This is a genomic window from Shewanella sp. P1-14-1, assembly GCF_001401775.1.
In the GTDB taxonomy this organism is placed as follows: Bacteria; Pseudomonadota; Gammaproteobacteria; order Enterobacterales; family Shewanellaceae; genus Shewanella; species Shewanella japonica.
The window spans coordinates 1-57,671 of the sequence record NZ_LKTL01000027.1 but is presented as its reverse complement, the minus strand read 5'-3'; the positions used below and the strand labels follow the sequence as shown (position 1 = coordinate 57,671).

General features: G+C 42.0%; 52 protein-coding genes (1 of these 52 running past the window's edge). 30 read left to right on the top strand and 22 right to left on the bottom strand.

Going from position 1 to position 57,671, the window contains the following annotated elements; genetic code table 11:
- Positions 1 to 432 carry the 5' portion of a Fe-S biogenesis protein NfuA gene (gene nfuA, locus AN944_RS17730; protein WP_055025978.1) on the bottom strand. 147 nt of this gene lie to the left of the window's left edge, so 432 of the gene's 579 nt are visible here — the first part of the coding sequence; the start codon lies at positions 430 to 432; its stop codon lies beyond the left edge, outside the window.
- Positions 433 to 689: 257 nt separating this feature from the next.
- On the opposite strand from nfuA, the gene AN944_RS17725 reads away from it, so the two are divergent.
- Positions 690 to 3,308, top strand: coding sequence for a M14 family metallopeptidase (locus tag AN944_RS17725; RefSeq protein ID WP_063124250.1), 2,619 nt, complete (start codon positions 690 to 692; stop codon positions 3,306 to 3,308).
- 77 nt (positions 3,309 to 3,385) lie between these two features.
- Here the strand turns inward: AN944_RS17725 and AN944_RS17720 are convergent, their stop codons facing one another.
- The gene (locus AN944_RS17720) at positions 3,386 to 3,964 is read right to left on the bottom strand and encodes a hypothetical protein (protein ID WP_055025977.1); all 579 of its coding nucleotides are present in this window, start codon (positions 3,962 to 3,964) and stop codon (positions 3,386 to 3,388) included.
- 161 nt (positions 3,965 to 4,125) lie between these two features.
- A complete protein-coding gene (locus AN944_RS17715) occupies positions 4,126 to 4,890 on the bottom strand; it encodes a ComF family protein (RefSeq protein ID WP_055025976.1) in 765 nt (254 codons plus the stop codon).
- Between the two features lie 60 nt (positions 4,891 to 4,950).
- Here AN944_RS17715 and bioH point away from each other — a divergent pair, with 60 nt between their 5' ends.
- The 3 genes from bioH to AN944_RS17700 all read left to right on the top strand — a co-directional run bounded on the left by bioH (position 4,951) and on the right by AN944_RS17700 (position 7,433).
- A complete protein-coding gene (gene bioH, locus AN944_RS17710; protein ID WP_055025975.1) occupies positions 4,951 to 5,745 on the top strand; it encodes a pimeloyl-ACP methyl ester esterase BioH in 795 nt (264 codons plus the stop codon).
- A gap of 66 nt (positions 5,746 to 5,811) precedes the next feature.
- A complete protein-coding gene (locus AN944_RS17705) occupies positions 5,812 to 6,333 on the top strand; it encodes a hypothetical protein (protein ID WP_055025974.1) in 522 nt (173 codons plus the stop codon).
- Between the two features lie 173 nt (positions 6,334 to 6,506).
- Positions 6,507 to 7,433, top strand: coding sequence for a hypothetical protein (locus tag AN944_RS17700; protein WP_144430216.1), 927 nt, complete (start codon positions 6,507 to 6,509; stop codon positions 7,431 to 7,433).
- Between the two features lie 67 nt (positions 7,434 to 7,500).
- On the opposite strand, the gene AN944_RS17695 is transcribed toward AN944_RS17700, so the two are convergent.
- The gene (locus AN944_RS17695; RefSeq protein WP_055025973.1) at positions 7,501 to 9,858 is read right to left on the bottom strand and encodes a Tex family protein; all 2,358 of its coding nucleotides are present in this window, start codon (positions 9,856 to 9,858) and stop codon (positions 7,501 to 7,503) included.
- Between the two features lie 468 nt (positions 9,859 to 10,326).
- Positions 10,327 to 11,259 carry a helix-turn-helix transcriptional regulator gene (locus tag AN944_RS17690; protein ID WP_055025972.1) on the bottom strand — a complete coding sequence of 311 codons (933 nt, stop codon included), beginning with the start codon at positions 11,257 to 11,259 and terminating at the stop codon, positions 10,327 to 10,329.
- 194 nt (positions 11,260 to 11,453) lie between these two features.
- Between AN944_RS17690 and AN944_RS17685 the strand changes: the two genes are divergently transcribed.
- From AN944_RS17685 to envZ, 10 genes are all read left to right on the top strand, one after another.
- Positions 11,454 to 12,401, top strand: a complete 948-nt coding sequence (locus AN944_RS17685; protein WP_055025971.1) for a DmsE family decaheme c-type cytochrome — start codon at positions 11,454 to 11,456, stop codon at positions 12,399 to 12,401.
- A 15-nt stretch (positions 12,402 to 12,416) separates the two neighbouring features.
- On the top strand, positions 12,417 to 14,405 hold the full coding sequence (locus tag AN944_RS17680) for an MtrB/PioB family decaheme-associated outer membrane protein (RefSeq protein WP_055025970.1): 1,989 nt from the start codon (positions 12,417 to 12,419) through the stop codon (positions 14,403 to 14,405).
- A gap of 46 nt (positions 14,406 to 14,451) precedes the next feature.
- Entirely contained in the window at positions 14,452 to 16,965 is a 2,514-nt protein-coding gene (locus AN944_RS17675; RefSeq protein ID WP_055025969.1) for a DMSO/selenate family reductase complex A subunit, read from the top strand.
- 12 nt (positions 16,966 to 16,977) lie between these two features.
- Entirely contained in the window at positions 16,978 to 17,658 is a 681-nt protein-coding gene (locus AN944_RS17670) for a DMSO/selenate family reductase complex B subunit (protein WP_055025968.1), read from the top strand.
- A gap of 50 nt (positions 17,659 to 17,708) precedes the next feature.
- Entirely contained in the window at positions 17,709 to 18,395 is a 687-nt protein-coding gene (locus tag AN944_RS17665) for a molecular chaperone (protein WP_055025967.1), read from the top strand.
- Between the two features lie 43 nt (positions 18,396 to 18,438).
- Positions 18,439 to 18,957, top strand: coding sequence for a hypothetical protein (locus tag AN944_RS17660; RefSeq protein WP_055025966.1), 519 nt, complete (start codon positions 18,439 to 18,441; stop codon positions 18,955 to 18,957).
- Positions 18,958 to 19,055: 98 nt separating this feature from the next.
- A complete protein-coding gene (gene greB / locus AN944_RS17655; protein WP_055025965.1) occupies positions 19,056 to 19,535 on the top strand; it encodes a transcription elongation factor GreB in 480 nt (159 codons plus the stop codon).
- A gap of 179 nt (positions 19,536 to 19,714) precedes the next feature.
- Entirely contained in the window at positions 19,715 to 20,497 is a 783-nt protein-coding gene (locus AN944_RS17650) for a hypothetical protein (RefSeq protein WP_055025964.1), read from the top strand.
- 196 nt (positions 20,498 to 20,693) lie between these two features.
- Positions 20,694 to 21,419: a two-component system response regulator OmpR gene (ompR, locus tag AN944_RS17645; RefSeq protein ID WP_055025963.1), complete on the top strand. Its 726-nt coding sequence runs from the start codon at positions 20,694 to 20,696 to the stop codon at positions 21,417 to 21,419.
- A 42-nt stretch (positions 21,420 to 21,461) separates the two neighbouring features.
- Entirely contained in the window at positions 21,462 to 22,784 is a 1,323-nt protein-coding gene (gene envZ, locus AN944_RS17640; protein WP_055025962.1) for a two-component system sensor histidine kinase EnvZ, read from the top strand.
- A gap of 98 nt (positions 22,785 to 22,882) precedes the next feature.
- Here the strand turns inward: envZ and hmpA are convergent, their stop codons facing one another.
- The 4 genes from hmpA to AN944_RS17620 all read right to left on the bottom strand — a co-directional run bounded on the left by hmpA (position 22,883) and on the right by AN944_RS17620 (position 26,476).
- On the bottom strand, positions 22,883 to 24,076 hold the full coding sequence (gene hmpA, locus AN944_RS17635) for an NO-inducible flavohemoprotein (protein ID WP_055025961.1): 1,194 nt from the start codon (positions 24,074 to 24,076) through the stop codon (positions 22,883 to 22,885).
- A 291-nt stretch (positions 24,077 to 24,367) separates the two neighbouring features.
- Complete coding sequence (locus tag AN944_RS17630) at positions 24,368 to 24,841, bottom strand: peroxiredoxin (RefSeq protein ID WP_055025960.1); 474 nt, start codon at positions 24,839 to 24,841, stop codon at positions 24,368 to 24,370.
- A gap of 183 nt (positions 24,842 to 25,024) precedes the next feature.
- The gene (locus tag AN944_RS17625) at positions 25,025 to 25,561 is read right to left on the bottom strand and encodes a DUF2937 family protein (RefSeq protein ID WP_055025959.1); all 537 of its coding nucleotides are present in this window, start codon (positions 25,559 to 25,561) and stop codon (positions 25,025 to 25,027) included.
- A 33-nt stretch (positions 25,562 to 25,594) separates the two neighbouring features.
- Positions 25,595 to 26,476: a LysR family transcriptional regulator gene (locus AN944_RS17620; protein ID WP_055025958.1), complete on the bottom strand. Its 882-nt coding sequence runs from the start codon at positions 26,474 to 26,476 to the stop codon at positions 25,595 to 25,597.
- 201 nt (positions 26,477 to 26,677) lie between these two features.
- Between AN944_RS17620 and AN944_RS17615 the strand changes: the two genes are divergently transcribed.
- Entirely contained in the window at positions 26,678 to 27,013 is a 336-nt protein-coding gene (locus tag AN944_RS17615) for a hypothetical protein (protein ID WP_055025957.1), read from the top strand.
- Between the two features lie 87 nt (positions 27,014 to 27,100).
- Here AN944_RS17615 and AN944_RS17610 read toward each other — a convergent pair whose 3' ends face one another.
- Positions 27,101 to 28,027, bottom strand: coding sequence for a permease (locus AN944_RS17610; RefSeq protein ID WP_055025956.1), 927 nt, complete (start codon positions 28,025 to 28,027; stop codon positions 27,101 to 27,103).
- A gap of 124 nt (positions 28,028 to 28,151) precedes the next feature.
- On the opposite strand from AN944_RS17610, the gene AN944_RS17605 reads away from it, so the two are divergent.
- Positions 28,152 to 28,478 (top strand): helix-turn-helix transcriptional regulator, encoded by a 327-nt coding sequence (locus tag AN944_RS17605; RefSeq protein ID WP_055025955.1) that lies wholly within the window; start codon positions 28,152 to 28,154, stop codon positions 28,476 to 28,478.
- Between the two features lie 28 nt (positions 28,479 to 28,506).
- On the opposite strand, the gene AN944_RS17600 is transcribed toward AN944_RS17605, so the two are convergent.
- Positions 28,507 to 29,040: a dihydrofolate reductase family protein gene (locus AN944_RS17600; protein ID WP_055025954.1), complete on the bottom strand. Its 534-nt coding sequence runs from the start codon at positions 29,038 to 29,040 to the stop codon at positions 28,507 to 28,509.
- Between the two features lie 324 nt (positions 29,041 to 29,364).
- Here AN944_RS17600 and AN944_RS17595 point away from each other — a divergent pair, with 324 nt between their 5' ends.
- Positions 29,365 to 31,239: a methyl-accepting chemotaxis protein gene (locus AN944_RS17595; protein WP_055025953.1), complete on the top strand. Its 1,875-nt coding sequence runs from the start codon at positions 29,365 to 29,367 to the stop codon at positions 31,237 to 31,239.
- A 320-nt stretch (positions 31,240 to 31,559) separates the two neighbouring features.
- On the opposite strand, the gene hutZ is transcribed toward AN944_RS17595, so the two are convergent.
- The 3 genes from hutZ to AN944_RS17580 all read right to left on the bottom strand — a co-directional run bounded on the left by hutZ (position 31,560) and on the right by AN944_RS17580 (position 34,885).
- The gene (hutZ, locus tag AN944_RS17590; protein WP_055025952.1) at positions 31,560 to 32,102 is read right to left on the bottom strand and encodes a heme utilization protein HutZ; all 543 of its coding nucleotides are present in this window, start codon (positions 32,100 to 32,102) and stop codon (positions 31,560 to 31,562) included.
- A 72-nt stretch (positions 32,103 to 32,174) separates the two neighbouring features.
- Positions 32,175 to 32,684, bottom strand: a complete 510-nt coding sequence (gene hutX / locus AN944_RS17585) for a heme utilization cystosolic carrier protein HutX (RefSeq protein WP_055025951.1) — start codon at positions 32,682 to 32,684, stop codon at positions 32,175 to 32,177.
- A gap of 164 nt (positions 32,685 to 32,848) precedes the next feature.
- A complete protein-coding gene (locus AN944_RS17580; protein ID WP_055025950.1) occupies positions 32,849 to 34,885 on the bottom strand; it encodes a TonB-dependent hemoglobin/transferrin/lactoferrin family receptor in 2,037 nt (678 codons plus the stop codon).
- A gap of 354 nt (positions 34,886 to 35,239) precedes the next feature.
- Between AN944_RS17580 and AN944_RS17575 the strand changes: the two genes are divergently transcribed.
- The 8 genes from AN944_RS17575 to hutW all read left to right on the top strand — a co-directional run bounded on the left by AN944_RS17575 (position 35,240) and on the right by hutW (position 43,908).
- Positions 35,240 to 35,992, top strand: a complete 753-nt coding sequence (locus AN944_RS17575; RefSeq protein ID WP_055025949.1) for an energy transducer TonB — start codon at positions 35,240 to 35,242, stop codon at positions 35,990 to 35,992.
- 20 nt (positions 35,993 to 36,012) lie between these two features.
- The gene (locus tag AN944_RS17570; protein WP_055025948.1) at positions 36,013 to 36,783 is read left to right on the top strand and encodes a MotA/TolQ/ExbB proton channel family protein; all 771 of its coding nucleotides are present in this window, start codon (positions 36,013 to 36,015) and stop codon (positions 36,781 to 36,783) included.
- Positions 36,783 to 37,205 carry a biopolymer transporter ExbD gene (locus AN944_RS17565; RefSeq protein WP_055025947.1) on the top strand — a complete coding sequence of 141 codons (423 nt, stop codon included), beginning with the start codon at positions 36,783 to 36,785 and terminating at the stop codon, positions 37,203 to 37,205. The genes AN944_RS17570 and AN944_RS17565 overlap by 1 nt, the downstream gene beginning before the upstream one ends.
- Before the next feature lie 103 nt (positions 37,206 to 37,308).
- Positions 37,309 to 38,199: a hemin ABC transporter substrate-binding protein gene (locus tag AN944_RS17560; protein WP_055025946.1), complete on the top strand. Its 891-nt coding sequence runs from the start codon at positions 37,309 to 37,311 to the stop codon at positions 38,197 to 38,199.
- Positions 38,200 to 38,258: 59 nt separating this feature from the next.
- Positions 38,259 to 39,275 carry an iron ABC transporter permease gene (locus AN944_RS17555; RefSeq protein WP_055025945.1) on the top strand — a complete coding sequence of 339 codons (1,017 nt, stop codon included), beginning with the start codon at positions 38,259 to 38,261 and terminating at the stop codon, positions 39,273 to 39,275.
- Between the two features lies 1 nt (position 39,276).
- Complete coding sequence (locus AN944_RS17550) at positions 39,277 to 40,206, top strand: heme ABC transporter ATP-binding protein (protein WP_235530993.1); 930 nt, start codon at positions 39,277 to 39,279, stop codon at positions 40,204 to 40,206.
- A gap of 252 nt (positions 40,207 to 40,458) precedes the next feature.
- Positions 40,459 to 42,282: an ABC transporter ATP-binding protein gene (locus AN944_RS17545; protein WP_055025944.1), complete on the top strand. Its 1,824-nt coding sequence runs from the start codon at positions 40,459 to 40,461 to the stop codon at positions 42,280 to 42,282.
- A gap of 240 nt (positions 42,283 to 42,522) precedes the next feature.
- Positions 42,523 to 43,908 (top strand): heme anaerobic degradation radical SAM methyltransferase ChuW/HutW, encoded by a 1,386-nt coding sequence (hutW, locus tag AN944_RS17540; RefSeq protein ID WP_055025943.1) that lies wholly within the window; start codon positions 42,523 to 42,525, stop codon positions 43,906 to 43,908.
- Between the two features lie 90 nt (positions 43,909 to 43,998).
- Here the strand turns inward: hutW and AN944_RS17535 are convergent, their stop codons facing one another.
- Complete coding sequence (locus tag AN944_RS17535) at positions 43,999 to 44,904, bottom strand: LysR family transcriptional regulator (protein WP_055025942.1); 906 nt, start codon at positions 44,902 to 44,904, stop codon at positions 43,999 to 44,001.
- Between the two features lie 210 nt (positions 44,905 to 45,114).
- On the opposite strand from AN944_RS17535, the gene AN944_RS17530 reads away from it, so the two are divergent.
- Positions 45,115 to 45,513 (top strand): VOC family protein, encoded by a 399-nt coding sequence (locus tag AN944_RS17530; protein ID WP_055025941.1) that lies wholly within the window; start codon positions 45,115 to 45,117, stop codon positions 45,511 to 45,513.
- 90 nt (positions 45,514 to 45,603) lie between these two features.
- Positions 45,604 to 46,143: an NADPH-dependent FMN reductase gene (locus AN944_RS17525; RefSeq protein ID WP_055025940.1), complete on the top strand. Its 540-nt coding sequence runs from the start codon at positions 45,604 to 45,606 to the stop codon at positions 46,141 to 46,143.
- A gap of 5 nt (positions 46,144 to 46,148) precedes the next feature.
- Here AN944_RS17525 and AN944_RS17520 read toward each other — a convergent pair whose 3' ends face one another.
- The 3 genes from AN944_RS17520 to AN944_RS17510 all read right to left on the bottom strand — a co-directional run bounded on the left by AN944_RS17520 (position 46,149) and on the right by AN944_RS17510 (position 47,858).
- Positions 46,149 to 46,670, bottom strand: coding sequence for a GNAT family N-acetyltransferase (locus AN944_RS17520; RefSeq protein ID WP_082420050.1), 522 nt, complete (start codon positions 46,668 to 46,670; stop codon positions 46,149 to 46,151).
- Between the two features lie 73 nt (positions 46,671 to 46,743).
- Entirely contained in the window at positions 46,744 to 47,400 is a 657-nt protein-coding gene (locus tag AN944_RS17515) for a Bax inhibitor-1 family protein (protein WP_055025938.1), read from the bottom strand.
- A gap of 107 nt (positions 47,401 to 47,507) precedes the next feature.
- Positions 47,508 to 47,858 carry a DUF4870 domain-containing protein gene (locus tag AN944_RS17510; protein WP_055025937.1) on the bottom strand — a complete coding sequence of 117 codons (351 nt, stop codon included), beginning with the start codon at positions 47,856 to 47,858 and terminating at the stop codon, positions 47,508 to 47,510.
- 484 nt (positions 47,859 to 48,342) lie between these two features.
- On the opposite strand from AN944_RS17510, the gene AN944_RS17505 reads away from it, so the two are divergent.
- A complete protein-coding gene (locus AN944_RS17505) occupies positions 48,343 to 50,280 on the top strand; it encodes a sensor domain-containing diguanylate cyclase (protein ID WP_055025936.1) in 1,938 nt (645 codons plus the stop codon).
- 44 nt (positions 50,281 to 50,324) lie between these two features.
- Here AN944_RS17505 and AN944_RS17500 read toward each other — a convergent pair whose 3' ends face one another.
- The gene (locus AN944_RS17500; protein ID WP_055025935.1) at positions 50,325 to 51,122 is read right to left on the bottom strand and encodes a molybdate ABC transporter substrate-binding protein; all 798 of its coding nucleotides are present in this window, start codon (positions 51,120 to 51,122) and stop codon (positions 50,325 to 50,327) included.
- 607 nt (positions 51,123 to 51,729) lie between these two features.
- Between AN944_RS17500 and AN944_RS17495 the strand changes: the two genes are divergently transcribed.
- Entirely contained in the window at positions 51,730 to 53,184 is a 1,455-nt protein-coding gene (locus tag AN944_RS17495; protein ID WP_055025934.1) for a methyl-accepting chemotaxis protein, read from the top strand.
- A gap of 80 nt (positions 53,185 to 53,264) precedes the next feature.
- On the opposite strand, the gene AN944_RS17490 is transcribed toward AN944_RS17495, so the two are convergent.
- From AN944_RS17490 to AN944_RS17480, 3 genes are all read right to left on the bottom strand, one after another.
- Complete coding sequence (locus AN944_RS17490; protein WP_055025933.1) at positions 53,265 to 55,007, bottom strand: sugar phosphorylase; 1,743 nt, start codon at positions 55,005 to 55,007, stop codon at positions 53,265 to 53,267.
- A 64-nt stretch (positions 55,008 to 55,071) separates the two neighbouring features.
- Positions 55,072 to 56,292: a hypothetical protein gene (locus AN944_RS17485; RefSeq protein ID WP_055025932.1), complete on the bottom strand. Its 1,221-nt coding sequence runs from the start codon at positions 56,290 to 56,292 to the stop codon at positions 55,072 to 55,074.
- Position 56,293: 1 nt separating this feature from the next.
- Positions 56,294 to 57,145 carry a mannosyl-3-phosphoglycerate phosphatase gene (locus AN944_RS17480; RefSeq protein WP_055025931.1) on the bottom strand — a complete coding sequence of 284 codons (852 nt, stop codon included), beginning with the start codon at positions 57,143 to 57,145 and terminating at the stop codon, positions 56,294 to 56,296.
- A 340-nt stretch (positions 57,146 to 57,485) separates the two neighbouring features.
- Here AN944_RS17480 and AN944_RS17475 point away from each other — a divergent pair.
- On the top strand, positions 57,486 to 57,671 hold a 186-nt coding region (locus AN944_RS17475), incomplete at its 3' end, for a hypothetical protein (RefSeq protein WP_408005088.1).

Genomic DNA, 57,671 nt, shown 5'->3' with positions numbered 1-57,671 from the left:
TTGAAGAACAGCAGTTCCTTCTTCAGTGATTTCAACTAGCATGATGTTACCACCATGGCTGGCTAACTGTGGATTGATTTCTGATTGAATCACATACTCAATACGCTCTTTTAGCGGTGCATCTGCAGCCACTTTACGCATTTTAGCGTTAGGGGCTTTTAGCGTGAGTTGCGAACCCAGCTGATCGGTCACGAAATCAATGCTAGCTTCTTCTAAAAATGGTGCACTCTTTTCATCAACCATGGCACTGAATCCATTAAAAGGAAGCTCAGTATCATCTGCTTCTACAGCATCTGGCGGACAATAAGATACACCGCACTCAGCTTGAGCGGTGCCTGGACTGATGACAAACACACGGATATGAGTGCCTTCAGGTTGATCGGCCAGTAATTTTACAAAATGCGCCTGAGCCGTATCAGTAATGTTGATCATATAACTGCTCCGTTGAAAAACTTAAAAAAATGCTACTTAGCTCAATCAGTACCCGTACAACATGGTGCACCATCTAAATAGTACTTGAGTGATTTACTAAGATTTAGCGCTATGATACTCCTACTTGCTCCTGCTTTATAGCCCTCATCTCGCAAGTGTGACAAAAAATATCCTATTTAAGCGGGTTTTTAATGGAGATTTAAGCTTAATCACTTTATGGTAATTGCATTGTTTTATTTTATGATGTTGTTTCTCCTATGATTAGTTTACCAAGCCACCTTGTTCGTCTACTCATTGCTGTGATGGCAAGCTTGCCACTTTTTGTTTCTTTAAGCGCATCTTCACAGACGAGCGCGGCAGACACACGAATTAATCAACGATTACTCAGCGAAGACATCAACGCTGATATTACCTTGCCAGCTGAATACTTAGGTTATCCGCTGGGCGAATGGCATTTAAGACACGATCAAATTAATCAGTACTTGCAGATTCTGGCCACTGAGAGCGAGCGTGTGTCGTTGGACTCAGCAGGTTATAGCCAAGAAAGACGACATCAGCTCACTGCGGTGATTACCTCTGAAACCAACCAAAAAAATCTTTCTGATATTTTAGCTTATCGCAGTAAAGTCAAATTCGGCACCATGCAAAATAGCCGCAGTAATACTCAACCTCTCGTCGTTTGGCTTGCCTATTCAATTCATGGCGACGAAGCCAGTGGTGCCCATGCGGCAATAGCATTAAGCCATTACCTTGCTTCTGCCAATGCGCCTTGGGTTAAAGACTTACTTGAAGATACCGTGATTCTAATTACCCCAACACAAAACCCTGATGGCTTTGATCGCTTTTCAAACTGGGCCAATAATAACAAGGGCCAAGTGGTCGTCACCGATAACAATCATCGAGAACATAATCAAGATTGGCCAGGTGGCCGCTTTAACCATTACTTAGCAGATTTAAACCGTGATTGGTTGTTTCTACGTCATCCAGCGTCTCAAGGCCGAGTTGCCTTCTTTCATAAGTGGCAACCGCATTATGTCGGTGACTTCCACGAAATGTGGCATCAACAGTCTTACTTTTTTCAGCCCGGAGTGCCTGATAGGGTTAACCCGCTTACCAGTAAAGCCAACCAGCAATTATCAAATGAACTGGCAGCATTTCATCGCCAAGCATTAGATCAGGTGAAGCAGGTGTATTTTAGTGAACAAATGTTTGATGATTTTTTCTATGGCAAAGGCTCAACCTATCCTGATATTAATGGCGCAGTAGGCATTTTATTTGAACAAGCCAGCTCCCGTGGACAAGCCCAAGCATCGCCAAATGGTGTGGTGACTCTAGCAAATAGCATTGATAACCAGTTCGCTACTTCAATTTCGAGTTTGCAAGGCGCGCATAACTTGCGCGAGAAGCTGATGAAGTATCAAACAGACTTTTTCTCAAGCAATGCTAAGCGCACACGAGATGGCAAGCAAACGGGGAGATTGATTAAAGCTCATGGCGGCGCAGCTCATATATCACAGCTAACAGATATCCTAAATCAGCATAAAATCAGCTTTAAATACCTTGCTAAACCAATAGAAGATGACGACATTATCTTCTCGGAGCAAGACAGTATCTTTATTCCCAAAAGTCAGCCACAGCACGACTTAGTTGAAGCCCTATTTGATAAGCGGACCGAGTTTAAGGATGAAACCTTTTACGATATTTCCACATGGAACTTTGAGTCGGCACTGGGGTTAACATTGATTGAAGGTGCTAAGCCGAGTATTAAATTCCTTGCAGATAAACCGGTAGCGAAAGCACTAACACTAAGTGCTAACACCACAAAAACCGTGTTCCCTGATGAGGCGGTTGCACTTATTGTAGATTGGCAACAAGCAGCTGCAGCCCCTTTTTTACAGCAATTATTGCATCAAGGTGTATTAGTAAAATATGCCCTCAAGCCATTTAGTCTCAGTGCAGCTAACAGTAAAAACTTGCCCGTTGAATTTGTCGCGGGAAGCTTACAAATTCCATTAAAGCAACCTGTATCAGAAGAGCAAGTCCGACAAATTGTCAGTGAGCTTGCCGCTCAATATCAAGTCAATATTGTGGCTGCCAGTTCATCGCATACTGCTGCAGGTATGGATCTAGGTAGCGATGACTTTATTAAAGTTCAGCCCGTCACACCATTATTGGTCACCGGCTCCGATACCAATGCTTCAGAAACAGGCCAGCTTTGGTACTACCTTGATAAGACCTTAGGCATCCCTGTCACTATGGTGAACAGTGAACGACTGACTTCAATCGATTTGTCCGCTTATAGCCATATATTTATGGCTGATGGACCTTATCATGTCATTAGTGATGCGACATCGAGACAGCTAGGAAAATACGTTTCGGATGGGGGAACTATTGTGGCGCAAAAACGTGCCTTAGTTTGGCTTAAAAAGCGCAATATTTTAAAGTCAGAGCCTAAATCTAAGCGTGAGCTCAATAATCTATTTAGTACTTCAGGACTTAAGTTTGGCGACAAGTCAAAGTTAGATGCTCGTCAGTCAATTGGTGGCGCTATTGTGTCGTTAACGTTAGACCAAACTCACCCCATTACCTTTGGCTTACCAAACCCATTACATGTGATGAAAAATCGCGAAATCAGCTTTGGCCCAACGTCCACACCATTTATTGTGGCGGCAGAATACGATAATGAACTACTGGTCAGTGGCTTTCTAGCAAAAGAATATCAACGCTCTTTTGCCAACACGCCGGCTATGATTGTCGAAAAGAAAGGTAAAGGTGAAGTGGTTGCCTTAACGGATAATTTATTGTTCAGAAACATCTGGCTAGGCACAGAGAAAGTGTATGCCAATGCACTGTATTTTGTGCCATCAGCGATGTAATTTTATCTGAACCTTCAAGGCATAATATACAATTAAAAAAGAGCGCAAGTCGCTCTTTTTTAATATCAAAATATAAGCTAATTCAGTTTATGCTGTAAGTCAGGATCTTTATGCGCAAACTCAACTTGGGCTATTTTTTCTTCTGCTTGCACTTTGGTGATCACATTTTGCTCTGCTAACCATCTAAATTTTTTTATTTCGCTTTCAGGGTCATTATCAACATTAACATCACCATACCACTGCAGTAGTTGTGCTTTTTTTCGTTTTGAAATTTCATCAATGATGTGATCATGCTGCCCATTTTGAATCACAAATATATTGCTGGTTTCTGTTTTAAATACCGAATACCTGACCTTAGTCACTGCAAACCAAATTAAGCAAATAATGCCTAGAAAAAGCCATAAACCAGTACCTGTAACAGGATTATCACTGAATACCGCACGGCCAATATTCAATGCTCCCAATAAAAACCAAAGAATACCTACATTTCTTAGCCAATCATTTTGCTCAATGAGTAAAGATGATTTATCAGGAAAAGTCCCATATTCGACATCCACATCTTCTGCGCCCGATTTATTTTTAAAAGCAAAATTTAGGCTATGTTCATTGAATGTAAATGTGTGCTGATTTGATAATTTTTTCTGTTTAATTTCCATTTTTATCAGTAACTTCCATGTTTCGACGATATGTTTCGTATAAAAGGCTTATAGTGAATAAGGCTGTAAGATACTTTTATTATCAGTATTTGACAACTCCGCCATTGAAGCGACATACATTTCTTATTATCAACTTAAATCAGCAACTTAACCTATCTACATTACAGCAGGCCTGGCGCTTCAGCTCGTGCTAAACACCATGCTTGAACATGAACATAATCTGCCGCAAATAGCTTGCCAATTTCATTGACTGTCGTCCCTGTCGTTACCACATCATCAATTAATGCCACCCGCTGATAAGGTATGGCTTTTGTTGTATTAAAAGCATCGGCGCAATTGCGTCGCCTAGCTTGCCCATCTAGCCCTGCCTGAGCTTGGGTATCGATGTTTCGCACTAACAAACTGTCGTCCATAGGGATCCCCAATTGACGGCTTAATTCATCTGCAATTAGCCACGCCTGATTGAAGCCACGTTGCTTTAAACGGTTCTTATGTAATGGCACAGGCACGATCACTTGGGGCAATGTAATCACTCCTCTGGCAACCAGATCCATAACCCGAACTGCCAGCACATTCACTAACGCAGTAAGAGGCGCACATTGCTGTTGGTATTTTATTCCTGAAACTAACTCGCCAAGACTGTGATGATAACTACAAGGTGCGATGACCATCACAGGTTTGTGTCGCAAACAGTGACCACAATAGGCTTGAAGTTGCTCCATACGCTTACCACAACCTAAACACACTTCGTGCTGATATAGCCCAGCAACTAAACAGTGGTGACAAATGCCCGTTTGAGGTTTCCCAGAATCAAACTGACGTATGTCTTGGCGGCATAATAGACATCGATTTGGTAAATGACGTCGAAGCCAATGGGCAAACGACGTTAAACGATGACTATAGGCTTGTGGGAGTTGCCAATCCATATAATATCCTTATCCTGTATGGCACTTACTTGTCTGTATCGTGATGATTTGAGGTAACCTTTGCAGCCCACTTTTTCTAAGCTACACGTTCACACTGTTGGTGAAGGCCAAGATCTAATACTGCTTCATGGCTGGGGAGTTAACTCGGCCGTATTTCATCCTTTAGCAACGGCTTTGGAACAGTATAGAGTGCATTTTGTCGACCTGCCGGGCTTTGGCGATAGTGAAGCCAACGAAGGCGATATCAACGCATGGGCTGAACAACTTGCTCACCAATTACCGCAGCAGGCAATTTGGTTAGGTTGGTCACTGGGTGGGCTGGTAGCCACTCAGGTTGCAATTAATCACCCTCACTCAGTTAAAGCCTTAATCACGGTTGCGTCATCACCCTGCTTTATGGCACAGCAACCAAATAACGATGAGCAAAGCTGGCCAGGTATTGCCCCTAAGGTATTGGCACAATTTTCGGAGCAACTCAGCATAAACTTAGCTAAAACCGTGGAGCGCTTTTTAGCGATTCAAGCAATGGGAAGTGATTCAGCCAAAGATGACATTGGCATGATAAAGAAACTGGTATTAGCAAAACCCTTACCCAGTCAGCCAGTACTTGATCAAGGTTTAGGGATGCTTCGTACCGTAGATTTGCGTTCGCAGTTACATCATATTCGGCAGCCATGGTTACGAATTTGGGGCAAATGTGACAGTTTAGTTCCAAAAAAGATCATCTCTGTTTTACCGCAAGCAACAAGTATAAAAGACGTTATTCACAATAAAGCATCCCATGCGCCGTTCATTTCACATACAGATGATTTTTTGAACGAATTATGTACTTGGATCAATAAATATACAGACTAGCGCTATAAAACCACTTTAATATTGACTATAATTTGTACGTTATTATTCAATATCTAAGTGAGTTTTATGCTGGTTGTCACTAATTATCCCCAAGTACCGATAGCAACAAGTAATGTTGCGACGGATCTTGCGCGCGCGGATAATCAGCAAGCCAAGCCTATTCTGCCACCACAAGAGTTGTCTAAAGCCTTCCAAGAGCGGGCTTATAATCAGCAAAATGAACGGTTAACTCGCCACGAATTACTCGATCAAAAACAGCAGCAAAAACAATCTACCGAGCAACAGCAAACGCAGCAACAAACCTTGGGACCTAAAGGTATTTTTCCACAACTATTACGAGTGGCAGCCAATAGTAACCCAACGATTCAACGTCGTGATATTCAGCAAAAAAGCCCAAATAACCCGAATGTTGAAACAGATAAAATCAGCGACAAGAATAATAGCCGAGCGATTCAAAGCTTGTTGCTTCATGATGCAAGCCAAGAACAAGAGCAAGCATTTTATGAGCAACTAGGTGAACGAGTCGGTCAGTTTTATCAGCAGCAAACAACGCCTGCTGAGCAAAGCCAACTATTCGCGTTAGTCTAAATCCTGCTTTACCTACCTTAGCTTAAACGCAACAACATGACTTGGTAGCGCCATGAAATATTGATCGTTATCAAGCAAATTTTGCTTTTGTATCTTGTAAATATTGAGTATTGGTAACTATTTAATTATATTGAATAAGCTAATATTCTGAAGGACTCAGTTAAGGCACTCTTTTGTCATTATTTAAGTACATACTCGTCATTGTTGTTACTTACCTATTTAGCTATTTCACAATAGCTCCCTTTGCCGTTGCCAAAGATATTATCATTCTCAATCAGCCAGCCTCTGCCAATGATATGCGTTACCATTACAGCTATGAGTTAATGCAGCTGATACTTGAAAACACCGAAGATGATTTTGGCGAATGGGAAATCACCCACTCTCCAATCTTTATGACCCGTGATCGGATTTTGACAGAAATGGTCGATGGCGAGCTCATTAACGTCATTGCAGAAGCCATAAAACCCGCTTGGAATGAAAAACTGATTCCGATAAGAGTGCCTATTCGTAAAGGTATCCAGGGTTTTAGAGTTTTCATTATCAAAAAACAAACTCAAGCCCAATTTTCCAAGATCAAAACCATAGAACAACTCAAACAAATCCCAACAGGCAGCGGCATACATTGGTCAACAAGACTGGCATTTGAAAAGGCCGGGTTTGACGTGGTTGTCGGTTCAAGTTACGACGGTTTATTTCATATGCTAGACAAAGGCCGCTTTGAAAGCTTTGGCCGTGGAGTTAATGAAGCGCCAGCCGAGTTAAGTTCATTTAAAGTTAAATTTGCAGATTTAGTGCTAGATGAAAATGTACTGCTACATATTCCGTTAGCGACCTTCTTTTATGTTTCACCTGATGAGCCACAACTGGCTAAGCGAATCGAGGTCGGCATTAAACGTATTATGGCAAACGGCCAATTCGATAACACATTTTACCGCCAGTACTGCCAAGAGTTGATCTCATCAAAGCTCAGTGAACGACGCATATTCAGTATCGAAAACCCGTTAATGGATCCCAAGCTTCTAGCTGAAATGCAACAAGCTAACTACTTGTTATCGCCATACACTCATTTTGATGAAGTCTGCTCAGGTTACCTTCCATAAAAAAAAGCCCTTAACCTAAAGCTAAGGGCTTAATCATTGATTTTAAATCGTTAATACATCAGCTAGTTTACTTTTTTAGCTTAGCAAAGGCATCAGCAAATGCATTACCCATTGCCGCATTGGCAGGTGCTTTATTTTGTTTACGCTGACCGCCATTATGCTTGTTTGCAGCATGTTTAGCGCCACTTGGCTTATGACCTGAACCCGTCTTAGCGTTAGACTGAGGTTTAGATTTATTCGCTGCTTGTAATGGCTCGTCTAATCGCATACTTAACGCAATACGGCGACGTTCAACATCCACTTCCATGACCTTAACTTTAACCACATCACCCGCTTTCACAATCGTGTGTGGATCGCTGACAAACTTGTCTGTCAATGAAGAGATATGCACTAAACCGTCTTGATGAACCCCAACATCCACGAAAGCACCGAAGTTGGTCACATTGGTCACAACCCCTTCGAGGATCATTTCGAGTTTAAGATCTTTTAGCTCTTCAACCCCTTCTTTAAAGCTCGCTGTCTTGAACTCACCACGAGGGTCCCGTCCAGGTTTATCAAGCTCGGCTAAAATGTCGGTAATGGTCGGTAAACCAAATTCCTCAGTGACAAACTCAGCGGCATTAAGCTGCGCTAATAATTCACTGTTACCCATTAGCTGTTCAACCGTCTGCTGTTTAGCTTTAGCAATGGTTTCCACTAACTTATAGGCTTCAGGGTGAACTGCTGAGCTATCTAATGGATTTTTTGCATGACGAATGCGTAAGAAACCGGCTGCTTGTTCATAGGCTTTAGGGCCTAAACGAGCCACTTTTAGCAACTGTTTACGCGACTCAAACTGACCGTTCTCATCGCGGTAACTGACCACATTTTTAGCCAAGGTTTTATTCAAACCTGCCACTTGAGCCAGTAATGGCGCAGACGCCATGTTCAAGTCGACACCAACACCATTTACACAGTCTTCTACGACGGCCTCAAGTGAACTTGATAGCTGGCTTTGGCTCACATCGTGCTGATATTGGCCTACACCAATAGATTTAGGCTCAATCTTAACTAACTCTGCTAGCGGATCTTGCAAACGACGAGCAATGGAAACTGCGCCACGAATCGAGACATCAAGATTCGGAAACTCTTCCGATGCTAATTCAGAAGCAGAATAGACTGAAGCGCCCGCTTCGCTAACCATCACTTTGGTTAAACTCGGGTGTGTTTCTTTCATAAAGCTAATCACTTCTGCAGCAAGTTTATCGGTCTCACGTGACGCTGTACCATTACCAATAGCAATGATGTCGACTTTATGCATTTTTATTAAGTTAGCCAGCGTACGGATAGACTTATCCCAGACATTTTGTGGAGCATGAGGGAATATCGTCGTGTGTGCGACAAATTTACCAGTGTTATCAACAATCGCAACTTTAACACCAGTTCGAAGTCCAGGGTCGAGACCCATTGTGGCTTTAGCTCCAGCAGGGGCTGCCATCAATAAATCACCCAAGTTACGCGCAAATACATTAATCGCTTCCGCTTCAGCACGTTCACGCATTTGGCTAATGAACTCAGTTTCCATTTGCAAAGCAATTTTAATTCGCCAAGTGGCTGTCACCACTGTTTTAAGCCATTGATCGACACTCGAATCAGATAACTTTAAATTGAAATGATCAGCAATGATAACCACGCAATAACTGCTTTGTGCCACTTCTGATTTAGGGTCTGCATTCATCGACAGACTCAGCACGCCCTCATTACGCCCTCTCAGCATCGCTAATGCGCGATGTGATGGCACCTTAGTTATGGCTTCAGTATGCTCAAAATAGTCACGGAATTTGGCACCTTCTTTTTCTTTACCTTTAACCATGCGACTTTCAAGTACAGCTTGTTGACTAAGGTGTTTACGAATTTTTTGCAGTAAGTCTGCATCTTCAGCAAAGCGCTCCATTAATATAAATCGAGCACCATCTAATACGGCTTTGGTATCCCCAAAGCCAGCCTCTGCATTCACAAACTCAGCGGCTTTGCTTTCTAAATCCGCTTGGCGATTCGTCAATAAAAAATCAGCTAGCGGTAGCAAACCTGCTTCGATAGCAATCTGGCCTTTAGTACGACGCTTAGGTTTGTATGGTAGGTAGAGATCTTCAAGACGCGTTTTACTGTCAGCAGTATTGATCGCTTGTTGCAAAGCAGGCGTAAGCTTACCTTGGGTTTCAATGCTAGAAAGAATCACTTGTCTTCTTTCTGCCAGTTCACGTAAGTAGCCTAAACGACTATCGAGTGTTCTTAACTGAGCATCATCTAATCCCCCTGTCGCTTCTTTACGGTATCGAGCAACAAACGGGACGGTGGAGCCATCATCAAGTAACGCAATGGTATCTGAAACTTGTTGCTCACGGACATTCAATTCCTGAGCGATAATCTGAGCAATACTTAGCATAAAAGGTCTTATTCGGCGTTGAATAACAAATATCGCCCAAAGATAGCATAACCTGCTTAAAACGTTTATTGAGAAAGTGAATTTTTACAGGGTATTTTCAACCTAAATAGGATGACAGCTCAGTTTAACGGTAACTTAGCTCGGTTTTTTAGGCATTAGCAAAGCGACACAATGGACTAAATTCTTAAAACAGAACAATCACAATACAGGTTCGTATCAAATTTTAATTTAACACTAGTAGACTTACTTTTAGCAGGGTTATAAAAAACAATGAGTTATTATAGTTAATGAAATTTTAAACGAGGAAGTTAATAAATAAAAACTAATTTATACCCATAAAGAGGTATCTTATTTATCTTTATTTATTTGGTATTATTTAAAATAAAAAATATACTAACAAATGGCCGTAAATGATAACCATTATCAAATGTAACATTTGATACATTTATTTATTTACAAAAAATAAACTTATTTATCGTTAATTCGACTGACATATTCAGAAGGGCAACATCCAACATTATTAGAAAAATGACGACTAAATATTGCCAAGCTTTTAAAACCACACTCATATGCAGTAACTTTTATATTATCTTGGTTCTTCTTTAATACTAATTTTAATCTATTTGCTTTCACTTCTTTAATGATATCTTTGACACAAAGACCCATAGATTTCACTTCTCGCTGCAAGCTTCGTGTCGACATTCCTAACGCAATAGCTAATGTATCAACAGATAACTCAGCTGGAATCATACTCTTAGCAGCCGCATGAATCCTGTCCAAGCTAGTAATCGTTTCAATGCATAATGACCTAATATCATACTGCTTACCTGGCGTTTTTTTGGCAAAAATTGACAGGTTCTGACAGTTGAATTTAACATTTTCTAAAATGGCAACATTGTAACCGTAAAAGCCACACTCAAACGGTAACTCAATGATTACATTATTATTTACCTCTTTATGAAAATTCAATATTTGCATCACAGAGAGATAAACAAATAGGTCATCATACTTAGAAGCACGTTCAATAGGATTACGCTTAGCCACTAGGCCAATGTAATCCCCCGCATCAATAGTAACCCAATTTAGATCAGATACTTGGCTATAAAACATTGTGAAATCAATCAATTTCTGAGCGATATCGACATCATCAGATAAGTCTATTTTAGTAAACTCAGTTACCCTTTTAACAAAATACTTCGCTAAATTCAGAAAGAAATAAGGGTCTTCAATATTATTCTCAATATAATTTAATAATTTGGTTATTATATTTATGCCAACCCATTCTGTGTCATTAAAATATTTAAAATGGGCAAATTCCAGCGGCAAATGAAAATCAATACTATTACAGTATTCACAAACAAGTTTTGTGTGAATTGCAGGTCTGCATTTATATTTTATCATTTGGGGAACTTTTTAAATAAAGGAACTATTGGAAAATATATTTTAGTTTTTTTTGCTACCTATGATGTAGATTTAGATCACAAATGTCGTTTTTTGATAATCACTATTCTTAGATCTGAAATCCCCTCTTCTTTAAAATACCTCCAATTGATTACTCCATTTTTATTTAAGATTTAATAAGGTCAGGTGACATTATGAATTGGTGTCGAAACTTAATCGCATCTATCAGTGTAACCCTTTACTTGTGCTCATTTGGTGTCGCTGCTGCGCCATGGGATGACATGACAGGTGAAGAGGTTTCTCAAAAACTCGTTGAGAAGTTCGCTGAAGGTAAGTATTCCCCTAAAGGAGCAGACAGCTGCTTAATGTGTCACCAACGTACCGAAGGTGTTACCGACATCTTTAAAGGCGCACATGGCGACTTAACCAGTAAAGACTCACCAATGGCTGGACTGCAATGTGAAGCCTGTCATGGCCCTCAAGGCAACCACAATCGTGGGGGCAAAGAGCCCATGATCCAATTTGGTAAAGACAGCAAATTAGATGCACCAACTCAAAATACCGTTTGCCAAGGTTGTCATAACGACCCAGAGCAAATGGCATGGCATAGCAGCACTCACAATCTTGAAGAGATTGCTTGTGCCGATTGTCACGTGGTACATGCAGCTAAAGACCCTGCCTTAGACAAGTTAACCGTTAATGACACCTGTACTAGCTGCCACACTCGTGAAAAAGCTGACATGAACAAGCGCTCTTCTCATCCAATGAAATGGGATCAAATGACCTGTATTGATTGTCACTCTCCACATGGTTCTATGTCTGAAAGCGCCCTAAACAAGCCAACAGTCAATGACACTTGTTACAGCTGTCATGCTGAAAAGCGTGGCCCAATGCTATGGGAACATGCACCTGTGACTGAAAACTGTGTCACGTGTCATAACCCACACGGCAGCGTTAACGAAGGCATGCTAAACAATCGTGCACCACAACTATGTCAGCAATGTCACGCTGATGACGGTCACGCTAGTCGCGTTGTTCTTCAACCTGGAATGGATGCCTTTGGCGGTGGAAAAAGCTGTTTGAACTGTCATAGCCAAATCCATGGTTCTAACCACCCAGCCGGCAGCTTACTGCAGCGCTAATCAGGAGCCATAACAATGAACTTTAAACTGAATTTAATCACTGCTTCTTTATTAATGGCAACGGCCCCTGCATGGGCAGCTGACTTTGCTGTTGGCAATGCTAATACAGAAAACCTTAATCAAGAGAAGTATCAATGTAAGCGCTGTACTTCAACACAAGGTTACAGCGGCAATGTTAACGTTTCTGCTGGCTACATCGACAGTGATGATGTCCATGCTGCCAATGCCTTTGGTACTGACCAAGATGGTTTTGTGACATCACTGAGTGGCGACATTGAATACCAAGATGAACACGGTTACCAAGCACGTGTTCAAGCTCACCAACTTGGCTTTGAGAACAGCACAGCTAACATCAGTGTTGGCCAAAAAGGCTTATTCAATGTTGATGCGGATTACGCATTAATCACCACTTACCAATCAGGTGATGCCCAAAGTAACTTATACTACGACGATGGCATGATGACGCCTGATGTACCGTACGTATTTGAGTTATCTCAGCAACGTGAAAAAGTGGGTATCGGCGCCGATTTCAAACAAGACTTTTATCAAGCCTATGTGCGTTTCGACTCTGAAGATAAAACGGGCTATAAAAGCAGTAGTTTAGTGAGCCCAGGTCCAATTAACTTTGGTCAACGTGTTGATTCAACCACTGACTCATTCACCGCTGGCGCAGCACTCACTGGCGATAACTGGTTAACTGAATTAAGTTATTTTGGCAGTCAGTATAAAAACAATACTGACAACCTAAGCTTACCAACTGAATACGATGTGTATGCTGCAACCCCAGATAATCAAGCGCACCAAGTCTCGTTATCGGGTCAGTACCAGCTAGACCGCACTGTCATGTCAGGTCGTTTCATTGTAGGCCGTATGATCCAAGATGACGATTTGATTCAAGTGGCAGGCAACCCAATTCAAAACTGGGACGGCGAAGTCGATACCACAGATGCAAACTTCCGCATCACTTCTATGCTCAACAACCGTTTACGCCTTGGTGGTAGTTACGACTACAGCAATCGTGAAAACAACAGTTCAGTATTTGAATTCCAACAATACAACTTCGATAGCGTCAGTGGCACATTCAAAGAAAATGTCGCCACTGATATTGAGCGCTCAACCTTTAAAGTGAACGCCAGCTACCGCATTGCTAGCGGCTACCGCTTACAAGCGGGCTATGATCGCAAAGACATCGAACGCACTTACAGCGAACGTGAACAAACCAATGAAGATAGCTTATGGGCAAAACTGTCTATTCGTGCCATCGACAATTTCACTATCGATCTAAAAGCAGGTCACAGCAACCGTGGCGGCTCTGAGTATCAAGCAACAGAGCTAACGTCGAGCGAAGAAAACTCACTGATGCGTAAATACTATTTAGCAGACAGAGAGCGCAACGAAGTTGAGCTGCGTGTTAGCCACACTCCCCTTGACTGGTTAAGCATCGACTTAACAGGTCGTTATGCCAAAGACGATTACGATGACACAGTTATTGGTTTAACAGAATCAGAAGATTACAGCTACGACATCAATCTTAATATGCAACTAACGAAGCAGTTCTCTGCTTACGGTTTTGCAGGTCAGCAATGGATTAACTCTGCTCAAGCAGGCAGTCAAAGCTACAGCAGTCCAGATTGGTACGCTGATATTGAAGATAAGTTTATCAACCTAGGTGCTGGCGTAAGTTATGGCGGCCTAATGGAAGACAAGCTGACACTTGGTGCTGATTACTTATTCAGTAACTCAAGCAGTGACACTTATGTCACCGCAGATGGCACCAGCCCATATGGGGATTACTACTCATATAACCATAGCGCTAGCCTTTACGCTAACTATGCCTTGAGTGATGACATGGCATTAAAGCTGACCTACAGCTACGAACGCTATTACGACACCGATGACGCTCAAATGACCCCTGACCAAGTGCCAGGCATGGTTACCCTGGGCGAGCTTAATCACAATTATAACGCCCATCAAATCATGCTGAATTTCAGCTATGTGCTGTAGTCGTTTAACAAACGTGCTGAATTTATTTTAGTAAGAGGAAATAATAATGGAACGCAGAAGTTTCTTAAAAATGAGTGCTGCATTGGGTTGTGCTGCAACAGTAACGGGCTGTAATTCAAGCTCAAAAGATGCTGAGCCACTACCGCCGCAACCACCTGTTGATGAAGCACTAACTTGGTCTGCATGTCTCGTTAACTGTGGCTCAAACTGCCCAGTTAAAGTATATAGCCGCGACGGGATGATTACCCGCGTTGAAACGGACCATGAAGTAGAAGATGTTTACGGTATGCACCAAGTTCGTGCTTGTGCCCGTGGCCGCTCACTACGTCAACGTACTTACGCATTAGACCGCTTAAAATCACCTATGAAACGTGTTGGTGAACGTGGCGAAGGTAAATTCGTGCCAATCACTTGGGATGAAGCTGCAGAAACGATTGGTAGCAAGTTAAACTCAGTGATCGCTGAGCACGGTAACAAAGCAATTTTCAGAAGCTACGGCTCTGGCGCTTACTACGGTTTTGCATCTAACGGATGTTTTAACCGTTTATTCAACCTAGTTGGCGGTTGTTTACAATACTTCGGTAACTATTCTTGGGCACAACAAACTGAAGCGGCTAAGCATACCTTTGGTACTGGCAGTACATCAGGTTCTGCAACTGTCACGTTAGAAAGCAGTGACTTTTTACTGGGTTTTGCTTACAACCCAAGTGAAATTCGTCAATCAGGCTCTGGCGAAGGTTATGACTACTTACAGGCATTGCAACGTGCAAATGGCCTTAAAGTCACCATGATTGACCCTCGTTACACTGACTCAATGACGGGTAAAGAATCATCTTGGTTACCAATCCGTCCAGGTACGGATGCTGCATTAGCAGAAGCAATTGCTTACTTGATGATCAGCTCAGGCTGGGTTGATGCAAACTCTATCGACTTCATCAACAAGAACAGTGTCGGTTACGACGCAGCGTCAATTGAAGCGCAAAAGCAAATCTTCTTAAACAGTGGCGATGCGAAGAAAATCGAATACGCTGCTGCGATGGATTCAGAAGAGAACTACCACGATTACATCATGGGCCAAGGCAAGTTCGCTGACCGTGAAGCGCGCACTCCTGAGTGGGCAGCAAAAATCACTGGTATTTCTGAAGCTAACATCAAGAAAGTCGCTGATGACTTAATGGCATCTGAAAAGCCATACATCATTGCTGGCGCTGGTGTTAACCGCCAAGCTAACGGTGAGCAAACCGTTCGTGCTATCTACATGCTAGGTGTATTAGCCGGTAAATTAGGTCGTGAAGGTTCATCAAACGGTGAGCTACCAAACATGACTAACATGTTCCGTGGTTCTATCCCAACAGGCACTAACCCAGTGAAAGAAAAAATCTCTTTCTTCACTTGGTCAGAAGCGATTCACAATGGCGAAACCATGACGGCACGTACCCACGGTATTACGGGTACTGATGATTTAGATACGCCACTTGGTACTAACATCAAAGTGATCATTTCAGCATCAGACAGCTCGCTATTAAACCAGCATGCTGACATCAACGGCACTGCAGAAATCTTAAAAGATGAAAGCGGCGTTGAGCTGATTGTTTCTTGTGATTGTTGGATGACACCAGGCGCTAAATTTGCCGACATCATCATTCCTGATACCTCTTGGTTAGAATCTAACGACTTAGTTGATGATTCTTACGCTTCAGGTGCAATGGGTTACATCACAGCAATGAAAGCTGCAGTAGACCCAATTTGGGACTGTAAGTCTATGTACCAAGTTGCAGCATTAATCGCTGAAAAAATGGGTGTTGGCGCTGAGTTTACCGAAGGTAAAACTGAAGACGAATGGCTAGAAGAGCTATACCAACAAACCCGTGAAAACAGCAAAAACTTAGGTGTGAGCCCTGCGTTCCCGTCAACTTACAAAGAAGCACAAGAAATTGGTTTCTTCCGTAAGAACATGGAAAACCGCAACGTTGCACTACAAGGTTTTGTTAATGGCGGTGAAGCACTAGGTACGCCATCAGGCAAAATCGAAATTCATTCTGCAGAACTTGCATGGCGCGCGGCTAACTGGGAACAGAACAAAGTTAAAGGCGACACCATCACTGCTATCCCTCAGTACACAGTAACGTGGGACGGTTATGAAGATGAAGACACTAAAGAAGATTACCCACTGCAATTAGCGGGCTATCACACTAAAGGTCGTACTCACTCTAGCTACCATAACGTACCTTGGTTACGTGAAGCAGTTGAAGATGCAGTATGGATGAACGCTATTGATGCACAACAATACGGCGTTGCTTCTGGCGACAAAGTAGAAATGTATAACGATCGTGGTTCAATTGAAGTTGTAGTACGTGTTACTCCTCGTGTTGTACCGGGTGTTGTAGCTCTTGGTCAAGGTGCTTGGTTCTTACCAGATCCAAACGGCCGTACTGGCTCAACAGGTAAAGTGGTTGATATTGGTGGCGCAATTAACTCGCTAACCAAATACATGCCTAGCCCAGTGGCTAAAGGTAATCCACAACACACTAACCGTGTTCAAATTCGTAAAGTTTTATAAGGGAGCGCTACAATGAGCGATGCTATCCAATATAGTTTTTATGTCGATTCGACTAAATGTACAGGGTGTAAAGCCTGCCATATCTCTTGTAAAGACAGACAAGGCGAGCAAATCCGTAATGCCACTAAGCCAGTTGAAAATGGCGTGCCAAGCCTAAACGGCGTTAACTGGCGTCGTGTTTACGAATACGGTGGCGGTACATGGAATGTTGACCCTGCAACAGGTACTTTTGAGCAAGACGTATTTGCTTACTACATGTCTGTAGGTTGTAACCACTGTAGCGAGCCTGTATGTGTTAAAGCTTGTCCTACTGGTGCGATGCACAAACGTCGTGAAGACGGTTTAGTGCTTGTAGCAGAAGAGCTATGTATTGCATGTGAAAGCTGTTCTCGTGCTTGTCCATACGATGCGCCACAACTTGATCAAGAACGTAAAGTGATGACCAAGTGTGACGGTTGTTATGACCGTTTAGCTGAAGGCCGTAAGCCAGTGTGTGTTGAGTCTTGCCCATTACGTGCACTAGACTTTGATACAACAGAAAACATTCAAGCTAAGTATGGTTCAGGTGACGGTCATATTGCACCATTACCAAACCCATCAATCACTACCCCGAACTTGATCATCAAAGCGAATCGCAATGGTCAACCAGCAGGTGGCGGTGCGGGTAATATCTTGAACCCGAAAGAAGTCTAATCAGATCTGGCAGTGGTCATTGACCACTGCCCTTTTTGAGGAAAAGTAACATGAGTATTGAACAGTCAGTTGAGCAGTTATGTGAATACCAAGCCGTAGCCCGTATTCTGCATAACCTTTTTTGTCATTATCCTGAAGCAGAGCTTATTGCAAACTTCAAAGACAATGACGTTGCTGCTACTTGGCCTGAATTTGCCAATCGCAGTGACAATCAACAAGGACGTGACGCTCTAACAGCGTACCTCAATCAATGGGATGAATCTGAGCACCTAATGGACTTAAAAGTTGACTATGGTCAGCTATTTTTCGGTCCAGGTGAACCTAAAGCGATACCACAAGGCTCTGCTTACTTAGGTGAAGATCAAGTACATTTTGATGCATCAACTATCGCATTAATTGATTTTTACAAGCAGTACGGCGTGAGTTTCGAACTTGAGATGCCACAACCCGTTGATCATATTGGCTTGTTCTTTAGCGTATTAGATTCAAGTTTTTCCCAACTCGTTGAGGCTAAAACCAATCCTGAATCTGATGTCGATGAGCAGCAATTAACCCAGTTTATTCAGGTATTGTTACAGCAACACATGCTACCTTGGGCGGGTCGCTGTTTAGCATTAGCGAAAACCAATGCAGAAACCGATTTTTATCTGGCCATTGCGCTATTGGCTAATGACTATTTAACTGAGCTTACTGACGCATTTAAGGTTATACCAATGCCAAGAAAGCTATTCAGATAAACGCGTTTTACACTCATGTCATGTTGTTTTCGTAGGAGTTGTTATGTCAGTCATTCACGCAATGGGCGCACAGTGGGATAAGGCCGAGTGGTCGCATCAACTGGTCGCATTCTGGCAGCAAGATACCTACGTTAACAGCCTTTTTGCAGGCGCAACGAATGCCACAACCACAGCTAATCTAGTCGCCGCATTAATCGACCCATCTCGTCGTATCGCTTGCGAACAAGCTAAGTTCGATACCCCAGCAGTGTTTAGCGCATTATTCGACTGTTTTTTGCTGTTATTTGTCAAAGAAATCAACAGTAACAACCTGACTCAAGCAGAAGCCTTAATCATTCAAATTACTGAGCACTACGCCAAGCAGTGTCTCAAACAAGCTGACGAGTTAGCCGCCAAATCACACACCGACAACGATGCTTTGCAAAACAATCAGCAAGCTCAAGGCACTGATACTAGACTCGCTGTGATATGTCATCAAAGTCAAAAAGTCATCTCTGCAATGGATCAGTTAGCACAGCTGCGTCAACAACGTCGTAGTCAAAGCCGCAATATGGGCAGCTAACAACTGACTCGTATCGACTTAAGTGTCGACAACGGCATTCCTTTTAGGTAATTTCACTCATAAGCAATAACTCACCATCAGATTGAGTACACACCCAAGTGAAAACCAACCTCATCACCCCTGAAGGGATGACCAAACTCAAAAAAGAACTGAATTACCTGTGGCGAGAATACCGCCCAGAGATCACCAAAAAAGTTACCTGGGCAGCCAGCCTTGGCGATCGCAGTGAAAATGCAGATTACAAAGAAAATAAACGCCTGCTTCGCCAAATAGATGGCCGAGTTCGTTTTTTACGTAAACGTATCGAAACGTTAAAAGTCGTCGAATATGCCCCCGAACAAGAAGGAAAAGTATTCTTCGGAGCCTGGGTTGAAATTGAAAACGATGACGGCAAACTACTCACTTTTAGAATTGTCGGGCCCGACGAAATCTACGGCGATGCCAAAGGCTATATCTCAATTGACTCCCCCATGGCACGCGCCTTACTCAAAAAAGAAGTCGACGACGATGCTGTCGTTCCAACACCAACAGGCCCACAAGATTGGTATATCAATAAAATATCTTATACAGCTTTATAGGTAGAGTTGATAAGCATAAAGGAATAGAACAAAGCCCCATTTAGGCGCATCCACCAAGATTAATAAGACTTTGAGTCGATTTAACTGGCATAAGTTTGCGCAATAGCGCTCATTTACTAAACTTGAGATCCTGTTTTTTATCTCTATTGTTTTTTGAGTGGCATAAAAATGGAGCTTTTATGTATGGGCAATGGTTAGTGCGATTTAACAAGAGCATCGTCTGCATATTGCTCATTTGTTGTGGGGTGGCCAACGCCTCGCCGCCGTCTCATATTGTGGGTAACTGGCTTAGTCAACAAACCGATCACATTGAAATTTTACAAATCAACGATGACCACAGTTACTTACAGATTGGTCTAGATCTGCAGGCGCCAGATAACAGTTTTGCCGAATGGGGTTACTTTAATTTGTCTAACACGAAAGCGTTTTCTGAATTGCCGCTTTCTATCAGCTTTAATCCGACATTTAGCAATAATCCAACCAAAGGCTTTATCACCTTACTCACCCAACGAAATCAAAGCCATGTATACCTCAACAGTGATGCCTCTCGCTTACAATTAAACATGGACACCTTAGGTGATAACTCAATTGATAACGTGATTGAGTACCAACAATTAGAACCAAGAGAAATTGAAGGCTATTGGTACAACCAAGAATATGACGATCTTTATGCAGTGCTAATGCTAGAAAATGGCCTTTATGTGCAACTGCAAATCAACTTTGAACATGATGACGAACTGACAGGGATGGAGTGGGGCCAATATCAGCACCAATCAGACTCTGGGGAAGTGTATTTTCAAACTCAATATGACGACAATCAACAAACAGGTTTTAGTCGTTATGGAGAAATCGCCTCAGCGGCTTTTAATGTCAAATTACATGATGACCAATTAATCTTTCTACTGGATCACAACGAAGATGGCATCATAGATACTTTTTCACGATTAATGCGCAAAAACTGATTTAGTTACAATTTCCAAAAATCAAATCCACTTCATTATTTATAAATAATTTCATAGACTTAATTATCATTATTAGTCATATTATCCTTGTTCTGCCATAATCGACAGTAACACCTCTTGTTTGCACTCTAATAAACTCGCTATATTGAACTGATTAATGGTATTTAGCGCCGAAATTTAGACTAAAGGATATTTCATGGGCCAGGAAACATCTAAAATTCTCGTTGTCGATGATGACATGCGACTCAGATCATTATTGGAACGCTATTTACTTGAGCAAGGGTATCAAGTGCGAAGCGCTGCCAATGCTGAACAAATGGATCGTTTATTAGAACGTGAAAACTTTCACCTTTTAGTGCTTGATTTAATGCTTCCGGGTGAAGATGGACTCTCTATCTGCCGACGCTTACGTCAGCAAGAAAACCCTATCCCTATTGTGATGCTGACAGCCAAAGGCGATGAAGTAGACCGCATTATTGGTTTAGAGTTAGGCGCAGATGATTACCTACCAAAACCATTTAATCCTCGTGAATTACTTGCCCGTATTAAAGCCGTTATGCGCCGTCAAACCACGGAAGTACCTGGAGCACCTGCTCAGCAAGAAGAAGTCATCAGCTTTGGTGATTTTTCATTGAACCTTGCCACTCGTGAAATGTTCCACGACGATAAGAGTATTGCACTGACTTCGGGTGAGTTTGCTGTGCTTAAAGTATTGGTATCACATCCAAGAGAGCCATTATCTCGTGACAAACTGATGAACCTTGCTCGAGGCCGTGATTACTCTGCACTCGAGCGCTCCATTGACGTTCAAGTCTCAAGATTACGTCGCTTAATTGAAGTCGACGCGGCTAATCCACGCTATATTCAAACTGTGTGGGGCTTGGGTTATGTGTTTGTGCCTGATGGCACCGCAAGAGGGTAACTCCCCATTAGCCAGAGTAAATCCATTAGCCAGCCAACGGCAATTAAACTGAAGTGGTGGCAGCGTTTTCTGCCACGCAACTCTTTCAGTCAAACCGTTCTCTTGATTGGCAGCTTGCTGCTTATCAATCAGCTAGTGTCATACTTATCTGTCACTGTATATTTCATCAAACCTAGCTACGAACAAATTAACCAATTGATTGCCCGTCAGATTAATTTGTTGTTCATCGATGGCGTCACGATTAGCCGTGAACACCTCACCATGGTCGATGCCCTCAATGCAAAAGTACGCCACGATGAAATGAAAATCTACAATCAACAAGATGCCATCAAAGCAGGGCTTGATAGTGCAACGTATTATGGCTTCTTGTCTGAACAAATGTCGCAATACTTAGGTGGCGAGGCTGAAGTTCGCTTTTCCCAAGGAACGCAATTACAAGTTTGGATCCGACCACCACAAGCACCCACCTTGTGGATAAAAGTGCCGCTTACTGGCCTCAATGAAAATGATCTCTCTCCACTGACTCTATACTTATTAGTGATTGGTGCATTAAGTGTTGCTGGAGGGTGGATATTTGCTCGACGGTTAAATCGACCGTTAAAACGCTTACAACAAGCAGCGGTGACAGTTTCCAAAGGTGAGTTTCCAAAACCTTTACCATTAAGCGGCTCATCTGAAATCGTTGAAGTGACCCACGCCTTTAACCAAATGTCTCATAGCATGAAGCAATTGGAGCAAGACAGAGCCTTGTTGATGGCAGGGATCTCGCACGATTTACGCACCCCGCTGACACGCATTCGTCTTGCCTCAGAGATGATGGTCGATGAGGACAAGTATCTTCAAGAAGGTATTATTAATGATATCGAGGATATGGATGACATCATTAAGCAATTCATTGCTTATGTTCGTCATGATCAAGAAAGCGTGCGCGAGCCGAATCAGATTAATCGCTTAATCCAAGAAATTAGCCAGCAAGAGGTTAATCGTGATGGTGAAATCGAGTTAGATTTACAAGATTGTCCATTAGTGCCTTTTCAAAGTATCGCTATTAAACGAGTACTGAGTAATTTAGTCGAAAATGGCTTTCGCTATGGTGGCGGCTGGATAAAAATCAGCTCTAAACATAAGCCCAAATACGTCAGCTTTATTGTCGAAGACAATGGCCCTGGCATTAACGAAGCTAAAATCGATGAACTATTTCAACCATTCACCCAAGGCGACAGCGCCCGTGGCTCAGTGGGCTCTGGCCTAGGTTTAGCGATAGTAAAACGGATTATTGACCGCCACCACGGAAAAATTGAATTGAGTAATCGTCCAGAAGGCGGCTTAAAAGCACAAGTATGGTTGCCAATAGATAATAGTTAATGCTATTGAGCTTGTTGACTGCCCAAAGTTTGATACCAAAAAAGCGACTGCTATAGCGTAAATAGTGAGTCGCTTTTTCAGATTGGTTATTACTCTGTTTATAAGTCTGAATGTGGGCCAAACACTTCGTAATGAATTTGCGACTCTGGCACATTAAGCGCGAGTAACTGCTGCTTAATCGCCTTCATAAACCCAATAGGGCCACAGAAATAATACTGTGCATTTGGCACAATACGCTCAGCGATATTTTCCAGTGCAACTGTCCCTTCAAAATCAAAGTCTTCAGCGGGTAAATCTGTCGCTAACGGTTGACGATACCACACATAACTTTCAAGGTGAGTATTGGCATTGCGCTTAGCTTTTATCGCATCTTTAAAGCCATGCTGCGCACCGTCTTCACAGGCATGAACCCACGTAATATCTGCTTGGTGAGATTGAGACAATAACTGATTAAGCATACTCTTCATTGGTGTCACCCCCACTCCAGCAGATAGTAATACCACTGGCGTATCAGCTTGTGCAGAAAGTACAAAATCACCAGCTGGGGCTATAAGCTCAATCACATCACCAACATGATAATGATCATGCAGTAAATTTGAAGCTTTACCTTCCGCTTCACGCTTCACGCTTATGCGGTAGCTACTCCCGTTTGGCGCATCCGATAATGAGTATTGACGAATTTCAGTAAACTCAAGCTGTTCATGCTCAAGCGACACGCTTAAGTACTGCCCAGGCGTAAAATCGACAACCGATCCACCGTCCTCAGGCGTTAATAAAAATGAAGTAATCACTGAAGACTCTACTGTTTTAGCCTTTACAACAAAACGGCGCTTACCTTCCCAACCACCCGTTTTGGCAGCGGTTTGCTGATAAAGCTGCGCTTCTCGATTGATAAAAATATCCGCTAAAAAACCATATGCATTGCCCCATGCCGTCAATACTTCTTCGGTTACTGCATCACCGCCGAGTTCTTTAAGGGTCGCAAGTAGGTGACCACCAACAATGGCATATTGCTCAGGCTTAATTAAAAAACCAGTATGTTTATGGGCAATACGTTCAACGGCAGCGCCAAGTGCTTCAAGGTTATCAATATTTTTGGCGTAAGCGGCAACGGCATTAAATAAGGCAACTGGCTGACCGCCAGTGTGTTGATGAGCCAAGTTAAATACATCTTTTAACTCGGGATTATGTTCAAACATACGTTGATAAAAGTGTGTGGTTAGCGCTGGGCCTGCTGCTTCTAATAACGGAATCGTGCTCTTAACAACGTCTTTGGTATGCTGATCTAACATAAACAACCTCTAATATGTATTTAAAATGCATGTTTTAAAAGAATACTAAACATGTATTTGATTTAGATCAATGTATTTCAGATTAATTTGAATTTATCTAGCTCGTAAATATCATACTGGTAGCTGAAAGGATTGACTCGATTGCACCAAGATCAAGAATCAGTGATGGCCCTAAAAATAAATTAATACAGTTATACGTTTACGACACAACTCTTGGATAAGGTGGATTAAATTTGAATAAAAAAGGCGACTATATCAGTCGCCTTTAAAAGCTAATCTCTCTCGTAATATTTACAAAACCGCTAATATCGCTTCTGCAGTACTAACTTCAAAAGATTTCGGCGCTTCCACATTCAAGGTCGTCACAACACCATTATCAACAACCATGGCATAACGTTGCGAACGAATACCACCAAACCCAGCAGTATCCATGTCTAGCCCTAATGCTTTGGTAAAGCTTGCATCGCCATCGGCGAGCATGGTCAGCTCTGAAGCATTTTGCGCCTCTCCCCATGCTTTCATAACAAAGGCATCATTCACTGAAACACAGGCAATGACATCAACTCCTTTGGCTTTAAGCTGATCGGCATAAATCACAAAACCCGGTAAATGGGATTCTGAGCAAGTTGGCGTAAATGCACCAGGTACTGCAAACAACACCACTTTCTTATCAGCAAAAAAATCACTCACGTTGTGATTGAGCATTCCGTCTGGTGTTAACTCAGATAAGATGCCTGCAGGTAATGTGTGTCCTTGTTCTATCATGGGATATCCTTAATCAAGTGAAATGATGATTAACATAATGACTAGCATAAAACGAAATCCTTCAAACAAACACCGAAGAATTGTATGGTTAATTTATCCAATAAACGTGAATGTAGCCACTAAAGCACTCGCTGCTATTCTGGTATGCTCGCTATGCTTCACTTAACTTCTCGTGGCTCTTTATTACTCGGTATTCATCTTAGCTTTAGGTTTCATCGCCCGATACGCATGTCGGCATCCTTTACCGCAGCCCACAAGACATAATTCACAAGCTAGGGATAATATAAAGCCAATGACTAAGCCTATAGCAATCGCTCTGGTGTCCAACATAATGGTATGGCTAAAATTTTGCCAAACCTCTTGGCGAATATCCTCTAATGGCTCGAAAGCCACTTGTTCAAAACCGCTGTAAGCGGTTTGGTTAAATTGATTTAAGGCGCCATTGAGTAATTGATACCGCTGATAAATGGCTTCAATACTGTCTCCGCCGGCATTGACAACTTGATCAGGGTTTTGTTGATAATGCTGAATAAGCCGTTGGATATCACCCGCAAAAAACCGATCAGCATCTCGCTGAAATTGATCCAGACTTAATTTGGCTTCTTGAGTATGCGCTTGTAAACGTTGACCGTATTGATCGACAAAAGCAGGCACTTGCACCCCAAGCAGTACGCCACTAACAAACAAAATGAGCCGCAAATAATCCATTATCGATTTCATGTAAATGCCTTTAAAAAGTGTGAATGGCTTGGCTTATAACGTTAATTTAGGTTGGATAAAGTCAATGAAAGCAGAAATGCGCTTCGCCACAGAAGATGATTTATAATACACAGCATTGACCTGACGACAGCCAGCATTGACCAGTTTTTCAGACTCAAGCAAGGTCACTAACCGCCCTTCCTCAATATCTTTGTTCACCATAAATCCAGATAAACAGCCAATGCCATGGCCAGCTAACACCAATTGTCGAATGGTTTCTCCACTACTACATGTCATCGCAGGCACAGCTGTGTACCCGCCCTTTAGCGGCCATTGATTCAGCACTTTAGGCTCACTAAAACCAATTAAATTATGATAATTTAACTCACAAACCTGCTTTGGAATATCACGCTTTTGCAAGTATTCAGGTGTCGCTACGAAATACAACATACTGTGACCCAATAAGCGGGCATGCAAAGTAGAATCAGCAAGTTCACCAATACGAATAGCGACATCCGTGTGCTTTTCTAATAAATCGACATAACCCTCGTTAGAGGTGATTTCTAATTCAATATCTGGATATGCCTCTTTGAATTCATGAATTAATGGGATTAATTGATGAAATACAAATGGACTAGCTGCGTTAACTCGCAATCGTCCTTTGGGTAGATCGCCACGGCAAATCAAGTCATGCTCTGCTTGATTAAGGCATTGCAGCCCATTGCGAATAGACTCAACAAACTGACGACCTTCATCGGTTAAATCAACTCGTCGAGTGGTGCGGTTTAATATCGTCACGCCAAGTTGTTGCTCTATTCGACTAACAGAACGTGATACTCGTGCCACTTGAATATCCAAGTGCTCTGCCGCAGCTGAAAAACCGCCACTATCGACAACAGTAAGTAATATTTCTAAATCATCTGAACGTGTCAGCATGTCGTCTCCAGCAAGATTAACCGAATGGCAGATACAGTTTACAAATTGTGATAGCCATTAATAACGGCTTGGTGAATGCCTACGATTGTAGCAAGCCCATTAAAATCAGCTAGTAATAACGCTTATGTTATTAGGCTATACTGTGTAGTTAGCGCTATAGCATTAGCGATCAATATGGACATTACATTAAAGGATTAATACATGAAAGCCGCGATTATTGTCACTCTGTTACTGTCATCATCTACAATGGCAAGCTCCCCCCTCTCAGAAGAGCTCACCGCTGAACAATTAGATATGGTGATTCAAATGTCCGTTAATCAAATGAAAGCGGATGATGAATTTACCAAAATGGCCAGCTGTGTAAATCAATCAGAAGCAAAAGTAGAATCGGTATTTCGCGAGGTGATGCGGGCATGTGTTGAGAAACATATGCTAGAGGAAGATGATGAGAAAACCACGGCTTGTTTGGTATCTAATTTTTCGGAAAAACTCGGCGTCTCAGCTCAAAAATTTACCGCCTGCTCCGAACAAGAGTAATCTAGATTAACTGTGATTGTTGTTACTAACATCATATAAAACGATGGGTAAAACCCTATTTACCCATCGTGAATGAGGTACCTGCCCTTAGAAAATGAATTGATATAAAAACCCTGCACTGATCGCCATTGAAATAATGACAAACAGAAATGCCGCAATCATTTGGTTTTTAAATATCGACTTAAGCAAAATCACTTCAGTTAAGCTCGCACCTGCACTGCCTATAATTAGCGCCATTACCGCACCTAATCCCATACCTTTTGCTGCAAGTGCTGCACTTAATGGGATCACCGCTTCTGCTCGAATGTATAACGGAATACCGATAACTGCTGCCACAGGAATGGCTAATGGATTCTCTTCACTAGCGATACTTGCAACAAACTCTGTCGGCATAAATCCGTAAATTAATGAGCCAATGGCAATACCGCCTAACAGGTAAGGTAAAACCGTTTTAAAGTCAGCCCATGTGCTGTTCCAAATCTTGCGCCACTTGCTTACAGGTACAGATTTAGCCCCACAACCACTCCCACAACCTTTTGACTCAGGTGCAATATAGGCTTCAGGTTTGACATACTTTTCAAACCCAAGCTTTTCAAGGGTAAAACCAGCAATGACAGACACGCCCATTGCCATCACAAAATAAAACAGTGTAACTTTCAAACCAAATGTCACTGCAAATAAACCAATAATGATTGGATTTAGCAGTGGGCTTGCAAATAAAAATACCATCATGGTGCCAAAGCCTGCTTTAGCACGCAGTAACCCTTTTAAAAACGGGATAGTTGAACAAGAACAAAATGGAGTAATGGCACCTAACAATCCTGCTACCACATAACCTCGGCCATTTTTACTGCTCAGAATCCGCTGAATTTTTTCTGGTGGAATGTATTGCTGTAATACGCCCACTAAATAACTAATAGCAATAAACAGAATCGTTAACTCAACGGCTAAGAACACAAACATGTCGAGTGTTTCTTTAATCATAGTGCTATCAACTGAATTGAAGTCGAACATAGTGTAAACCTTATATCTATATTTCTAGAATAATCGAAATATAAGTGATCTCACTAGATAGATCAATATATTTCTAGTATTATCGAAATATATTTTTGTTATACCGCTCCTAAGGAACTAAACAATGGAAATCGATACGGTTGCGAAAACATTAAAAGAATTAGGTCATCCAACAAGGTTAACCATATATAACAAAGTGATACGAGCAGGGTTTCAAGGTATTGCAGTGGGCAGTTTACAAGAAAGTCTCGGTATTCCAGGTTCAACCCTTTCACACCATATTGCCAGTTTAGCCTCTGCGGGGCTGATTTCTCAGCGACGTGAAGGGCGCACCTTATTTTGCGTTGCCGAATTTACCCAATTAGAGTCTGTCATCGTCTTTTTACAAAATGAATGCTGCGCCGATCAAACTTGCGGTGAAAAGCCCGTTATAGGCAAAAAAAACGTATAATCAAAACAAACGTATAGTCAAAATACACCTATCGAACTCGTTTAAATTGATTGGTCACTAAGCAGCCAAGATGTTGTTGACTGCTTATATGTGTAAATTTAAGTGGTTCAGCTAAATCACCGAATAATGGAATACCACCACCAAGCAGCGTCGGTATAGTGGTAATGATTAACTCATCAATCATGTCGTGCTGCAAAAATTGTTGAATTGTCACACCACCATCAATATATAAGTCATTAAATCCCTTGGCGTTAAGCTCAGCGACCACTTGCGCAAGATCGCCTTTCACTAAAGACACCTTATTTGTCAATTCACTCGGGACTTCTGATAAGGTGCGACTCAACACGAATACGGGTTTGGTATAAGGCCAATCACAATCAAAGCTCAATACTTTTTCGAAGGTATTTCGTCCCATGACCAAGCCATCAATGCGTGCCATAAAGTCGCTAAACCCCATGTCAGACCCTTCTGGATTAGGCGTTTCATGAAGCCAATCAATGTTGTTATTTTTATCGGCAATATAGCCATCTAAACTCGTTGCAATAAATACGATATTTGCCATTGTGTCACCTCGATAATATTCACATGAGTGTAGCAAACTTATTCTGCAAATGATGAGTTTAAGAAAGCTCAAATCTACGTCGCTTTATTACTTTCAAGCTATAGCATTTTGAACAAGGATGAATTTTTATTGCAATAAAGCAAGCTTGTATATCGTCTGTTCTGGTTTCGTTATCAAGGTGTTTTGCTTGCTGATTTAATCAGCAATTTGCTATGAAAAAACGACCACTTATGACATTATCCGCCGCTGAAAAATAGCCCTATTTGGGCAAGCATTGGTTGCTAAATACTTCCCCCTTTCAATAGCAAGGTCACACTGGTTTATATGAAATCTAATTCGTTAAAGTTGAAAATTATCTTTCCGGTATTAATCGCCTTATCAGTCGTCATTGCCCTATTGTCTTGGCAAAGTTATTCCAGCCAAAAAACCATGTTGTTAACCTCAAATCTAGAGCAGGTTCAGCGACTCAGCAGCCAACAAACTGAAAGAATTAGTGATTGGTTATCATCTAAAAAAGATATTCTGAATGCGCTCAAATCACGGATTAACCAAGGCGACGACATTCATGTTTTGCAACAAGCATTAGATTCAGGTCGCTTCGAGTCCACATACTTTGGTAAAGATACCGGTGAGATGATCGATGCAGACACTAGCATTGATAATACAGGTTATGATCCTCGTACTCGTCCTTGGTATCAGCAAGCAATGACCAGCCAAGCGATGATTCTTACCAAACCTTATGTAGACTTCCCGACTAAAAAAGTCGTGATTACCCTTGCTGAAAAAATCCATAATGGCGTCATTGCCAGCGATGTGAATATTAACGACTTAGTCGATGATGTTAACCGTATGACCTTGCCTTCTAATGGCTTCGCTATCATGATGCATAAAGATGGTACGGTTATCGCTTATAAAGATGCATCAAAAGCGATGGGACATATTCGCGATATTGATAACCAACTGGATCTTAATGTGTTGCAGCAACAGCGCCGCAGTGATCAATTAATTCCAATCCATTTTGAGCTTGAAGGCCGTGACAAATTAGTCTGGGTTGAGGATATTCCTCAAACGGATTGGGAACTGATTGTTCTACTTGATCAAGCAACGCTTGAAGCCCCTCTAGCGAGCTTGCTTGTCAAACAACTTGGACTAGCTGCATTAGTGCTTTTAGCAAGTATGGCAGTGATTTCATGGTTAATGACTAAGTTACTTCTCCCTCTCGGTCGTGTCTCAAATGCACTGTTTAAAATCGCTGATGGAAACGGTGACTTAACCCAGCGTATTGACGTTGAGTCTAAAGATGAAGTGGGAGTGTTAGCTGATAGCTTTAATCGTTTTGTTAGCAGCCAGCACTTACTCATTAGTCAAATAAGACAAGTGGCACACCAACTTGATCAAAATGCTGATAATAGTTTAGTGAACAGTCGTCATGCTGAAAAAGAAATTCAAACCCAGCAGCAAGAAGTCACTATGGTCGCCACTGCGGTAACTCAAATGGCCAGTGCGACACATGAAATTGCATCCAGTGCAGAAAATACCGCTACCGCAGCGCAACAATCCAGTAGTAGCAGCTTACAAGGCCAAAGCTTAGTGAATAATACCCGTCAATCAATTCATTTGTTGGCCAATGAAGTCACCCAAGCAACGGATGTGATTAGTGAATTGAGCCGTCATGCTAATGCTATTTCCAGCATCTTATCGACGATTCAGGGAATTGCTGAACAAACCAATTTATTAGCACTAAACGCAGCCATTGAAGCAGCAAGAGCTGGTGAGCAAGGACGTGGGTTTGCCGTTGTTGCAGATGAAGTACGTGTACTTTCTCGTCGTACTCAAGATTCAGCCCAAGAAATCTATGAAACGATTGAAACGCTACAAACCACCACATCAAACGCTGTTGAGCTAATGCAAAGCAGCCAAGCACTCGCGACTAACAGTGTCGAAGATGCCAATGAAGCGAATAAAGCCATTGAAGAAATTACCCAAGCAGCGGCATTAATTTCAGATATGGCCAGTCAAATTGCTACCGCAGCAGAAGAACAAACCCAAGTGACAAATGAGATCACGCAAAATACAGTGGCAATTAAAGACGTCACGGATGAAATTGCACAAGCATCCGTCACAGCCCATCAAGAAGCGCAGCAATTAAAAGGGCAAGCAAAGGCACTTAATGACTTAGTGGCCACTTTTATTTTATAAGCAAAAATCGACAATTTTTGGCCAAGGCCTCAATAAGGAAAAGCCCAAGTTTACATTAAGTAAACTTGGGCTTTTTGCCATTAAAGTGAGCAACAAATCTTGTTAAAACAATATCATCTTTTGGGGTTGAAGTTATTGTATTTGTTTAAGTAAAACCACAATAATGCAGTAGCACACTCACTTGTCATGGCAAATATCGTAACATCTAGAAATGCACTTAACTAGTACTAAATCATTACAAATATATTGCAAAAACATTACAAACCCCATGTCGAGAAAGTAGCATAAAACTCAGTTAACCTAGGCTAACTGAATTCTGATTACGCTTTTTCAGCAGGCTCTTTTGGGGTGCCATGATGACCATCACGCTTCCAATCTACATCAAGTAACTCTGCACCTGACAAGCTAAATGCTTGGCCAAATCCTTTAACGTATAAGCCATGATGCGGATTTAGTTTAAATAGATTGAAGTCAGTTAATCCTGCTAGATTGTCAATCATTTCGCCAAAACGTGCCGACAATGCCGCCACACCTTTAGTGAATGTTTCACTATCACGGGCAACAATTTCAGCTGTCGCATCAAAGGTTAAACGCTTACGTGCAAACACACTTTTCGACTCAGACTCATCAGCAACTAGCATGACAGACAGTTTATTAGAGGCTTTTAAGTTAGTGCCGTGGCGTGCTAACTCGCTGACCAAAATATAAAAACCATCATCGGCCAATGCAAATGGAGCATAACTGGCGTTAGGTACACCATCAGCATCTTGCGTTGCCAATTGTAAGGTTGAACGTTGCGCTTTGAATTCTTCAATTTCTGGAAGAAGTTTCTCTCGTAAGCGTTGCTCTTTTTCTGTCGACATCACACATTCCTTTTCTCTATTTTCTAATCAGCAGCGATGACAAACAGTCATCAAAAACGTTGTCATCAACAACTAAGCTGCAATGTTCACGCTATCTTTAAGTGCCTGAAAACGCTCAACCTGTTCACTTAATAACACGCGCTTTTTGTCTCTGCCTAAATACACTTTAAAAACCACTTCACCTTGTGCGCCGAAGAAGTTAATTGAGTGGCTTTCAGTGCCTCTGAACGGCTTGCTGATCAGGGCAATTGCACTGATATCATCCAGCTTTAAGTGGCCATGTAAGCCTTCACCTTTGGTGATTAAGTTGTAGTAACCATGAGCGTACTTACCCTTAGGGAAGCTACCCTTAAATTCAAAAATGCTACCTGATGCAGACACAATCGTGGTCATATTGCCCCACTCTGGTAGTGAAGCCAGTAAGTTATCTTTTTCTGTCAGTGGTAATAAAGCCAACTGCTCTGAAGGCAGTGCTTTAACGACTTCTAACTCTGTGATTGCTAACTCAGCTGCAACCTGTCCTGGCATCGCTGCTGGGTTGTCGGCGAGGTACTGCTTGATTTGTTCTACTGATACAGCCATGGAATATCTCCAAATATTTAATAACCCTAATATACGAATCTTAAATCCTGAAAAAGCCGCTCAAGCTTTTACCCTTGAGAGGCTTTCCAAATAAGAGAGCAAGTGTTATCCACACTATTGCTCTCTCACCTCGGTCTAATTAATTCGTTTACAGGGTAAAAGAATTAAAACGAGTAACGCGCTGACAATTTGAAATTCCTGCCTTGCTCATACAAGGTTTGCCACGCTTGGCGATATTCCTCATCACCAATATTTTCTACTGCAAAATCTACACGCAAGCCTTCGAATGTCCCCATTGCTGGTTCCCAAGCTACGTAAACATCCCACAATTTGTACGAGTCATATTGCTCTAGGTTGTCAGTTGGTAACTGATCTTGCTCAGCAACATACGTAAAACGAGTACCAAACTTCATATCGCCTTCCATAATGGCTTGCGATAAATCTAAGCCCATTTTCTTAGCTGGGATATTAGATAGATACTCATCTGACTCTTTATCTTTACCTTCAGTTTGACCATAGTTGAAGGTCAAACGAGTTTGCTTATAACGGTAGCGAGTGGTGAACTCAAAACCAGTTAATTTAGCTTCGTCGACATTATCCCAAGAGGTCGTTTGTTCAAGTCCTGGAATCCCATAAAGTGGGTTAGATACAGACTGTTCGATGAAATCATCAACATCGTTTCTGAATGCACTTAAGGTCACCACTAACTCATCATCGCCCGCTAAATCAGCAAAACGCATGTCGGCTTTGATCTCTTTGTTTTGCGCTTTTTCAGCTTTCAGATCTGGATTAATCTCGAAAGTGTTACATAAGCCATCTGGCAAGAAACCTGGGATAGAAGGAATACAGTAATGTGTCCCTGTTGAGTACATTTCTTCCATGCTTGGTGCACGGAATGCTTCGTCGTAACGTGCACTTAAGGTTAACCAATCAGTCGTCTTCCACACTAAGCCAACAGATGGCGTAAACGCATTGTCGTCAGATGATTGGTTTAAGTTATTACTTTCATTTTTGAAGGTGTCGTAACGTACTGCAGCATCTAGTGCCAAGGTATCGGTTAAGCTAATATCAGCTTTAGTGAAAGCCCCCCAAACCGTAGACTCACCGTCGATATCATCAGGACGTTCACCAGCTTGGCCATTATCGTCACGTACAGTATTAATGGTGTCTTTGTAACCATCCACACCATATGTCAGCACAGTATTGCCAAAGGTAGAGCTGTTATTAAGGCTAAAACCTATGGTGTCGTATTCCGTGCTATCTACTTGATCTTTAGTCACACGATCTTCGTCGTAATTAGTGCTATTCCAATATAGCGTCGCGTTTAAATCCAACAATGGGTTATCTGTTGGGTTTAAGCTGTAATCTAACGTCACGTTTTGATCTGTAGTATTGCGTTGAACTAATGGTACTGAGCTGCCCACGTTAGTCGCTGGATTACTTGGTACTAACTCATCAGTATCTGAAAAACGTGCAGAAAACTGTAGACGCTGATCATCAGTTGGTTCCCAACCTAATTTAGCTAAACCGCTCGTTGCTTCTGAAGCACTGTTTTCAAGGGTTTGGTCGTTACCAATCTTGATATTGTTGCTGTCGTGGTAGCTACCACTTAATAACCAATCAATATTGTCAGCTAAACCATATAAAGTACCGCTGGTTTTGATCTTGTCGCCGTTCGTTTCAAAACCTTGTTTGATGTAGCCACCAAAGGTATCGCCTTCATCTAAAAAGTCTTGGGCTGATTTGGTATTTTGTGCAACCACACCACCAATCGCACCACTTCCCCATAAGCTACTTGCAGGGCCACGCACAACTTCGATTGAGCTTAGTAGCTCAGGGTCCATGAAATAGGTGCCACGGTGACCAGAATTGGTGTTTTGACGCGCGCCATCAATAGTTTGTAGTACTCGCTGTCCACTTAGACCACGGATTTCAACACCTTGAGACGAAGCACGAGGACCATTAGTCACACTAACGTTAGCTTCGTTTTTCAGTGCATCTGCAACCGATGAAGGTTGTGACTCTTGCATTTTTTCTTCGCTGATCACTGTCACGCTTCGGCTAGTATCAGAGACTTTTTCACTGATACGCGTTGCTGTGACTAAAACTTCATCAAACTCGGTGACTGTTTTGCTTTCTTGTGCATATGCGGTTGTACTGAAAACCATTGCCATTGCTACTACGAGTGGCTTCTTGGTCATGATTAAATCCTCAAAGTATAAATACAAAATTCGGCTTAGTTCGAGGGAAGTAATGACCACTTTGTGTTAGTGAAAAAGCTAATGAATCATTCAGAAAAACTAATCACAAAGTATTATTACCGCCTAACTAATTGCCGCACTTTACCTGAGAATAAAACTTAGATCAAATGAAAATCATTATCATTTGCGATCTCATTACTTATGTTGTATGTTTAGCGATATATTGATACTTACTATTATTAAGTGATTGTAATTATTAGCTTTGTAAAGATTGTAAAGATTTTCAGCTAACTAATTGCTTTTCTTAAAAATGGTCAATATCTAACCGAATGCTGTTGTAGAAGAATATAGATCATGACACCTAGACGATATTTTGCTTTTGGATGTTTAACCGTTTTAATCCAAGGAGGCGTTCTCGCCTCTCAAAATACTGAGCCTGAAATTCAGCTCGCGGCAGGGTCTGCAATGGGGTCAAATCAAGCTGTTAGTGTCATGGTGGCAATGCAAGCCAGTGCACAAGCTCAAAGCACTGAGCAAACCATTGAAGAAGTGCTTCCAGAGCTTAAGCCAGAAATTAAACCAGAGCCGAAGCCAGAACCTAAGCCAATACCTGAGAAAGTCGTCAAAACCGATCCTAAAAAGCCAGCACCCGATAACGTCATCGCAAAAGTTGAAGAGGTCATTGAGCAAGAAGTCGTTGAACCCACACCGACGCCTGTGACCGAGCAACCTCAAACCGAAATGTCAGATACCGAACTTGCCAGCACAGATGCAAGTGCAACCCATGAACAGCAACAAGTGGAGGCCCAACAAGGCGTTACTCAACAAACCGTCGCGTTACAGAAACCGACATTTTCAGCGCCGCCATCACAACCTAATTACCCAAGAAAAGCACGTAAAAGAGGCTTTGAGGGCACAGCGACAGTGGAAGTCATGTTTAATCAAATTGGTGAGCAACTTTCGCTCACTTTAGTTAATAGTTCAGGTTATAGCCTACTTGATGCAGCTGCGATTGATGCTGTTGAAAAGTGGAAATTTGCCGCACCTTCACCGCAAACCGCTTTTGCTTACACAGTAAGAGTCCCGGTGAAGTTTGCGCTAAATTAATCTGAAGATAGGAAACCAACATGTCTCAACCACTATATTTGCAGCTCTCAGAGCAATTAGGCTACTTAACTTGGCCACTGTTTATTTGTGCTTTTTTAGCATCACTTATCATTCTTGAACGACTTGCGTTAATGGCCAATGAGTTATTAAAACGTGACGCTTGGTTAACAGAACTGAGAAAACAAACTCGCAGTGCGACAACAGAGCAACGTCAGCAATTAATTGCTCAACTAAGCCAAGGCCGCAGTATGTTGGCTAAAGGAACGGGGCTATTGTTATCCCATGGTGACCATCCTAGACCCATGCGTGAAGAAATTTTAAATTTATGGCTAATCAAGCAAAAAGAAAAACTGCAATCGGGCTTAAAAGTATTACATATTATTGGTGTCATCACCCCGTTACTCGGCCTATTGGGCACAGTACTAGGTCTTATTGAAATGTTCAGCCAGCTGGGAATTTCAGACGGTCCCGTCACTCCATCACAATTGGCAACAGGACTTGGACTAGCAATGAATACCACAGCTGCAGGTCTTATCATTGCCGTGCCAGCCATCACCATGTCACATTTGATTGGCTTATGGGCTGAAAAACGCTGCAACAAAATGGCTCATGCTCTCAACCAGCTTAACTTATGGTTAGAAGGCTTCGACCAAGCATTAAATATTGGTTGTGAAGTCCCTTGCGGCGCAAATGCACCTTGCCTTAAAGCCAGTAATACCCACGCAAGTCAGCAACAGACATCATCAAACATGACACCACCAATGGCAGCAACCTTGTCGGAGTCAAACTGATGATTGGCTCTGAACAAGGTATAGGATCATCGGCTCAAAGTAGCATTGGCATCGATCTTACGCCGCTTATCGACATCATCTTTATCGTATTGGTGTTTCTGCTACTGACAGCCAATACCCAGTTACTGACGTTACCTGTGGATGTCCCCACTGAAACCAAGTCAGAACTGGTGGGCTTATCTCAGGAAGAACACCTTTCAGTCAACATCATGGATGAAGCACCACATTGGGCACTCGACGGACAAACGTTTGACCAATTTGACCAGTTTGAAGCAGCCTTTATTAGTGCGTTTAATGCTTCACCTGATCTCAATGTGGTGGTTGCTGCAGATAAAAATGCGCCAGTACAACCATTGATGACCGTACTTGCTTTATTACAAAGACAGCAAATCAGTAATACCCAAATTTTAATGGAACCCTAATGACTGCGCTTCTAATACTGACAATCGACTCACAGTAAAAGAAACACATAGGGTTTCCACAGTAATTTTTGAGCCTTTATCATATTTATTCGGAGTTTTAATTATGCTCAAGCAACAAACACGTCAATCTAAAACCTTTTTATTCGCCAGCTTAATGGCACTTTCTGGGGCTATTTTTAGCTCAGCAACCATGGCTGAACAGCGCGTTGTCAGCGCAGGTGCTGGTATCACTGAGTTAGTGATTGCCTTGGAGGGGAGTAACGAGTTAGTTGGTGTCGATTCGACTAGTCAAGTCCCTGAAGAACTCACCTCAGTTGCAAAACTTGGCTACCACAGAATGCTGTCGGCAGAGGGTATTTTAGCGTTATCACCAACGTTATTATTGGGCTCTGATGCTATGGGACCTAAAAATACCTTAGAGGTTTTAGCTGGCGCCAATGTTGAAGTGGTATCGCTACCTAATGCCAATACTAAAGAACAACTCCTGCAAAATGTTGAAAAAATGGGGCAGCTATTAGAAAGAGAAACTCAAGCGGCAGCACTCACAGAGCAAATTCAACAGTCTTTTGCAGAAATTGATGCTAAAAAACACACCATCGCCAAACAAGGTGATGCCCCTAAAGTTCTTTTCCTACTGCTACAACCTGACCGTCCAGCACGTGTTGGCGGCGACGACACTGCTGCAGATATCATTATTAACCTTGCTGGCGGCAATAATATAGCGGGTTTCTCAGGTTATAAGAGCGTTTCTCAAGAAGGTATTTTAGCCCTGCAACCTGATGTCATTCTGATTTCAAACCGCAGCGAAGAAGTGGCAGAAGATCCTGCAGAAACGCTATTAGCCCAAATGCCATTACTTGCTCATACCCCAGCAGGCGAACATAAGCTGATTAAAAACTTGTCAGCTAAAGCATTGCTCGGCGGATTGGGGATCAGTGCTGTCGAAGCTGCCGATCAGCTTGCCAGTGACTTTATTGAGATCCAACAGCGCTAAGTTTGTTGAACGGCTATAGCAAATATTAAACGTGCTGCATTAACGCACTAGGAACTATCATGGAAAATCAACGTTGGCTTTGGCCCTGTTTACTCACCGCTTTGGTGATAACAAGCCTGTTGTCTGTCAGCATCGGACCATTACAAATTAGCCCTTCCACCAGCTTCAATGCCATGGTGAATTGGGCAACTGGACAAGAGTTAGCTGCGGTTGCTCCCCACGAGCAACTGGTGATTAATAACGTCCGTTTACCCCGTACTCTTTTAGCTCTAGCTGTGGGCGCAACATTAGCCCAGTGTGGTGCTGTCATGCAGGGGTTATTCCGCAATCCGCTGGCGGATCCTGGCATTATTGGTGTGTCCTCAGGAGCAGCACTTGGTGCAGCAATTTGTATTGTGTTATTCCCCCAAGGTGGCGAATACCTTGTGGCTTTTAGCGCCTTTTTCGCTGGGCTTATTACCACCTTGATTGTATACCGTTTAGCATCGAGTCCAAGCGGTACCTCTGTTGTGCTACTGCTGCTTTCAGGTGTTGCCGTAGCCGCACTTGCAGGTGCTGGTATCGGGGTGCTGACCTATATGGCCAACGATATGGCATTACGTGACTTAACCTTATGGCAAATGGGCTCGGTCGCGGGAGCACAATGGCATTATGTTGTTCTGAGCTTAATCGCCCTAGCCTTAATCAGTTGGCAATTTAATAAAAGTGCTAAGGCATTAAATGCATTACTGCTAGGCGAAGCAGAAGCAAGGCACCTTGGCCTTGATGTTGATAAGCTCAAACTCAAGTTAATTGTTTTGTGTGCTATTGGCGTCGGTATTGCTGTTGCAGCTACTGGGATTATTGGCTTTATCGGTCTTGTTGTTCCGCATTTAGTGAGAATGATGATAGGGCCAGATCACCGCTTATTATTGCCTTTAAGCGCGATGTTAGGTGCTGCAATATTGGTGGTTGCAGACATAGGCGCACGCTCTATTGTTGCACCATCTGAGCTACCTGTTGGCCTTGTCACGGCACTGTTAGGTGCGCCTTTCTTTATTATTCTATTACTCAAACAGCGCAATAAGTTGGTGTAATATGATGAGAAATCTAGAATTAAAATCCATGCTTAAAACACATAAATCTGCGCCTGCATTATCAGGATTAGAATTGGCTGGCGCTGATACCAACAACACGCCATTGACTCAACATAAGTCAAAGCCCGATGCATTCAGTCACTCTGCAGTGCAAGCCTCACAATCGGTTATTAATATCAGAGATTTATCTGTTCATATTGGCAAAAAAGCCGTGTTAACAGATATCAATCTAGACATTATGCCCGGCCAAGTGACGGCACTGCTTGGCCCAAATGGTGCGGGTAAGTCCACGCTGCTAAAAAGCCTTTGCCAAGAAGTAGCATTAACCTCTGGTGAGATCACTTTACAAAACAAACCACTCGCCAAGTGGGATCGTGCTGAGCTAGCGAAATCCCTTGCCGTATTACCACAGCATGCGTCACTCACGTTTCCATTTAAAGTCCACGAAGTGGTGCAGATGGGGTTATACCCATTAACCCTTAATCAGCAACAAGGCGCTGAATTGGTGGATAAACAATTAGAACAAGTGGCACTGTCTGCATTGAAATATCGCAGCTATCCAACGCTTTCAGGTGGTGAAAAACAACGTGTGCAATTAGCGCGAGTATTAACCCAACTTGCTCAGGCACCGAGTCACCCAATTTTGTTTCTTGATGAGCCCACATCCGCATTGGATTTAGCTCAACAGCATCGCGTCCTAGAACTCGCTCAAAGCTTGGCTCGTGAGCAAAACTATTGCGTTATTGTGGTATTACATGACCTCAATCAAGCTTGCCGTTATGCCGACAGATTAGTGGTACTTGAACAAGGTGAAGTGGTCAGTGATGGCGCACCTTATGAAGCGCTAACCGCTGAAGTGATCGAGAAAGTTTGGCACTACAAGCCCACCTTAGTTATCGATCCTAAAAGCAACCTCCCACTTATTTTTTAATATACAGAAGTTCGAATATCGCGCAGCCTCCTAGCCATTGCTAGGAGGTCACTGCCATTTTTACTCTAATACCAATCACGATAAGTAAGTGTTCAGAAATAGCGTAGGAAACATACTTGAGAACAAGGCAGATTTTTTTATAAGTAGTGATTCTACTGTCAAAAAATCTAATACCGTTATCGCGTGTTTTCACAAGCTAGGGTGAACAGTTATTTATTACGATTGGTATAAAACCTTGTTAAGGACGCAACTTTGCAACAACCTCATCCACAGCTTAATTGGGCTTGGTTAAAACAAAAGATTCTTACCCATAAACGGCAACTCTTTCAGGCAAATATGATAGCAGTTGCCGCCACGTTATTAAGCTTACCTATCCCAATGCTAATGCCATTTCTAGTAGACGAAGTCTTGCTAGAAAAACCTGGTTGGCTATTAAACACCTTGCACCCAATTTTGCCTGACAGTATGCACAGTGCTGGCGTGTATATTGTTATTGTTTTAGTGGCTGTGATTGTGCTGCGGTTACTGACGATGGTGACACAAGTTATCCAAGCCAGAGAGTTCACCAAAATCGCCAAACGCATCAGTTTAGATGTGCGTGAGCGCATGCTAATGCAATTACCTAATATGCAAATAAGCGCGTTTGATAAATACGGTAGTGCAGGATTAGCATCTCGCTGTATTACTGATGTTGATACTCTTGAGCGCTTTGTCAGTGACACTTTGTCACGGCTGATCATCAGCGTATTGACTATCGTCGCCATTGCCAGTGTCTTGCTATGGCTCAACTGGCAATTGGGTTTGATGATCATTTTGCTCAATCCATTGGTTATCTACTTCTCTTCTCGATTTGCTGAACACGTCAAAACATTACGTCGTAAAGAAAACGCAGCAACTGAGGCATTTCAACAAGCCCTCGTCGATACCATTGATGCCACACGTGAGCTACGGTTAGCACAGCAAGAAAAGCACTATTATCAACGTGTATTTGGCTTAGCCTCCAATTTAAGCCAGCATGCCATTGCCAACCAATGGAAAACAGATGCGCTCAATAAACTCAGCTTCACTACTTTCTTGCTGGGATTTGAATGCTTTCGTGCGATGGCCATCTTTATGGTGTTGGTTTCAGATTTATCCGTCGGCCAAATTTTTGCCATCTTCAGTTACCTTTGGTATTTGATGGGACCCATTCAAGAGTTATTGAACATTCAATATGCTCGATTTGGCGCACAAGCCTCGATGGAACGACTCAATCAGTTATTAGCGTTAGACACTGAACCCGCAGAAGTGGAAACGCAACAGCCAAAACAAGTGACTCAACCACAACGACTTACTGAAACATCAGCACAACAAGCCATGGGCTTAACCATTGAATTTGATAATGTCAGCTTTGGTTTTGCCGAAACACCAAACTTGTTCCACCAGCTTAACTTACATATTGCTGCTAATGAATCCGTTGCCTTACTAGCAATGAGTGGCGGCGGTAAATCAACCTTAGTCAATTTACTGCTCGGCTTTTACCCTGCTCAATCAGGGAACATCTTAATAAACGGTCAGACTATTGATGACTTTGGTATCAACGCATTAAGGCGTCGAGTCGGTTACGTGCCGCAACACCCTAAGCTTATCGCTGGCACATTACGTGAAAACCTGACTTTCGGCGCTGATGTAAGTGATTCAACACTATGGCAAGCCCTTGAAAAAGCTGAATTATCAACCACTATAGCCAGTTGGTCAGAAGGGTTAGATACAGACTTAGGTCGCAGCGACACACGATTATCAGGCGGGCAACTGCAACGTCTCGCAATTGCCAGAATGTGGATCTCAGCACCTGATTTAGTCATTTTAGATGAGGCGACTTCAGCCCTTGATGCCGCAACAGAAGCCAAAGTACTGCAAAACTTACACGCATTTTTGCAAAACCGTAGCTGCATTATTATTGCCCATCGACTGAATAACCTAGATTTAGCCGATCGAATTCTGGTGTTAGATGACGGCCAAATTGTGCAATCAGGTAACCAGACGCAACTCAAACAAGAGGCGGGATTGTTTAAGCAATTGTTTGCCACGACTTAGCGCAAATAGCATAGCAATAGGCCGTTTAACGTGACTAAAAAGGCATGCATTAGCATGCCTTTTTTATTCAATAGCAATCCAACTACTCGCCTTACAACAAGATCACTAACGCATCAATTTAACCCAGCTTCGCTGACAATCTTTACAATGCAAAGCGGCAAAACTTGATCTAAACCAAGCAAAATGCAAATGATAATGGTTATCATTAACCATATTTATTTTTACTTGATGTGAGTAACCATGATCTTAACTTCTTCCATGACAGGCATTGCAAGCCCAGACCCTTTGCAACATGCATTTAAAGTCAAAAGCGCTCCCCATGCAGGTCGAAGTGGTAGCCGTCCAATTAAAGTTGATGAACAGCTTTGGCAACAATGGTGGCAAACGGAAACAACTGCAGATAAACGTGCTTTATATATTCATATTCCATTTTGTCGTAAGCGTTGTAGCTTCTGTAATTTCTTTGAAAATGGCGCTAAACCTGAGCGCATTAGCCACTATATGGAAGTATTGTGTCAGCAGTTAACACTCGCCTCGCAAACAAAGTTGGCACAAAGTCAGCCCTTTGACACGGTTTACGTCGGTGGTGGTACACCGACTGATATTACCGCTGAGGAAATTGCCAAGTTAGGCCAAGCTATTCAACGATTTCCATTAGCTGATAATGCAGAAGTCACCCTAGAAGGCCGCCTAAATGGTTTTGATGACGCTAAGTTTAACAATGCGCTAGATAACGGTTTTAATCGTTTTTCATTTGGTGTTCAAAGCTTTGATACTGCTGTACGCAAAGCTGCAGGTCGTTTTGATGATAAAGAGACTTTGCTTAAGCGATTACAACAGCTTAGCCAACATCCAAGCGCCAGTATTGTCATCGACTTGATCTTTGGTTTACCAGGGCAAACCATGGATATATGGCAACAAGATATTCAAGCTGCAATTGACTGTGGAGCCCATGGCGTCGATTTATATCAGTTAATTGGCTTAGCGGGTAACCGTATCGATAAAGCCAGCGAAAAAGGCAAAGTATTAGGTACAGAAACCAGTGAATTTCAGGCCGATAGCCAAACCCGTGCCAGCATGTATGCCTATGGCGCTAATGCACTAGAAAGCCAGCAATGGCAAAGATTATCTAGCTGTCATTGGCGCAGAGATGACCGTGAGCGCAGTGTGTATAACTCACTCGCTAAAAGCGGTATCGAAATTTTGCCTTTTGGTGCTGGCGGCGGCGGTAGCATTCATGGTCATGGCATGATGAATGCCAGAGATTTAAGTGAGTGGCACCAAGCACAAGTTGTCACTGAAGATGCAGAGTCTAGCAGCCAGACACGATTGCCAGCACAAGTACCAGGCATGGCGCTCAGTCCAAATCCATCTGCCGCATTTGATGCAATTTTTAAACGTGGCTTAGACTCAGGCACATTATCATTCGATGGGATTGAAACCGATGTTGTTATTCATTTGCAGCCATTGTTTGAAGCTTGGCAGCAAAATGGACTCGCAACGATAGATGACCGCTGCTTGAAACTCACGCTTGCAGGCCGTTTTTGGAACGTGAATATGCAAACGGGTTTATTTGAGTATTTAGCTAAAAACCCAATGAATGCAGAAGCACAGTTAGCAAGCTAATTGACCAACTGAGGCGAAGCAGATATACCAATAAACTGGGATATCTGCTGCATCAAATACCGCTTGTTCATATCGTGAATAATGGACAAGTTATGAAGCTGGCATATGCTCCACCAGCATATCAATGAAACTTCGCACCTTTGGAGTTAAATGCTTGCGACTAGGATACACAGCGTAAATATCCACTTCAGGTTGCACATAGTCACTAAACAACACCGTCAGCTTTTTCTGCTCTAATGCCTTAGATAAATAAAAAGAAGGCAGGCGGCAAATACCATGATCATCCAGCACCATTGCTAATTCCATATCCGCATTATTACAACCGATAACTTGGGGAACATCGACCGTCACTGTCGCTTTTTCAGGGTGTTCAAATACCCAACGACTAGGATGCTTTAAATTGGTGTAACAAATACATTGATGAGTAATAAGGTCTTCTGGAGACTGCGGCGTCCCATGTTTTGCTAAATATGCTGGCGTTGCTACCACTAATGCGTGAAATCGACTGAGGCGCTTACAAATCAAATTAGAATCATCGAGCTGTTGGGTTGCTCTTATCGCTAAGTCATAACCATCTTGAATTAAGTCGACATGACGGTCACTAAAATCAATGTCTAAGTTTATTTGTGGGTATTGCTCCATGTATAAGGACAATATCGGTTGTAAGTGCATTAAACCTAAAGTGACCGGGCAGCTAATTTTTAACGTGCCACTAGGCACTTGTAAGCGACTATCTAACATAGCGACAGCTTGCTCTGCATCTTTGACTATCTGCACACAATGCTGATGAAATAACTTACCTTCTGGCGTTAAACTCAATGAGCGTGTACTGCGATGTAACAAGCGGGTTTGTAATCGCTGCTCTAATTTTGTCACCACTTTACTGATGTGCGATGTCGAGTGACCGGTTTTTTCGGCGGCAATCGAGAAGCTACCAGATTCGATAACTTGACTAAAAATTACCAGGCCATCAAACAATTTAGGGTCAAGATTCATATGTCACTCTCTTCATCAAATTAGCCAGACACACAGGTCGACATTCATTCCAAAATAACACCAATTTTTAATATAACCCAGAATTACAAGTCATATGGAAATAATACTTTGCCTTATACCTACTTAATCCCACGCCGTGATATCGCTAAAGTAACCACATCAACACACGAGGGCTCAAGCCTTTAAGTGGTTAACTATAAGGAAATAATCATGGAACAGATCACTCGAATTAATCATTATGGATTACGCGTAAAAAACCTTGATATTGCTAAAGCATTTTACGCGCAACTTGGATTTAATTATGTGGCTGGTCCATTAGGGCCAGAGCCAGTAGCGATTGTCGAACACCCGAGTGGTATCAACATTAATTTTATTTTGAATGCCGCACAAACTGACACGAATGTACTAATGGATATTCCCACTAAACACACTGGCTATACCCATATTGCGTTAGAAATTAATGATGCTGACGTCATGATTGAGCAATTAAGCGAACGCAACATTTCACTCAGTGGTGAACTAATGCAGCACATTAATGGACGTTCATTCTTCATTCGAGATCCTGACAAAAATGTCATCGAATTTATTGAATACAAGCACGTAAATTAATGTTAAACATAAATAAATACGAGTAATTTACCCCAACATACGTTTTGTTTTAACTGACTTATTCTGGCTTAAAGAGCCTAAGGCAATAACATGAAAATTTTAGCATTTGCAGCAAGCAGCAGTCGTCATTCCATTAATAAACAACTCGCACAATATGCGGCTAACCATGCCGCGACATTAGTTGATAATGCCGAAGTTGAATTGCTCGATATCAATGACTACGAAATACCATTATTCAGTGAAGACCGTGAGAAAGAATTGGGTCAGCCTGACTTGGCTAAAGCTTTTTTCAACAAAATTGGTCATGCGGATGCTATCGTTATTTCATTTGCAGAGCATAACGGCTCATACACCGCAGCATATAAAAACCTATTTGATTGGACATCACGCATTGATCAAAAAGTATTTCAGGGTAAGCCAACATTACTATTGGCAACCTCGCCTGGCCCAGGCGGCGCGAGTACAGTACTTGCAGCGGCGACAGGTTCAGCCCCTTACTTTGCCGCTGAGGTCAAAGGCTCGATGTCAGTCCCTAGCTTTTATCAAAACTTTGATACCGAGAAAGGTCAATTAACCAATGCAGAACTTGTCGCAGAACTGAATCAAGCTGTGGTTCAATTAGTTAGCTAAGTCATTCAAACCACTCGATAACGCTGTATTATTGCCGCAGCGTTATCTGAGCTCTGATCGTCTGACAATGATATCTCTGACGCTAGTACCCCGCCATTTACCATTATCATTTTTGCTGAAGCAACATTGTGCTTATAGCAATGAATGTGTAGCTCATTAATGCCTTTGAGTTTTGCCTTAGCAATAACCAGTCCCATGAGTTCAGCCCCTAAGCCTTGACCTCTATAACTTGGACGAATGCCCAAGCCAATGTGCCCGCCACAATGTCTAATAGCGTCATTTAACCGCAAGCGTAAGTTGGCGACACCAACTAACTCAGCCTCATCAACTAACCAATAGGTTTCGCTGGCGACATAACCTTGAGGCAAGTTAACCCCATCAGCAAAGTTCTGAATTTTTTGCAACATGGCTTCAAAATCATGATGATCAAAATCCAGTGGAAAAGGATAACGCTCTTCATCGGCTAGTTCTGCAATATAAGCAAGATAACTGGATTGGTATTCTGCACTGGGTTTAACGAGTTTCAATGATACTTTCCCTATATTAATTGAGACAAAAAAAGAGCCTCACGGCTCTTTAATGTTAACGCCTAATGAGCACTTACTTGCGACCTAAAATACGTAAAATTCTTAGGAATAAATTAATGATGTCCATATACAAGGCTGCGGCGCTATCTATCGCGTTATCAACTGTTTTAGGAATTTGATTTGCGCGCCCCCAGTCGTAGCCAATATAGCCACAAAAGATCAGCACGACTATCCAATCTAATATGCCATGGTGGATCCCAAAGACATAAATTTCAATTAATTCGATGACGATAACCAACAGCAGCGCAATGGTTAACGCTCCGGCAATTTTACTGAAAAAAGCAGGGAACAATGTGCCTAAACACATCATTGCAATAGTCACTAACCCAGTAATACGAATGGCTTCAGACACGAGTGCAGCGTCATATTGACTCACAACCAAGTTAATAATGAAACCAAATGGCACGACCACGAAGTTGTAGCCAATAAAACTCACCACAGGTTTATCTGACGATGAAAATAGGTAAATACCTAAAAAACATGACGCAAAGTAACCAATAAAAAAGACCCAAGAATTAACAGATGCAATCGCTTCAGGGGAAATATTAGTCACCATCCACCAGTTAATGCCAAAGCCCCAGCATAGGGTTAACCCAATCAATAAATTGTATAATGGCCCACTGATAATCTTGTCTGTGGTATATGTTCGATCAAATACATTTGTTTCCACTTAGCTTTCCTTGTCACTCAATCATTCTTCAACTTACGTTCAAATAAAAATGACGAAAGCACAGCTTTCGTCATTGAGCCTTTCTGGTCATACTGACCCAGTGATGTTTATTTAATTAAACGTAAGATATAAGGCACTTTAAAGTCTTCTGCTTTTGATGCCGCAATCGCACCTAAAATACAAAACACTAAGTTAAATATCCCAACAGCAAACATGGTCAACATGCCAATAACGATAATAAATAGAAGGCTTGAAATAAAGTAACCAATGATAACGGTGATCGAGAGGTTTAACGATTCTTTTGCTTGCTGGCGAACATATTCATCATCAGTCTTGACGAGATATAAAACCAAACCAGGAATAAAACCAAAAAAGATGGTGCCTATCCAACAAAGTAGTGCCAAGTTTTTAGAGTCTTGACTCACTTCTTGAGTTTGTAATGTTGTTTCTTCACTCATTTTTGCAATCCTTATTTGCCTGATTTAGGCACTTTTCTTTTAGAGTTGTTGTGGTTATCGAAGGCATATTAAGCAGAGTTTATGACAGGAATATGCAAAAGCTGGTGTAAGGATAAATCTGAAAGCTCCTTTTCACGTACTCGATAGCAATCCTTCACGTCTCGAATGACAATATGTTTCTTAACTTAGATTACCCAGCTCACCTCGTTAGTGCAATAGTACTCTTTGATTAAAATCACACTTTACAATTATCATTAAGCATTTAAAAACATCACCTTATAACGCTTACCTGACTCTCCTCCCTTGCGTCATTGTTTAAAACTACAGCGTCATCAGCCTCAATAAAAAGTCGTAACAAGGCTCTGTGGCATTAAATGGTAACTCTTTAATTACGACTTTTATTAAGCTAGTTATCACCCAAGAGCGGCTGTTTGGTGACGTGCTGCCATATTGATTATCAACTTTTTATCATCTAAGTAGGCTTATGCAACAAACTCAACGAAGAAAAAATATTCGCGTATTCAAGCTGATTTTTAGTGTCATATTGATGTTCAGTATCAGTGTGGGTTTTTACATATTTAATCAGTACCAAAAAATTGAAAATGACGAAATGAAGCGTATCAATGACAAGCACAGTCAGCGATTAACATTTTCAACAGACAAGCTCGCAGCTGTTATTGAGGGCGTTGATGACATCATCAAAAAGCTCACTACGAGCCCGCAGATCATGAAATTTACTGAGCACCCTAGTCAGAGCAGCCGCGATACGCTTGAGAATATGTTTTATTTTGTGGCAAAAAATGAAGCCATATATTCGCAGATTCGTTATATCAACAATGATGGTATTGAACTAATTAGGGTTAATAACCTAGGTGTTCAACCCTTGCGAGTGCCTACAGCGCAATTACAAAACAAGTCTCAACGCCCGTATTTTGTGTATGCAAAGCAGCTAAAACAAGGTGAAGTTGGTACTTGGCCTGTCGACTTAGAAATTGAAAATGGTGAGTTATCACAACCTATTCAGGCAAGCATGCGTATCATCTCGCCTGTTTATCACCAACAAAAACGTCAAGGGTTTATGGTGATAAACCTGAGTATTTCTAACATGCTAAGCGCCATTGATGGGATTCATCAAGATAATGTCGTGACAAAAATATTTGAACATCAAGGCCACTTACTTGCAAGCGATCAACCTAATGAAACATTAGATAATTTACTTCATAACAAAGCTGGCTCTAGCTTGGCTGAGCTTATGCCTAATTTATGGAAGCAAATTCAATCGTCTGAAAATGGCCGCCTAACTCAAGATGATGCAGTCTACTCTTATGCAAGGCTATCCCTTGGAGAGGCCTACAGCCCACTTGGCCAGTATATTGTTATATCGAGCCCGACAGATTCACCTTATGTGCAACAACAAAAACAACACCTGCTGGTGAATGGCTTACTCATTTTGCTACTGATTGCGGGTATTTGTGGCTACATTTTCAAATTATACAACCAGCATGAAAATGAATTGGCTAACAGCCAATTGATTGAAGCCGCTTTTAATGGTGTTGCGGGCGTGATTATTACTAATCCACAGTTTGCATTAATAAAAGTGAATCAAGAGTTTGTGCGGGTTTCGGGTTATACCCAAAAACAACTACTCAATAAATCACTGTATCAATTAAACCTGTCGCTCAATGAGCATCAAGTTGCCGCCATAAAAATACAATTAGAAAAGGATGACTTATGGAAAGGTGAGATTGTCGGTCATAACAAATCAGGCCTGCAATATACGCTGATAACCCGAATACAAACGTTAAAAAACAACATAGGGCAAGTCAAAAAGTACGTGATTACCTTTATCGATATTACGCAACGAAAACTGCTTGAAGAAGAGTTACGAAACCAAAGTGAGTCGGATCCTTTAACCGGAGTCTGGAATCGTCGTAAGTTTGACAAGGAGCTAGATAATCTCACGGTTTATACTAAACGTTACCCTGATTACCAAGCATGTTTAGGGATCATCGATATAGACCATTTTAAAGTCATCAATGATAAGCATGGACACGATGCAGGTGATGTTGCATTGCAAAAGTTAGCCCATTTTTTAAATCAGCAATGCCGTGAGACAGACATTGTCGCTCGCATTGGTGGAGAGGAGTTTGCAGTGTTAATGCCACACACCTCAGCAGCTCAAGCTGAGGCTGTGCTTAATCGACTTTGCCGTATTATTGATGCCAATTCGCAGTTCCCTTTCACCATTAGTGCTGGAGTCACTAAAGTAAAAGACGATGCAACCTTAGCGTATAAACATGCTGATATCGCCATGTATAGAGCAAAAAAAGCGGGGCGAAATCAGGTTATACAATATGATGCGACAACGACGAGCAACACTCAGATGCGAATGACATCAAGCTCGAAACTGAGTGTCGTATAAAGCTAAAACGCTTGATTTAGGCCAGCGATACTGGCCTAAAATCACTATTTTAATGGGGTATCAAAACCGTATTTAGCCAAAATTTCTTGGCCATCCGATGATAAAATAAAGTGCGCTAAACCAGCGGCATCTGGGTTAGCCCCATTCACAAGCGTTAGCCCATATTGTGCGCCAACAGATAATGCTTCTGGCACGCTAATAATTTGTAACGCTGGCACTTCTTTTTGTGCCAATACCGCATTGGTACAGTAGGTTAAGAAGATATCTGCCTGATTATTTTCCATTACCCAACCGTAAGGGTTGCGCCCTTCAGGCGCTTTAGCTGAGTGTTCACCACCTGTTAGCTGTAACGCTTTTTGTTGTAATGTTTGCTCTGCACCTGTTTGTAACTGTTCAGCTTTGGCAAATAACTTCCAAGCATAATCACCCGCAGGATCCGCTTTGGGTGTGGATGTGCCCACTCTAATATTCTTGCTTAGCATTTTATCCAATAACTGCTCACTGGTAAGTGAGACATTTTGCTGGGCAATGGCACAGAGCTTATTGCCAGCAAATCGCACTACAGGCCCTGCTTTATCAGCTTTATTGAGAGTCGTTGGGTGTTTCATGTTTGCAGAGGCATACAAATCGACATGCTCGCCTTGCTCAATTCGCTTACGTAATAATCCAGATGGGGCAAACTGCGACGCCACTGCTACATCATATTGATCTTGATATTGAGCAACGATTTCCGTCATTGCCGTCTTTAAACTTCCTGCAGCTCTAAACTCTACTGTCTCAGCGGCAACCGTACTCGCTGAGAAGCTGCTCATTACAGCTAAGGTGACTAACCATTTTTTCATGTTAATTCGCTCACAAGTTAATATTTTAAGGTCAATAATTTGGCATTAATCACTATTGATTCATGCCGTTACATTATTCTCAGTCGCTTACACTATGCTTTTCGGCACAAAATAAACTCGGCATTCATCGCAAAATCAAACATTCACATCAATAATTTACATAGAGGAAAACAGCGTTAAATAACATAACGTTAGTGACTATCGCTCGCTATTTGGCATGACATTATTAGCCCAATGACACAGCACTTCTCGCTAAACTTTTTGTTACCTGCGCCGATATCTCTTTTATCAGTGCCAATAAACAATGTGTTTATGTCACCTCACTTAGTTCAACCAATTAATTGGGTTTGATTGGTGATGTAACGTGAAATTAATCAACAGATAAATCGCTAAAAAAAGATAAAAAACAATCAGTGACTGTCAGACTGAGATCTGTCTCGATTTATTCACTGGTAATACTCGGTAACATGCCAGCTTATTACATGTAACACTTTGTATTGATGAATTAAATTATCAATATAATTTACAGAATATATTGTAGGCACTGACCGCATTTGCAACTTAATGTCAGGGCTAGATTGTTGCTTTGACTAAAGGAATGCTCGACATGAAACAAATTAGCTTTCGTAAAGTAGATGCTGTACTCATTAAGCTCAGTTTAAACGGTAAGTTTTGGGTTATATGCGCTCTTGTCACCGCGATTACCGCCGCTATAGCTATGACTCAATACGTCAATTACACCAATCAAATTGAATACAGTTCAGAGCAATTCGCTCAATCCAGAGTCAATGCTTTTGCACAAAGCGCTCAAGCTCAAGGGCTTGATGATCAGGCATTAGTTGATTTCGCTCATCTCATTGATGCAAAAGTTGGCCAATTAACTCAGGCTACACGCTATCAAGACAACATTACCGTAAGCGCACCCGTCAATAACTCAGCGTTAATTCTAACAGTGAATGTCGCTAAATTAGAGGCAGAACCCTTATCCAGCGCAAGCAGCATGCTGATTTGGGCATTTGCCGGTTTATTGCCTCTGTACCTACTGTGTTATTGGATTTCGACTTCGTTAGGTGGCGGACTATGGGACATGTATGTTGCCATCAAGCGTCTTGCTGAAGGTGACTTAACCTGCCGCCTTAATTTTTTTGGTACGGATGATTTCAGTCTTATTGCCCGAGAAATTGATCGCAGTGCCGATAACATGAGCGAAATGGTGACCGCCATTGCAGCCAATGCGCAAACCTTGTCTAATGCCGCACAAGAATTTAATCAGCAAGCGCAGCAAAGTGAGCAGCTTACTGAATATCAACATAACTTTTTAGATACGGTATCGGTGGCGATGTCGCAAATGACCACGGCGATTGAAGCGGTCTCGCACCATGCAAGCAGTACCAGTGAACAAACTCAAACAAGCTCATCGCAAGCCAACAATAGCCAAGTGCAAATCAGTGAAGCCGTCAATCGTATTGGCACTTTAACAGGTCGCATCTCGCAGGCATCTATCTCTGTTGATGAGCTATCAAAAGCTGCTGCCAATATTGGTGAAGTGGTCACCACGATTAATAGTATTTCTGAGCAAACTAACTTATTGGCGCTTAATGCTGCCATTGAAGCGGCACGAGCGGGTGAACAAGGTCGTGGGTTTGCTGTCGTTGCCGATGAAGTACGTACTTTAGCTAGTCGCACTCAGCAAGCGACAGTAGAAATACAAACCATGATAGAAGGGTTACAGAAAGACACGGGCACCTTATCGCATATTACTGAAGACATTGTTAAACAAGCTGAGCAAGGGCAACAAGCCATTGCCTCGGTGGGTGAAGATGTTGATGGCATGGTCACTTCAATTAACCATGTGTTTGATATGAGCTCGCAGATCGCTTCATCTTCTGAGCAACAAAGCGCAGCTTCTCGTGATATTGCTCAGCAACTGCATGACATTCGTAGCCAAGCAGAAACGATACATGAAACATCACATCGCTCAGTGACCATTGCAAACCAACTCACTCAAGCATCTGTTGGATTAGATGATATTTTAAAACAGTATCGTTTGGCTAAATCATAAGCCGACTTAGGTACTCGCTAACTCATTGAGGCGACTCGCATCTTCGCCTCATTGTATTTTTCGTTAATAAGCTTTGATCGTTAAGGTACGTTACTAATCCAAACCGTTTGGTAAGGCTCTAATAATTGCGTAGCAGTAATATCGTGGATCACTTCGCCGTCAATCAAATCAAACCAGGTTTCGGTACCAATTAAGTTCAGCTCGGCCAAGGGTAAATCTATCGCTTGGTCTGAAATATTACTGATACAAAAAATGCTCTGTCTACGATCGCGACTCTGACGCCAAAAGCCAAATAACTGCAACCCTAAGTGCAAGGTAAATTGAGTCGCATTAGGATTAAATGCAGCTTGATTGGTTCGAATAGTTATCAGCTTAGTCAGTGCTGCAAGCACTTTAGCATGGGTACTATTGTCATCGGCAAGCAAGCCATTCAGTTGCTCTGCATCCCAACGATGACGATTAATTGAGCGATTATGAGAGGTATTAGCCAGTTTCTCATAATCATTTTCGGTGCCCAGTAAGCTATGAATATATATCCCAGGGATCCCTTCCAGCCCCAACATAATGGCATGGGCACAGGTAAAGCGCGCTAAACCAAATTGGTCTTTGCCTTTCGTTGTACCTTGCAAGGCATCGATGAGTGCGATGTTCATTTCATAGGGCTTTTTATGGCCATCTTCGCTCGTTCGGCTGGAAATCTTACCGCCAAACAACACCATGGTTTCTACTAGACTGTCAATTTCATCCTGCTCTAATATCCCTTCAACAGGCCTTAAACCCACACCATCATGTGAAGCAATAAAGTTAAAATAAGTGGTGCCATCCTGTGCTGGAGGCATGCTCATTTGCCAACGTTTTAAATACAAACAGCTTCCTGTAATCAAAGTATTAATCAGTAATGGCGGCAATGAGAAATTATAAATACAGTGCGCTTCGTTGGCGTTGCCAAAATAAGTCAGGTTTTGAGTATTGGGAATATTGGTTTCGGTGATCACGACTGCATCTTGTTGAGCATGCTCTATTAATGTGCGTAATAAACGGATCACTTCATGGGTTTGCGGTAAGTTAATTGATTTCGTGCCGACAATTTTCCACAAGAATGCCACGGCATCAAGGCGGAAAATATTCACGCCGGCATCAAGGTATTGCCTAATGATACGTGTAAACTCAATAAGCACTTGTGGATTTCTAAAGTCAAAATCCACTTGATCATGACTGAAGGTACACCAGACATGCTGCCAGCCTTTACTTGTATGAGTTGGCCTTAATAACGCAGAGGTTCTTGGGCGAACCACTTGAGATAAATCATCGTCAACATTGGCGGTAAAAAAATAATCATGCCCAATTCCTTCACCCTTGATAAAGTTCTGAAACCAAGCACTTCGACTAGAACAATGATTGATGACTAAATCAGACATGAGTCTGCGCTTTGATGCTATGGCGGTAATATCAGACCAATCACCCAAGCCATCATTGACACTTGAGTAATCGATAACAGCAAAGCCATCATCCGAACTAAATGGGAAAAATGGCAGAATATGCACCGCATTAATGCATTCAAGATGCGTATCCATAAAGTCGGATAACGTGGCCAACGGTTTTTGATCTGCTGCAATAATGCTGTCGCCGTAGGTTATCACTACCACATCTTTTTCAGACCAATGATTACTGTATGGTCGAGGAGTAAAGCCACCTTGAGTAATGCGCATAATATCGACCAACATATCAGCAAGCTCATCATAACTTTGTGTTAGCTGAACATCTTTATAAATGCATCCAAGCTGTTGAATCAGTTTATGCTTTAAACTTTCTATTTCTGTCATAAGCCTATCTTCTAACGTTTATCAGATTAGACTGGCAGCCCACCAGCCTTATCGACCTTATTCATTACATAAACTCAGCGTTATCCGCTTCTACTGCCGATTTAAGTTGCTCAAGTACGTCAGGCATAGCACTGATCACTCGGCTCCATGTTGGCATGAATGGCGTTTCCATTGGGTTATCTAAAAAGCGCTGACCTGCTGTCACAATGTTTTGAGTAAACATTTCAACGGCTTTTTCTTCGGTATGAATATCGGTTGATAACCCGTTCATCAATGCGTCATTATGGTAGGTTTCCACGTAATCTAAGGCAATACGATAATAGGTTGCTTTTAATGTTCTAAAGGCTTCTGTATTGAAGGTTTCACCTTGGGTAGCCAGTTTGCGATAAAACGCCTTAGTAATATCAATCGACATTTTTGATAACCCCGCTTCGGCATTATCGAGCGACAAATCTTGATGCTTATGATCATAATTATCGGCAATATCGACTTGGCAAATACGGTTGTGGGCATAGTTACGGTGCATTTCACTGAGCACGCCAATTTCTAAGCCCCAATCACTCGGAATACGTAAATCATTTAGCACATCACGTCGAAAGGAGAATTCACCTGCCAGTGGGTACCGAAAACTGTCCATGTATTCAAGGTAATCGTTATGGCCAACGACTCTTTGCAGCGCTTTGATCAATGGCGTGACCAGCAGACGTGACACACGACCATTAATTTTGCCGTCTGACATGCGGGCATAATAGCCTTTACTGAACTCATAATTAAACTGCGGGTTAGCAACAGGATAAAGTAAGCGTGCTAACAATGACTTTTCATAGGTGACGATGTCACAGTCATGCAGGGCGACTGACTCAGTTTTGCCTGATGCTAAAATATAGCCCATGCAATACCAAACATTTCGTCCTTTCCCCAACTCTTTGGGCGCTAAACCCAATGCACTGAGTTTTGCATCTAGTGCTTGTAATCTTGGCCCATCGTTCCATAACACTCGGTGATGTTGCGGTAATTGATTGAAGAATTTTAGCGCTTGCTGATACTGCGCTTTATCAGCTCGGTCTAAACCTATTACCACTTCCGATAAATACGGCACATCTTTCAATTTATTAATGATATTGGGTAACGCTTCACCTTCTAGCTCTGAATATAGCGAAGGTAAAATTAGCCCTAGTGGTCGAGTTTTGGCAAATTTCATGAGGTCCTTTTCCATTTCCTCATGGGTACGCTGGGTTAAATTATGTAATGTCGTCACAATACCATTCTGATAAAAGTCAGCCATGTTATGCCTCCTCAGCTGTAAATAAACTTGGGGTGGGAGAATCAAGTAATAACGCTTGCAAGCATTCAGCCCAGCCCTTGGGACCGTAGTGGCGGCTTTGCATGGTTTTATTGCTGGTTTGAATTGTTGGAAAAGTATGGGTTGGCGACTTAATTTGAATCGCAATATCGGCGGCTTCAAGCATGGCACTATCATTTCCGCTATCGCCCAATGCTATTGTGTTAACCCCTACCTGATATGCGTTAGCATAAACCTGTGCCAGCCAGTTCATTGCACACCCTTTGTCGGTATGGCCGCCCACATGCAAAAATCGACCACCTTGCAACATATTGGCACCAAGCTTCTGCATATGGTCAATAAAGCGTTGCTTGCGCTCTTCATCAGCCGTCCACAATAGCGGCTCTGAGTAATGCCTTACTAAGGCAAGTTCTGCTTTCTCTGCGGATAAGTCGGTGAGTTCACATAGCTCATCAGCACTGAGTGATGAAAAGCCAATGAAGTCTTCTGCAAATTCACTTGCTTGATTATCTAATAGACTGAGCCAATGTTGCCTTGTTTCACAAAAGGCTTTAACCCAGTAATACCCCTCGGTCACAGTATCTTCAGGTTGTTGTTCAAAGTAGCCAATTGGGATATATACCACGGCGCCATTTTCAGAAATAAATGGAGAATTAAAACCAATGGTTTGTTGAATTTTTTCCATTTCAGCAAAGGTTTTACTGGTATTGGGAATAATAGGAATTTGTTTTTCAACCAACGCCTCTATCACGCCAATTGCACTCGAAAAACTATAGTCATAGTGGTCGAGTAAAGTGCCATCCATATCGGTAAAAATAAGCGGTTGAGTCGTCATTTTCTTCCCCTGCCATTTCGCTAATCATTGTGTGATTAAATTAAACGTTACAGGGAACATGCCAGCTTGATATAAAATGCACCAAATTGGTTAATTACTGACTTTAGACATTGATTTTAAATATTAATTTATTAATGCACGGAATCATAAATAGGATTAAAAATTCAAGATTCAAACAATGTTGTGCTGACTTTTACATCATCGATGCACTATAAAGGTGCAATTTTACATTGTTCACACTATCGACTACACCTTAATAAACTGTCATTACATTAGGGCTGAAATTTAACCTAGAAATGGCTTATTTGAACTAGCGAAACCCGCTATGTAAGGAGTGAGCATGCGATTTAACCAGGCTTTTGAGGTATTAGATCATTTGATTGATGTTTATGAAGCTATTTCGATGGCGTGTGAACGCTTATTAGATGAAACAGAAACTGAACGATCTCGGATGTTGCTGCATTATTTAATTCAAAAACAACGTGAAAATATCCAGTACATACGCGATATAAAATTGAGAATGCCA

Bases quoted from the DNA above. Each gene is read 5' to 3' on its own strand.
- hutZ (WP_055025952.1), bottom strand. From the start codon at position 32,102: ATGTCGACAGAAAAAGAGCAACGCTTACGAGAGAAACTTCTTCCAGAA.
- AN944_RS17600 (WP_055025954.1), bottom strand. From the start codon at position 29,040: ATGGCAAATATCGTATTTATTGCAACGAGTTTAGATGGCTATATTGCC.
- ompR (WP_055025963.1), top strand. From the start codon at position 20,694: ATGGGCCAGGAAACATCTAAAATTCTCGTTGTCGATGATGACATGCGA.
- AN944_RS17525 (WP_055025940.1), top strand. From the start codon at position 45,604: ATGAAAATTTTAGCATTTGCAGCAAGCAGCAGTCGTCATTCCATTAAT.
- AN944_RS17715 (WP_055025976.1), bottom strand. From the start codon at position 4,890: ATGGATTGGCAACTCCCACAAGCCTATAGTCATCGTTTAACGTCGTTT.
- AN944_RS17660 (WP_055025966.1), top strand. From the start codon at position 18,439: ATGTCAGTCATTCACGCAATGGGCGCACAGTGGGATAAGGCCGAGTGG.
- AN944_RS17555 (WP_055025945.1), top strand. From the start codon at position 38,259: ATGGAAAATCAACGTTGGCTTTGGCCCTGTTTACTCACCGCTTTGGTG.
- AN944_RS17685 (WP_055025971.1), top strand. From the start codon at position 11,454: ATGAATTGGTGTCGAAACTTAATCGCATCTATCAGTGTAACCCTTTAC.
- AN944_RS17705 (WP_055025974.1), top strand. From the start codon at position 5,812: ATGCTGGTTGTCACTAATTATCCCCAAGTACCGATAGCAACAAGTAAT.
- AN944_RS17535 (WP_055025942.1), bottom strand. From the start codon at position 44,904: ATGAATCTTGACCCTAAATTGTTTGATGGCCTGGTAATTTTTAGTCAA.
- AN944_RS17675 (WP_055025969.1), top strand. From the start codon at position 14,452: ATGGAACGCAGAAGTTTCTTAAAAATGAGTGCTGCATTGGGTTGTGCT.
- hutX (WP_055025951.1), bottom strand. From the start codon at position 32,684: ATGGCTGTATCAGTAGAACAAATCAAGCAGTACCTCGCCGACAACCCA.
- AN944_RS17570 (WP_055025948.1), top strand. From the start codon at position 36,013: ATGTCTCAACCACTATATTTGCAGCTCTCAGAGCAATTAGGCTACTTA.
- AN944_RS17725 (WP_063124250.1), top strand. From the start codon at position 690: ATGATTAGTTTACCAAGCCACCTTGTTCGTCTACTCATTGCTGTGATG.
- AN944_RS17695 (WP_055025973.1), bottom strand. From the start codon at position 9,858: ATGCTAAGTATTGCTCAGATTATCGCTCAGGAATTGAATGTCCGTGAG.
- AN944_RS17615 (WP_055025957.1), top strand. From the start codon at position 26,678: ATGAAAGCCGCGATTATTGTCACTCTGTTACTGTCATCATCTACAATG.
- AN944_RS17680 (WP_055025970.1), top strand. From the start codon at position 12,417: ATGAACTTTAAACTGAATTTAATCACTGCTTCTTTATTAATGGCAACG.
- AN944_RS17550 (WP_235530993.1), top strand. From the start codon at position 39,277: ATGATGAGAAATCTAGAATTAAAATCCATGCTTAAAACACATAAATCT.
- hutW (WP_055025943.1), top strand. From the start codon at position 42,523: ATGATCTTAACTTCTTCCATGACAGGCATTGCAAGCCCAGACCCTTTG.
- AN944_RS17495 (WP_055025934.1), top strand. From the start codon at position 51,730: ATGAAACAAATTAGCTTTCGTAAAGTAGATGCTGTACTCATTAAGCTC.
- AN944_RS17490 (WP_055025933.1), bottom strand. From the start codon at position 55,007: ATGACAGAAATAGAAAGTTTAAAGCATAAACTGATTCAACAGCTTGGA.
- AN944_RS17650 (WP_055025964.1), top strand. From the start codon at position 19,715: ATGTATGGGCAATGGTTAGTGCGATTTAACAAGAGCATCGTCTGCATA.
- AN944_RS17565 (WP_055025947.1), top strand. From the start codon at position 36,783: ATGATTGGCTCTGAACAAGGTATAGGATCATCGGCTCAAAGTAGCATT.
- AN944_RS17610 (WP_055025956.1), bottom strand. From the start codon at position 28,027: ATGTTCGACTTCAATTCAGTTGATAGCACTATGATTAAAGAAACACTC.
- AN944_RS17605 (WP_055025955.1), top strand. From the start codon at position 28,152: ATGGAAATCGATACGGTTGCGAAAACATTAAAAGAATTAGGTCATCCA.
- AN944_RS17595 (WP_055025953.1), top strand. From the start codon at position 29,365: ATGAAATCTAATTCGTTAAAGTTGAAAATTATCTTTCCGGTATTAATC.
- AN944_RS17510 (WP_055025937.1), bottom strand. From the start codon at position 47,858: ATGAGTGAAGAAACAACATTACAAACTCAAGAAGTGAGTCAAGACTCT.
- AN944_RS17620 (WP_055025958.1), bottom strand. From the start codon at position 26,476: ATGCTGACACGTTCAGATGATTTAGAAATATTACTTACTGTTGTCGAT.
- AN944_RS17575 (WP_055025949.1), top strand. From the start codon at position 35,240: ATGACACCTAGACGATATTTTGCTTTTGGATGTTTAACCGTTTTAATC.
- AN944_RS17720 (WP_055025977.1), bottom strand. From the start codon at position 3,964: ATGGAAATTAAACAGAAAAAATTATCAAATCAGCACACATTTACATTC.
- AN944_RS17480 (WP_055025931.1), bottom strand. From the start codon at position 57,145: ATGACGACTCAACCGCTTATTTTTACCGATATGGATGGCACTTTACTC.
- AN944_RS17505 (WP_055025936.1), top strand. From the start codon at position 48,343: ATGCAACAAACTCAACGAAGAAAAAATATTCGCGTATTCAAGCTGATT.
- AN944_RS17485 (WP_055025932.1), bottom strand. From the start codon at position 56,292: ATGGCTGACTTTTATCAGAATGGTATTGTGACGACATTACATAATTTA.
- AN944_RS17690 (WP_055025972.1), bottom strand. From the start codon at position 11,259: ATGATAAAATATAAATGCAGACCTGCAATTCACACAAAACTTGTTTGT.
- AN944_RS17500 (WP_055025935.1), bottom strand. From the start codon at position 51,122: ATGAAAAAATGGTTAGTCACCTTAGCTGTAATGAGCAGCTTCTCAGCG.
- hmpA (WP_055025961.1), bottom strand. From the start codon at position 24,076: ATGTTAGATCAGCATACCAAAGACGTTGTTAAGAGCACGATTCCGTTA.
- AN944_RS17665 (WP_055025967.1), top strand. From the start codon at position 17,709: ATGAGTATTGAACAGTCAGTTGAGCAGTTATGTGAATACCAAGCCGTA.
- AN944_RS17625 (WP_055025959.1), bottom strand. From the start codon at position 25,561: ATGAAATCGATAATGGATTATTTGCGGCTCATTTTGTTTGTTAGTGGC.
- AN944_RS17530 (WP_055025941.1), top strand. From the start codon at position 45,115: ATGGAACAGATCACTCGAATTAATCATTATGGATTACGCGTAAAAAAC.
- AN944_RS17670 (WP_055025968.1), top strand. From the start codon at position 16,978: ATGAGCGATGCTATCCAATATAGTTTTTATGTCGATTCGACTAAATGT.
- AN944_RS17560 (WP_055025946.1), top strand. From the start codon at position 37,309: ATGCTCAAGCAACAAACACGTCAATCTAAAACCTTTTTATTCGCCAGC.
- AN944_RS17630 (WP_055025960.1), bottom strand. From the start codon at position 24,841: ATGATAGAACAAGGACACACATTACCTGCAGGCATCTTATCTGAGTTA.
- AN944_RS17580 (WP_055025950.1), bottom strand. From the start codon at position 34,885: ATGACCAAGAAGCCACTCGTAGTAGCAATGGCAATGGTTTTCAGTACA.